General features: G+C 66.7%; 53 protein-coding genes, 1 tRNA gene and 1 pseudogene (1 of these 55 running past the window's edge). 36 read left to right on the top strand and 19 right to left on the bottom strand.

Features of this window, described 5'->3' with window-relative positions:
* Together SOM39_RS18215 and SOM39_RS18210 are read left to right on the top strand one after the other, a co-directional pair.
* Nucleotides 1-36 carry the 3' portion of an NAD(P)/FAD-dependent oxidoreductase gene (locus tag SOM39_RS18215; protein WP_320459166.1) on the top strand. Its footprint begins 1335 nt before the window's first position, so only the last 36 of its 1371 coding nucleotides appear in the window; the start codon falls outside the window, past its left edge; its stop codon occupies nucleotides 34-36.
* Nucleotides 33-794 carry a hypothetical protein gene (locus tag SOM39_RS18210; protein WP_320459165.1) on the top strand — a complete coding sequence of 254 codons (762 nt, stop codon included), beginning with the start codon at nucleotides 33-35 and terminating at the stop codon, nucleotides 792-794. The genes SOM39_RS18215 and SOM39_RS18210 overlap by 4 nt, the downstream gene beginning before the upstream one ends.
* A gap of 62 nt (nucleotides 795-856) precedes the next feature.
* On the opposite strand, the gene SOM39_RS18205 is transcribed toward SOM39_RS18210, so the two are convergent.
* On the bottom strand, nucleotides 857-1960 hold the full coding sequence (locus SOM39_RS18205; RefSeq protein WP_095364005.1) for a polyamine ABC transporter substrate-binding protein: 1104 nt from the start codon (nucleotides 1958-1960) through the stop codon (nucleotides 857-859).
* 134 nt (nucleotides 1961-2094) lie between these two features.
* Nucleotides 2095-3546, bottom strand: a complete 1452-nt coding sequence (locus tag SOM39_RS18200) for a glutamine synthetase family protein (RefSeq protein ID WP_255220510.1) — start codon at nucleotides 3544-3546, stop codon at nucleotides 2095-2097.
* A gap of 145 nt (nucleotides 3547-3691) precedes the next feature.
* On the opposite strand from SOM39_RS18200, the gene SOM39_RS18195 reads away from it, so the two are divergent.
* Nucleotides 3692-4993, top strand: a complete 1302-nt coding sequence (locus SOM39_RS18195; RefSeq protein ID WP_320459164.1) for an FAD-binding oxidoreductase — start codon at nucleotides 3692-3694, stop codon at nucleotides 4991-4993.
* A gap of 105 nt (nucleotides 4994-5098) precedes the next feature.
* Here the strand turns inward: SOM39_RS18195 and SOM39_RS18190 are convergent, their stop codons facing one another.
* Entirely contained in the window at nucleotides 5099-5761 is a 663-nt protein-coding gene (locus tag SOM39_RS18190; protein WP_095364003.1) for a DUF6338 family protein, read from the bottom strand.
* A gap of 292 nt (nucleotides 5762-6053) precedes the next feature.
* Here SOM39_RS18190 and SOM39_RS18185 point away from each other — a divergent pair, with 292 nt between their 5' ends.
* The gene (locus tag SOM39_RS18185; protein ID WP_184124209.1) at nucleotides 6054-7394 is read left to right on the top strand and encodes a diguanylate cyclase; all 1341 of its coding nucleotides are present in this window, start codon (nucleotides 6054-6056) and stop codon (nucleotides 7392-7394) included.
* Between the two features lie 69 nt (nucleotides 7395-7463).
* A complete protein-coding gene (locus SOM39_RS18180; RefSeq protein WP_068850625.1) occupies nucleotides 7464-7925 on the top strand; it encodes a bacteriohemerythrin in 462 nt (153 codons plus the stop codon).
* Here SOM39_RS18180 and SOM39_RS18175 read toward each other — a convergent pair.
* Complete coding sequence (locus SOM39_RS18175; protein ID WP_320459163.1) at nucleotides 7906-9201, bottom strand: MFS transporter; 1296 nt, start codon at nucleotides 9199-9201, stop codon at nucleotides 7906-7908. The genes SOM39_RS18180 and SOM39_RS18175 overlap by 20 nt on opposite strands.
* 233 nt (nucleotides 9202-9434) lie before the next feature.
* Between SOM39_RS18175 and SOM39_RS18170 the strand changes: the two genes are divergently transcribed.
* The 4 genes from SOM39_RS18170 (at nucleotide 9435) to SOM39_RS18155 (ending at nucleotide 13682) form a co-directional block, all read left to right on the top strand.
* Nucleotides 9435-10787 carry an aspartate aminotransferase family protein gene (locus tag SOM39_RS18170; RefSeq protein ID WP_320459162.1) on the top strand — a complete coding sequence of 451 codons (1353 nt, stop codon included), beginning with the start codon at nucleotides 9435-9437 and terminating at the stop codon, nucleotides 10785-10787.
* 52 nt (nucleotides 10788-10839) lie between these two features.
* Entirely contained in the window at nucleotides 10840-11718 is an 879-nt protein-coding gene (locus SOM39_RS18165; RefSeq protein WP_095364000.1) for a plasmid replication/partition related protein, read from the top strand.
* A gap of 130 nt (nucleotides 11719-11848) precedes the next feature.
* Nucleotides 11849-13141, top strand: a complete 1293-nt coding sequence (locus SOM39_RS18160; RefSeq protein WP_306989216.1) for a DUF445 domain-containing protein — start codon at nucleotides 11849-11851, stop codon at nucleotides 13139-13141.
* A 142-nt stretch (nucleotides 13142-13283) separates the two neighbouring features.
* Nucleotides 13284-13682 (top strand): DUF4124 domain-containing protein, encoded by a 399-nt coding sequence (locus SOM39_RS18155; RefSeq protein ID WP_141236265.1) that lies wholly within the window; start codon nucleotides 13284-13286, stop codon nucleotides 13680-13682.
* Between the two features lie 24 nt (nucleotides 13683-13706).
* Here the strand turns inward: SOM39_RS18155 and SOM39_RS18150 are convergent, their stop codons facing one another.
* A complete protein-coding gene (locus SOM39_RS18150) occupies nucleotides 13707-14936 on the bottom strand; it encodes an aminotransferase class V-fold PLP-dependent enzyme (protein WP_320459161.1) in 1230 nt (409 codons plus the stop codon).
* Between the two features lie 547 nt (nucleotides 14937-15483).
* On the opposite strand from SOM39_RS18150, the pseudogene SOM39_RS18145 reads away from it, so the two are divergent.
* The 6 genes and pseudogenes from SOM39_RS18145 to SOM39_RS18120 all read left to right on the top strand — a co-directional run.
* Nucleotides 15484-15646: pseudogene (locus SOM39_RS18145) on the top strand (IS5/IS1182 family transposase); the annotation flags it as partial.
* 242 nt (nucleotides 15647-15888) lie between these two features.
* On the top strand, nucleotides 15889-16698 hold the full coding sequence (locus tag SOM39_RS18140; protein WP_320459160.1) for a class I SAM-dependent methyltransferase: 810 nt from the start codon (nucleotides 15889-15891) through the stop codon (nucleotides 16696-16698).
* Nucleotides 16643-17248 (top strand): DNA adenine methylase, encoded by a 606-nt coding sequence (locus SOM39_RS18135; protein WP_320459159.1) that lies wholly within the window; start codon nucleotides 16643-16645, stop codon nucleotides 17246-17248. Before SOM39_RS18140 ends, SOM39_RS18135 begins: the two co-directional genes overlap by 56 nt.
* Nucleotides 17249-17580: 332 nt before the next feature.
* A complete protein-coding gene (locus SOM39_RS18130) occupies nucleotides 17581-17904 on the top strand; it encodes a DUF3649 domain-containing protein (RefSeq protein ID WP_414715899.1) in 324 nt (107 codons plus the stop codon).
* Entirely contained in the window at nucleotides 17901-19535 is a 1635-nt protein-coding gene (locus tag SOM39_RS18125) for a PepSY-associated TM helix domain-containing protein (protein ID WP_320459158.1), read from the top strand. Before SOM39_RS18130 ends, SOM39_RS18125 begins: the two co-directional genes overlap by 4 nt.
* On the top strand, nucleotides 19532-19861 hold the full coding sequence (locus SOM39_RS18120) for a DUF3325 domain-containing protein (RefSeq protein WP_068850608.1): 330 nt from the start codon (nucleotides 19532-19534) through the stop codon (nucleotides 19859-19861). The genes SOM39_RS18125 and SOM39_RS18120 overlap by 4 nt, the downstream gene beginning before the upstream one ends.
* Nucleotides 19862-19936: 75 nt before the next feature.
* Here the strand turns inward: SOM39_RS18120 and rlmKL are convergent, their stop codons facing one another.
* Nucleotides 19937-22081 carry a bifunctional 23S rRNA (guanine(2069)-N(7))-methyltransferase RlmK/23S rRNA (guanine(2445)-N(2))-methyltransferase RlmL gene (gene rlmKL / locus SOM39_RS18115; protein WP_320459205.1) on the bottom strand — a complete coding sequence of 715 codons (2145 nt, stop codon included), beginning with the start codon at nucleotides 22079-22081 and terminating at the stop codon, nucleotides 19937-19939.
* Between the two features lie 178 nt (nucleotides 22082-22259).
* The gene (locus SOM39_RS18110) at nucleotides 22260-22787 is read right to left on the bottom strand and encodes a hypothetical protein (RefSeq protein ID WP_093533903.1); all 528 of its coding nucleotides are present in this window, start codon (nucleotides 22785-22787) and stop codon (nucleotides 22260-22262) included.
* 57 nt (nucleotides 22788-22844) lie between these two features.
* Here SOM39_RS18110 and SOM39_RS18105 point away from each other — a divergent pair, with 57 nt between their 5' ends.
* The gene (locus SOM39_RS18105; protein WP_095363994.1) at nucleotides 22845-23411 is read left to right on the top strand and encodes an N-acetylmuramoyl-L-alanine amidase; all 567 of its coding nucleotides are present in this window, start codon (nucleotides 22845-22847) and stop codon (nucleotides 23409-23411) included.
* 113 nt (nucleotides 23412-23524) lie between these two features.
* On the opposite strand, the gene SOM39_RS18100 is transcribed toward SOM39_RS18105, so the two are convergent.
* The 3 genes from SOM39_RS18100 to SOM39_RS18090 all read right to left on the bottom strand — a co-directional run bounded on the left by SOM39_RS18100 (nucleotide 23525) and on the right by SOM39_RS18090 (nucleotide 26075).
* Nucleotides 23525-24430 (bottom strand): sulfurtransferase, encoded by a 906-nt coding sequence (locus SOM39_RS18100; RefSeq protein WP_179197354.1) that lies wholly within the window; start codon nucleotides 24428-24430, stop codon nucleotides 23525-23527.
* Complete coding sequence (locus SOM39_RS18095) at nucleotides 24430-25212, bottom strand: CoA pyrophosphatase (protein ID WP_093533909.1); 783 nt, start codon at nucleotides 25210-25212, stop codon at nucleotides 24430-24432. Before SOM39_RS18095 ends, SOM39_RS18100 begins: the two co-directional genes overlap by 1 nt.
* Nucleotides 25213-25373: 161 nt before the next feature.
* On the bottom strand, nucleotides 25374-26075 hold the full coding sequence (locus tag SOM39_RS18090) for an FKBP-type peptidyl-prolyl cis-trans isomerase N-terminal domain-containing protein (protein WP_068850599.1): 702 nt from the start codon (nucleotides 26073-26075) through the stop codon (nucleotides 25374-25376).
* A 236-nt stretch (nucleotides 26076-26311) separates the two neighbouring features.
* Between SOM39_RS18090 and SOM39_RS18085 the strand changes: the two genes are divergently transcribed.
* The 3 genes from SOM39_RS18085 (at nucleotide 26312) to SOM39_RS18075 (ending at nucleotide 28750) form a co-directional block, all read left to right on the top strand.
* Nucleotides 26312-26683, top strand: a complete 372-nt coding sequence (locus tag SOM39_RS18085; protein ID WP_320459204.1) for a hypothetical protein — start codon at nucleotides 26312-26314, stop codon at nucleotides 26681-26683.
* A complete protein-coding gene (gene nth / locus SOM39_RS18080; RefSeq protein WP_245357243.1) occupies nucleotides 26683-27357 on the top strand; it encodes an endonuclease III in 675 nt (224 codons plus the stop codon). The genes SOM39_RS18085 and nth overlap by 1 nt, the downstream gene beginning before the upstream one ends.
* Before the next feature lie 181 nt (nucleotides 27358-27538).
* Nucleotides 27539-28750, top strand: coding sequence for an OprO/OprP family phosphate-selective porin (locus tag SOM39_RS18075; protein WP_176472668.1), 1212 nt, complete (start codon nucleotides 27539-27541; stop codon nucleotides 28748-28750).
* A gap of 119 nt (nucleotides 28751-28869) precedes the next feature.
* On the opposite strand, the gene SOM39_RS18070 is transcribed toward SOM39_RS18075, so the two are convergent.
* From SOM39_RS18070 to SOM39_RS18060, 3 genes are read right to left on the bottom strand one after another with little or no spacing between them, the layout of a single operon-like run.
* A complete protein-coding gene (locus SOM39_RS18070; RefSeq protein WP_320459157.1) occupies nucleotides 28870-29778 on the bottom strand; it encodes a DMT family transporter in 909 nt (302 codons plus the stop codon).
* Nucleotides 29775-30446: a hypothetical protein gene (locus SOM39_RS18065; protein WP_307107191.1), complete on the bottom strand. Its 672-nt coding sequence runs from the start codon at nucleotides 30444-30446 to the stop codon at nucleotides 29775-29777. Before SOM39_RS18065 ends, SOM39_RS18070 begins: the two co-directional genes overlap by 4 nt.
* Before the next feature lie 41 nt (nucleotides 30447-30487).
* Nucleotides 30488-30586, bottom strand: a complete 99-nt coding sequence (locus tag SOM39_RS18060) for a pantocin A family RiPP (protein WP_083214100.1) — start codon at nucleotides 30584-30586, stop codon at nucleotides 30488-30490.
* 381 nt (nucleotides 30587-30967) lie between these two features.
* Between SOM39_RS18060 and pstS (SOM39_RS18055) the strand changes: the two genes are divergently transcribed.
* From pstS (SOM39_RS18055) to rnt, 13 genes are all read left to right on the top strand, one after another.
* Entirely contained in the window at nucleotides 30968-31987 is a 1020-nt protein-coding gene (gene pstS, locus SOM39_RS18055) for a phosphate ABC transporter substrate-binding protein PstS (protein WP_093533913.1), read from the top strand.
* A 555-nt stretch (nucleotides 31988-32542) separates the two neighbouring features.
* Nucleotides 32543-33634 (top strand): phosphate ABC transporter substrate-binding protein PstS, encoded by a 1092-nt coding sequence (gene pstS, locus SOM39_RS18050; protein ID WP_320459156.1) that lies wholly within the window; start codon nucleotides 32543-32545, stop codon nucleotides 33632-33634.
* Nucleotides 33635-33696: 62 nt separating this feature from the next.
* On the top strand, nucleotides 33697-34665 hold the full coding sequence (gene pstC / locus SOM39_RS18045) for a phosphate ABC transporter permease subunit PstC (RefSeq protein WP_068850586.1): 969 nt from the start codon (nucleotides 33697-33699) through the stop codon (nucleotides 34663-34665).
* Entirely contained in the window at nucleotides 34665-35540 is an 876-nt protein-coding gene (pstA, locus tag SOM39_RS18040) for a phosphate ABC transporter permease PstA (protein ID WP_095363776.1), read from the top strand. Before pstC ends, pstA begins: the two co-directional genes overlap by 1 nt.
* Before the next feature lie 19 nt (nucleotides 35541-35559).
* The gene (gene pstB, locus SOM39_RS18035; RefSeq protein WP_320459203.1) at nucleotides 35560-36390 is read left to right on the top strand and encodes a phosphate ABC transporter ATP-binding protein PstB; all 831 of its coding nucleotides are present in this window, start codon (nucleotides 35560-35562) and stop codon (nucleotides 36388-36390) included.
* Between the two features lie 52 nt (nucleotides 36391-36442).
* Entirely contained in the window at nucleotides 36443-37147 is a 705-nt protein-coding gene (phoU, locus tag SOM39_RS18030) for a phosphate signaling complex protein PhoU (RefSeq protein WP_068854604.1), read from the top strand.
* A gap of 130 nt (nucleotides 37148-37277) precedes the next feature.
* On the top strand, nucleotides 37278-37619 hold the full coding sequence (locus SOM39_RS18025) for an RcnB family protein (RefSeq protein ID WP_320459155.1): 342 nt from the start codon (nucleotides 37278-37280) through the stop codon (nucleotides 37617-37619).
* A 222-nt stretch (nucleotides 37620-37841) separates the two neighbouring features.
* Nucleotides 37842-38351 (top strand): RNA polymerase sigma factor, encoded by a 510-nt coding sequence (locus tag SOM39_RS18020; RefSeq protein ID WP_068850579.1) that lies wholly within the window; start codon nucleotides 37842-37844, stop codon nucleotides 38349-38351.
* Nucleotides 38352-38432: 81 nt separating this feature from the next.
* Nucleotides 38433-38783, top strand: a complete 351-nt coding sequence (locus SOM39_RS18015; protein WP_068850577.1) for a hypothetical protein — start codon at nucleotides 38433-38435, stop codon at nucleotides 38781-38783.
* On the top strand, nucleotides 38770-39633 hold the full coding sequence (locus tag SOM39_RS18010; protein WP_414715898.1) for a DUF692 domain-containing protein: 864 nt from the start codon (nucleotides 38770-38772) through the stop codon (nucleotides 39631-39633). Before SOM39_RS18015 ends, SOM39_RS18010 begins: the two co-directional genes overlap by 14 nt.
* On the top strand, nucleotides 39630-40385 hold the full coding sequence (locus SOM39_RS18005; RefSeq protein ID WP_095363778.1) for a DNA-binding domain-containing protein: 756 nt from the start codon (nucleotides 39630-39632) through the stop codon (nucleotides 40383-40385). The genes SOM39_RS18010 and SOM39_RS18005 overlap by 4 nt, the downstream gene beginning before the upstream one ends.
* Before the next feature lie 76 nt (nucleotides 40386-40461).
* Complete coding sequence (locus SOM39_RS18000; RefSeq protein WP_095363779.1) at nucleotides 40462-41121, top strand: DoxX family protein; 660 nt, start codon at nucleotides 40462-40464, stop codon at nucleotides 41119-41121.
* An 84-nt stretch (nucleotides 41122-41205) separates the two neighbouring features.
* A complete protein-coding gene (gene rnt, locus SOM39_RS17995; protein ID WP_068854601.1) occupies nucleotides 41206-41793 on the top strand; it encodes a ribonuclease T in 588 nt (195 codons plus the stop codon).
* Here rnt and SOM39_RS17990 read toward each other — a convergent pair whose 3' ends face one another.
* The 3 genes from SOM39_RS17990 to SOM39_RS17980 all read right to left on the bottom strand — a co-directional run bounded on the left by SOM39_RS17990 (nucleotide 41794) and on the right by SOM39_RS17980 (nucleotide 47088).
* Nucleotides 41794-44820: a two-component regulator propeller domain-containing protein gene (locus tag SOM39_RS17990; protein ID WP_320459153.1), complete on the bottom strand. Its 3027-nt coding sequence runs from the start codon at nucleotides 44818-44820 to the stop codon at nucleotides 41794-41796.
* Nucleotides 44821-44971: 151 nt separating this feature from the next.
* Nucleotides 44972-46381: an ATP-binding protein gene (locus tag SOM39_RS17985; RefSeq protein WP_320459152.1), complete on the bottom strand. Its 1410-nt coding sequence runs from the start codon at nucleotides 46379-46381 to the stop codon at nucleotides 44972-44974.
* The gene (locus SOM39_RS17980; protein ID WP_095363782.1) at nucleotides 46378-47088 is read right to left on the bottom strand and encodes a response regulator; all 711 of its coding nucleotides are present in this window, start codon (nucleotides 47086-47088) and stop codon (nucleotides 46378-46380) included. Before SOM39_RS17980 ends, SOM39_RS17985 begins: the two co-directional genes overlap by 4 nt.
* Before the next feature lie 218 nt (nucleotides 47089-47306).
* Between SOM39_RS17980 and SOM39_RS17975 the strand changes: the two genes are divergently transcribed.
* The 3 genes from SOM39_RS17975 to SOM39_RS17965 are packed head-to-tail and all read left to right on the top strand — an operon-like array spanning nucleotide 47307 to nucleotide 51915.
* Nucleotides 47307-48545 carry an efflux RND transporter periplasmic adaptor subunit gene (locus SOM39_RS17975; RefSeq protein WP_320459151.1) on the top strand — a complete coding sequence of 413 codons (1239 nt, stop codon included), beginning with the start codon at nucleotides 47307-47309 and terminating at the stop codon, nucleotides 48543-48545.
* A complete protein-coding gene (locus SOM39_RS17970) occupies nucleotides 48542-50512 on the top strand; it encodes a MacB family efflux pump subunit (RefSeq protein ID WP_307107199.1) in 1971 nt (656 codons plus the stop codon). The genes SOM39_RS17975 and SOM39_RS17970 overlap by 4 nt, the downstream gene beginning before the upstream one ends.
* Nucleotides 50509-51915 (top strand): TolC family protein, encoded by a 1407-nt coding sequence (locus SOM39_RS17965; protein WP_320459150.1) that lies wholly within the window; start codon nucleotides 50509-50511, stop codon nucleotides 51913-51915. The genes SOM39_RS17970 and SOM39_RS17965 overlap by 4 nt, the downstream gene beginning before the upstream one ends.
* A 9-nt stretch (nucleotides 51916-51924) precedes the next feature.
* On the opposite strand, the gene rlmB is transcribed toward SOM39_RS17965, so the two are convergent.
* From rlmB to rnr, 3 genes are all read right to left on the bottom strand, one after another.
* Complete coding sequence (gene rlmB / locus SOM39_RS17960; protein ID WP_068850558.1) at nucleotides 51925-52668, bottom strand: 23S rRNA (guanosine(2251)-2'-O)-methyltransferase RlmB; 744 nt, start codon at nucleotides 52666-52668, stop codon at nucleotides 51925-51927.
* Between the two features lie 84 nt (nucleotides 52669-52752).
* The gene (locus SOM39_RS17955) at nucleotides 52753-53223 is read right to left on the bottom strand and encodes a GFA family protein (RefSeq protein WP_320459149.1); all 471 of its coding nucleotides are present in this window, start codon (nucleotides 53221-53223) and stop codon (nucleotides 52753-52755) included.
* Between the two features lie 13 nt (nucleotides 53224-53236).
* Nucleotides 53237-55579 carry a ribonuclease R gene (gene rnr, locus SOM39_RS17950; RefSeq protein ID WP_414715902.1) on the bottom strand — a complete coding sequence of 781 codons (2343 nt, stop codon included), beginning with the start codon at nucleotides 55577-55579 and terminating at the stop codon, nucleotides 53237-53239.
* Nucleotides 55580-55827: 248 nt separating this feature from the next.
* Here rnr and SOM39_RS17945 point away from each other — a divergent pair.
* Nucleotides 55828-55914, top strand: a tRNA-Leu gene (locus SOM39_RS17945).
* Nucleotides 55915-56141: the final 227 nt, after the last annotated feature.

Here is a 56141-nt window from a genome sequence, read left to right as displayed (position 1 = left end):
TTGTCATTTCGCCCCGCGGAACCAACCCCCCGATGAGTAGACTCCACATCGTCGCCGCCTCACTATTGTTGGCACTTACAATCTGCCCGGCACATGCCAGTGTTGAGGCGACGCTTGACCTCCTTCCCACGGGGAGCAGTGAGATTGCAGTAGCGCTCAAGTACACCAACAACGGCGCCCATCCAGCCTTCATTCGTGCGGCCGACATCCCACAGACAATGCCGGACGGCCGCCTTTGGAACAACGCGTTCCAAGTGGTCTCTTCAACCGGCGAAGTAGCCAGATACACAGGCGTTATCGTCAACCTGACCATGGAAGCTCGAAGCGAAGTACTGACGTTGCACCCTGGGCAGATGGAGATCGTCCAGGTAAATATTTCTTCCAACTATCTACTTGAGCCCGATACCGACTATGAGCTGACACCGCGCGGCTTCGAACAGAGCTCTCTTCCCGATCCCAGCGCGGGGCAGTCGGCCGGGTCGCCCACAGCCCCACCCGTATTCACTTCATCACCCACGCTACGGGTGAGAACGGGGCCGCGCACCGTGGGAATCGATACCTCCGCAGGTTTAAAGAACGGATCTCCAGAAGCAGCATGCCCACCGGACAAAATACTGGCGGTCGCCGCAGCCATGAGTGCATCCGCGAAACTCGCACGAGACGCGAGGGACTACGTCGAAGGACTGTACGGCTTGGATCTCTCGCCGGATCTCGCGAGAACCGCAAGAGACGTGGCGTCCGATCACGCCTACGGCTACGAGTACTTCGCGGACAATCTCGATTCCCAGAACTGATGAAAAAAGGGCCGCCGGTGCGAACCGGCGGCCCTAGGGTCTTTCGATGGAAAAGTCTCGCCTCAGCGACCCGTCTTCACCTCGGTCCACAACCGGGTGTACAGCTTGTCCACATCCGGTGGATTGATCGAGTAGGTGAACATCTTCGCGGCCACGTCGGCCGGCGGGTAGATGGTCGGGTCGTTGCGGATCGCTTCGTCCACCAGCGGCGTGGCCGCGCTCACCGGGTTGGCGTAGTGGATGAAGTTGGTGTTGGCCGCGGCGACCTTCGGGTCCAGCAGGTAGTTGATGAAGGCGTAGGCCGCTTCCGGGTGCTTGGCATCCTTCGGAATGGCGAGCATGTCGAACCACTGCGGCGCGCCTTCCTTCGGGATCGAATAGGCTACGGTCACGCCGTTGGCCGCTTCGGCGGCGCGGTCGCGGGCCTGGATGATGTCGCCCGACCAGCCCACCACCAGGCAGGTGCCGCCGTTGGCCAGCGAGCCCACATACTGCGAGGAATGGAAGTTCTGCACGTACGGGCGGATGGTCTTGAGCAGGTCGGCCGCCTTCTGGATCACCGCCGGGTCATGACTGTGCGGGTCTTCGCCCAGGTAATGCAGCGCGATCGGAATCATGTCGGCCGGGGTATCCAGGATCGTGATCCCGCAGTCCTTCATCTTGGCGATGTTTTCCGGCTTGAAGATCAGGTCCCAGCTGTTGGCGATTTCGGTGCTGCCGCCGAAACGCTCCTTGAGCATCTCCACGTTGTAGCCGATGCCGGTGGTGCCGATCATGTAGGGCACGCCGTACTTGTTGTCCGGATCCTGCTGCGCGATGCGCTTCATCATCTCCGGGTCGAGATTGGCCAGGTTCGGGATCTTGCTCTTGTCCAGCGGCAGGAACACACCGGCCTGGATCTGGCGGCCGAAGAAGTTCAGCGTCGGCACCACCACGTCATAGCCGCTGCCACCGGCGAGCAGCTTGGTCTCAACCATCTCGTCGCTGTCGAACACGTCGTAGGTCACCTTGGTGCCGGTGGCCTTTTCGAAGTTCGGGATGGTGTCTTCGGCGATGTAATCGCTGTAGTTGTAGACGTTCAGCACCTTGCTGTCTTCCTGCTTGGCGCCGCCACAGGCGCTGAGCATCGAAACGGCAATGCCGAGGGTGAGGATTCGCAGCTTCATCGGACTCTCCACAGGTCAGGTGCAAGGCGGGGGAACCGGCCGGACCGGCATGACGGTGCCAGCCTAACGGGCAGCCGGGTATTTTCCCAGCACATGGCGCTCACGGCCATGCCTGATCGGGCGGCTGGGGCCGCTTACACATTCAGCAGCAGGAACTCCCGCTCCCAGGAGCTGATCACCCGGAAGAAGGTCTCGTACTCCTTGCGCTTGACCGACACATACGCCCGGCAGAACCGCTCGCCGAGCATCTCGCGCAGTTCCGGGCAGCGCTCCAGGCCGTCCAGCGCCTCGCCCAGCGAGCGCGGCAGGTCGTAGCCCAGCTCCTTGGCGCTGCCACTGATCGGGGCGGTCGGCGAGCCCTGCTCGCGGATGCCCAGCAGGCCGGCGGCCAGGGTGGCGGCGATCGCCAGGTAGGGATTGGCGTCGGAGCCGGCAAAACGGCTTTCCACGCGCATGTTTTCCGGGGTATCCATCGGCACCCGCAGCCCGCAGGTGCGGTTGTCGAAGCCCCAGTGCACGTTGCTGGGAGAAACCTCGCCGAATACCAGCCGCCGGTAGGAATTCACGTTCGGGGCGAAGAAGGCCATCGCTGCCGGCACGTACTTCTGCAGCCCGGCCAGGTAGTGGCCGAACAACGGGCTGAACTCCTCCCCGCCGCTGTCACCACTGAACACGTTGTGGCCGTCGCTGACCCGCACCAGGCTCTGGTGGATGTGCATGGCGCTGCCCGGCTCGGTTTCCATCGGCTTGGCCAGGAAGGTGGCGTACACCCCATGGCGCATGGCTGATTCGCGCATGGTGCGCTTGAACAGGAACACCTGGTCGGCAAGGTCCATCGCGTTGGCGTGGGTGAAGTTGACCTCCAGCTGCGCCGCGCCGGATTCGTGGATGAGCGTGTCCACGTCCAGCTTCATCGCGTCGCAGTAGTCGTACATCAGGTCGAGGATCGGATCGAATTCATTCACGGCATCGATCGAGTACGACTGCCGCGCCGTTTCCGGGCGGCCCGAGCGGCCGGCGGGCGGCAGCAGCGGAAAGTCCGGGTCGGTGTTCTTCTGCACCAGGAAGAACTCCAGCTCCGGCGCCACCACCGGGCGCAGGCCCAGTTCGGCATAGGCATCGAGCACCCGGCGCAGCACGTTGCGTGGCGCCAGCTCATGCGGCTCGCCGTGCTTGGTGTAGCAGTCGTGGATGACCTGCGCGGTGGGGTCGGTGGCCCACGGCACCATGCGCACGGTATCAGGGTCCGGGCGCAGGATCATGTCCGAGTCCGACGGCGAAGTCAGTTCGTAGTAATCGTCCGGAAACTCGCCGGTGACGGTGGTGGCGAAGATGCCCTCGGGCAGCCGGGTGCCGTAGTCATGCGAGAACTTGTCGGCCGGGATGATCTTGCCGCGCGCGTTGCCGGTGATGTCCGGCACCAGGCATTCCACTTCGGTGATGTGGCGATCCTTGAGCCAGCGCAGCAGCACACTCTCTTCGGCAGCCGGTTTGGCCGTGGCCTTGCGCGCGGGGGCCTTCCGCGACGGAGCGGCGGCCTTGCGCGATGGAGACGGGGCTTTGCGCGAACGCGTTCGGGTGGTCATGACCGGTCTGCTGTGCTGGAGTAACGACGACAAGCTTCGCCGAAGGGCTGGAACGTACTGTGATAGCGCCACTGTACCTCCGTCGGCAGCCGCCGTCACAGCGGGCGCACCTGCCCTCGACACGGGTTGCTGGCATGCTGTGCGCATGAGCGAGCCCCCGATGAGCCTGGCCGGACAGGCGCACGCACCGAGCTGGTATGCCGACAGCGTGCCCGACGCGCCACTGCGCGCGCCGCTGCGGGGCGACCATGCCACCGACGTGTGCGTATTGGGCGCGGGCTACACCGGCCTGTCGACCGCGCTCTCGTTGGCCGAACGCGGCTACCGGGTGACCGTGCTCGAGGCGCACCGGGTCGGCTGGGGTGCCTCGGGCCGTAATGGTGGCCAGGCCATTGTCGGCTACGGCTGCGAGGTGGATACGCTGGAACGGCTGGTCGGCAATGCAGATGCGCGACGCCTGTTCGACTTCTCCCGCGAGGGCATGGCCCTGCTCCGCAATCGCCTGAGCCACTACGCGATCCAGTGCGACTGGCGCGATGGCCATGCCAGCGTGCCAATCACTGCGCGACAAGAGCGTGCGCTGCGTGCAGGCATGGACACCCTGGTAGAGCGCTACGACTACCCCCTGCAGTGGTGGGACCGGCAGCAGCTGCGCAGCCAGCTCGACAGCCCGCGCTATCGCAGCGCGATGTTCGATGCGGCCAGCGGCCACCTGCATCCGCTCGCCTATGCGCTGGGGCTTGCCCGCGCGGCCGAGGGCTTGGGCGTGGTGGTCCATGAGGCCAGCCCTGTCCTGGAACTGGTGCGCGGGGACCGCCCGCAGCTGCGTACCGCCCACGGCACCGTCACCGCCAACCAGGTGGTCATCGCCGGCAACGCATGGCTGCAGGGCATCGCACCGGAGCTGGAGAGCCGGATCATGCCCGTGGGTACCTATATCGGCGCCAGCGCCCCGCTGGGCGAGGAACGGGCCCGGGCGTTGATCCGCAATGACATGGCCGTGGCCGACGTCAGCTGGGCGCTGGATTACTTCAAGCTCAGTACTGACCACCGATTGCTGTTCGGTGGCCGCGCCAGCTATTCGGCGCTGCCGCCACCGAACCTGCGCGGGGTAATGACCAGACGCATGCACCAGGTGTTCCCGCAGCTGGCCGACGTGGGCATGGAGCAGGTCTGGGGCGGCTACGTGGACATCACCCGCAGCCGTGCCCCGCATTGGGGCCGGCTCACACCCAACGTGTACTTCGCGCAGGGTTTCTCCGGCCATGGCGTCGCCGCGACGGGATTGGCCGGCGCAGTGATTGCCGCGGCCATTGCCGGACAGAACGAACGATTGGATGTGTTCGAGCGCATTCCGCATGCACGCTTCCCCGGTGGGAAGCTCCTGCGCACGCCGCTGCTGGTGGCCGCCATGTCCTGGTACAAGCTGCGGGATGTGTTGGGGTAAAGGGTGCGTAGTCGAGCGCAGCGCTCCCCTCAGGGGCGCTTGGGTGCAGGCGGCGGATTCGGCGGAAGCTTGGGCCGGTTGCTGCGAATCGGCTGATCCGCGCCGTCAGAACGCACGCGTCTCCATGGCGGCAGTGGTGGATTGGAACCGTTGCGTAAAACAGCCATCTCGAACTCCTTCGACCATTATTACTTCGACCCACCTGACATCGGTCGCTTGAATGATTATGCCCTCCAGATCAATCAGATCCACAGGATTTCCATCATTATCGATCCACGCAGGATCCAGAATATAGAACTGACCCTGTCCTGGATTCAGAGGCCACTCCTTCGGCCAGCCCGTGAGTCGCCTCCCGTCGACCAGATGCAGCACTACGTCGGAAAGGCTCGAACCCAGGACACCATGCCACTCGCTTGAATGCGAACTGCGAGATGTCATTCCTTTCTTCCTCAGCCAGGAATGAACGGCATCTTTGTTGACGGCAGCTGCCATCAACGCACCCAGAGCTGTCGCAATCAACACCGAGCAGGTGAGCTGGCTTGTCGATGTCCACTCTCCAGCGGACCAGACGCGGCCGAGTGCTTCCAACACGGCCTCAATCATCCGAGTGACGGCATGAACAACGAACGTAAAGACCAGCGCTTCAACTGTCCTTTCGAACTGACTGGGTTTGGGATGAGACGTGAACCCATAAAAGATCGATGCGGACAGGAAGCCCGGCAGCAGGAACGTGAGTAGCGGGGTCACTTCCTTGTAGAGGTTGTCCATGCGTTGCGGACCAGAGTTTCGAGCACAGAGGAATCGTAAGCGGCGGAAGCATGCCCGTACGTGCATCAGCTCTCATTCCAGTCGGGTAGCGATTGATTCTTCCTACGGGTTGGTCGGCCGGAGTCGGGAGGGCTGCCACGCAGGGCGTGGCACTACGGTCCGGGACGTCCGGATCCGGGCGCTGCAGCCCCGGATCCGGACATTTCGGTCACAGATCAGAAGATTGACCCTAAAGTCCGGCGTGAAGACGCCGATACACCTTCCGACCCTCTCGGATTCGAGCGTACGCAACATGCCGGCACTGTTTCAGGGCGCCTTCCCCAGCGACCCCGGTGATGACCTTCCCCAGCGGATCCTGCTGGTGGAGAACTCGCGCACGTTCACCAGCATGCTCAAGGAAGCCATCGAGCAGCGGCTGGAGCTGCCGGTGTCGGTGGCGACCTCGCTCGCCGAGGCCGGGCGCCTGCTGGATGAGGAACAGGGCTGGTTCCTGGTGCTGACCGGGCTGGTGCTGGCCGATGGCGACCGCGACAAGGTGGTGGAGTACTTCCTGTCGCGCGGGCTGCGTACGGTGGTGGTCAGCGGGGTGTACGACGAGGACCTGCGCAAGCGCGTACTGCAGCAGCAGATCATTGATTACGTGCTCAAGAACACCCCCGGCAGCATCGACTACCTGGTGTGGCTGGTGCAGCGCCTGGACCGCAACCGGCGCATCGCCGCGCTGGTGGTGGATGATTCGATGTCCGCGCGCATGTACGCCGCCTCGCTGCTGCGCATGTATGGCCACGACGTCTACGAGGCTGCCGACGGTGCCGAGGGCCTGAAGGCGATCGAGGCCCACCCGGCGATCCGGCTGGCGGTGGTCGACCAGGAAATGCCCGGCATGGAGGGCGTGGAATTCACCCGCCGGCTGCGTACCCTGCGCTCGCGCGACAAGGTGGCGGTGATCGGCATTTCCGGCAATACCGATCCCTCGCTGATTCCGCGCTTCCTGAAGAACGGCGCCAATGACTTCCTGCGCAAACCCTTCTCGCGCGAGGAGTTCTTCTGCCGCGTCTCGCAGAACGTGGACCAGCTGGAGCTGATCGGTACGCTGCAGGACCTGGCCACCCGCGATTTCCTCACCGGCCTGCCCAACCGCCGCTGCTTCCTGGAACAGAGCACGCGCCAACTGCCGAAGCTGCAGGTGCAGGGTGAGCAGGTGGCGGTGGCGATGATCGATATCGATCACTTCAAGCACATCAACGACACCCATGGCCATGAAGCCGGCGACGACGCATTGCGGGCGGTGGCCGCGGCCGTCGCCGACCACGCACGCGACCAGGACCTGATCGCGCGCTTCGGTGGCGAAGAGTTCTGCCTGCTGGTACCGGGGCTGGAGGAAGACGAAGCCATCGGCTACTTCGAGATCCTGCGCCAGCGTATCGCCGCGCTGGAAGTGGATCTTGGTCACACCACGCTGCGGATGACGGTCAGCATCGGCTTGTGCTGCATCCGCCCGCAGCACGATTCGCTGCACCGGCTGATTTCCGAAGCCGACCGCCAGCTGTATCTGGCCAAGGCCGGCGGCCGCAACCGCGTGTGCAGCACGCGCGAGGCCACCGCCGCCCGGGAACCCGCGCTGGCGCCTTGATCCAGATCAACGCAGGTCCGCCCCGCCCTGCCTAGAGTCGTTCCCAGCGAACATCACAGGGAACGCAGCATGGCACTTCTGGTCTGGCAGGACGACCTGAACATCGGCATCGACGTCATCGACCACCAGCACATGCGGATCGTGGAGATGCTCAACCACCTGCACGTGGCGCAGACCAGCCTGCACAAGGTGGCCGTGGCCGAGGTGATCGACGAACTGGTGGACTACACCATGTCGCACTTCGCGTTCGAGGAAGAGCTGATGGAAGAAGCCGGCTACCCGTTCTGCGCCGCGCACAAGCGCGTGCACGAGATATTCGGCAAGCGCGTGTCCGAATACCGGCTGCGTTTCCAGGCCGGCGAGGACATCACCGACGAACTGCGCACGATGCTGTCGCGCTGGCTGTTCAACCACATCCGGGGCGATGACAAGGCCTACGCCGAATCGGTCAAGCAGCACCTGAACCAGTTCGCCCGCGATCACCAGCAGGGCAGCTGGCTGGGTCGCACCCTCAAGCGGATTTTCCGCTGAGTCGGGTTGGCCGGCCCATGGCCAGCAGCGCCAGGATGGTGATCACCGCAGTCAGGCACAGGTAGTAGCCCACCGCGACCAGACCGAAACGGCCGGCCAACCAGGTCGCCACGTACGGTGCCGGCGCCGCGCCGAGGATGCCGGCCAGGTTGAACGACAGCGAGGCGCCGGTATAGCGCACCTGGACCGGGTAGATTTCGGCCAGGAACGTGCCGCAGGGCCCGTAGGTCAGGCCCATCAGGAACAGGCCAAGGGCCAGGAACCCCACTACCAGCCACGGACTGCCGGCCTGGAACAACGGCGCGAACAATACGCCGAAACCGAGGATCAGGCCGCTGGCCACGATCATCGTGCGCCGGGTGCCCCAGCGGTCGCCGTACATCGCCGACAGCGGAATACCGGCGGCGAAGAACAGGATGCCCACCATCTGCAGCAGCAGGAACTGCTCGCGGCTGTAGTGCAGCACGGTGGTGCCATAGCCGAGGGTGAACACCGTCATCAGGTAGAACAGCACGAAGGTGGCGAACGCCCCGAGCGTGCCCAGCACCAAGGTGCGCGGGTGGTGGCGCAGCACTGTCCACATCGGCAGGCGCACGCGTTCGTTGCGGTCCAGTGCGGCCTGGAACTGCGGGGTCTCATGGATGTTCAGGCGCACCCACAGGCCTACCGCCACCAGCAGTGAGCTGGCCAGGAACGGCACGCGCCAGCCCCACTGCAGGAAGTCCGTATCGCTCATCGCGCGGCCCAGCAGCAGGAAGATGCCGGCCGAAAGCAGGAACCCGAGTGGCGCGCCCAGCTGCGGGAACATGCCGTACCAGGCCCGCTTGCCCGGTGGCGCGTTCTCCGTGGCCAGCAGTACCGCCCCACCCCACTCGCCGCCCAGGCCCAGGCCCTGGCCGAACCGGCACAGTGCCAGCAGCGCCGGCGCCAGGATGCCGATGCTGGCGTGAGTGGGCAGCAGGCCGATCGCCACGGTCGACACGCCCATGGTCAGCAGCGCAGCCACCAGCGTGGCCTTGCGCCCGATCCGGTCGCCGTAATGGCCGAATACCGCCGAGCCGACCGGCCGGGCGATGAACGCCACCGCGAAGGTCGCCAGCGACTGCAGCAGCGCGGCACCCTCGCTGCTGTCGGGGAAGAACAGGTGCGGGAACACCAGCACCGCCGCCGTGGCGTAAATGTAGAAGTCGAAGAACTCGATGGTGGTGCCGATCAGGCTGGCCAGCAGGATGCGGCGGGGCGAATTGGCGGCGTTGGCAGCGGCAGGAGTCGACATCGTTCACGTGCGGGAAGATCAGCTGCCCGATTCTGCCACGTGACCGCCGCCCACCGTCGCGATGGTTGCACGCGAAACAACGAAACCAGCGGTAGCCCCGGCCGTTGGCCGGACCAGGCTGTGCCGAACGAAACCAGCGGTAGCCCCGGCCGTTGGCCGGACCAGGCGGTCCACGACGAAGCAACGATCCAGGCAGTAAAGTCGAGACCATCCACATTCGCGGGTCCAGCACCATGCCCCCCACCGAAACACCGCCATCCCCGCTGTCCCAACACGCACCCACCAGCCTCGACGCCTGGTGGATGCCGTTCACCGCCAACCGCCAGTTCAAGGCCGCACCGCGCCTGCTGGTGCGTGCCGAAGGCATGTACTACCACGACGTGGACGACCGCCCGATCCTTGATGGCGCCGCCGGACTGTGGTGCTGCAACGCCGGGCACGCCCGGCCGCGGATCGTGCAGGCCATCCAGCAGCAGGCGGCTACGCTGGATTTCGCCCCGCCTTTCCAGATGGGCACGCCGCTGCCATTCGTGCTGGCGCAGCGCCTGGCCGCGCTCGCTCCCGGACCGCTGAACCATGCGTTCTTCACCAACTCCGGTTCCGAGGCGGTCGATACGGCGATGAAGATCGTGCTCGGCTACCACCGGCTGCGCGGCGAAGGCCAGCGCACCCGTTTCATCGGACGCGAGAAGGCCTACCACGGGGTCGGTTTCGGTGGGCTGTCGATCGGGGGCCTGCCCAACAACCGCAAAGGCTTCGGCCCGCTGCTGGCGGGCAGCGATTTCCTTCGCCACACCCTGGACCTGTCACGCAACGCCTTCACCCCCGGGTTGCCCCGCCACGGCGCCGAACTGGCCGAGGACCTGGAACGGCTGATCGCGCTGCATGATGCCTCCACCATCGCGGCGGTATTCGTCGAGCCCATTGCCGGTTCAGCCGGGGTGATCCTGCCGGCGCCGGGCTACCTGCAGCGCCTGCGCGAAATCTGCGACCAGCACGGCATCCTGCTGGTGTTCGACGAGGTCATCACCGGTTTCGGCCGGGTCGGCAACGCCTTTGCCGCGCAGCGCTTCGGGGTCACCCCGGACCTGCTGACGATGGCCAAGGGGCTGACCAACGGCGCGGTGCCGATGGGCGCGGTGATGGTGTCCGATGCCATCCACGCCGCGTACATGCAGGGCCCGCCGGGGGCCATCGAGCTGTTCCACGGCTATACCTATTCCGGCCACCCGCTGGCCTGCGCTGCTGCGCTGGCGGCGCTGGACACATACGCCGCCGAAGGCCTGTTTGATCGTGCCATCGAGCTGGGCGAATACTGGCAGACCCGCCTGCACAGCCTGCGCGGGCTGCCGAACGTGGTGGACATCCGCAATTTCGGGCTGATCGGTGCGGTCGAGCTGGCGCCGCGCAAGGGCGCGCCTGGTAGCCGGGGCTTTGAGGTGTTCGAGCGCTGCTTCCGCGACGGGGCGCTGCTGGTGCGCTGTACCGGCGACGTGATCGCGCTGTCGCCGCCGCTGATCATCGACCGGGCGCAGATCGACCGGATCGTGGACGTGCTGGGCGAGATGATCCGCGCCACGGCGTGATGCCGGCGACCGGTACAATGGGCGGTCAACAGCTGCTCGCCAACCGGATTGCATGGACATCGTCGTCAAAGAAGAACTCAAGGCCTACATCGATCCACTCACCGCCGACGAACACGAGGCGCTGGAGCGCAGCATCCTGGCCGAAGGCTGCCGCGACGCCCTGGTGCTGTGGAACGATGTATTGGTGGATGGGCACAACCGCTACGGCATCTGCCAGAAGCACGGCCTGCCGTTCCAGACGGTGCAGAACACCCGCTTCCAGTCGATGGATGACGTGCACCTGTGGATGATCGAACAGCACCTGGGCCGGCGCAGCGTGTCCGATTTCCAGCGCGGCGTGCTGGCCCTGCGCAAGCGGGACATCCTGGCCGAGCGCCACCGCGCCGACCAGGCCCAGCTGCAGCGCGAAAGCGACGGCGAGATCGCCGATGCCACACCCGAAGGCGATGAGGACAGCCCGCCGTGGGCGCCGGCGCCGAAGGTAAGCCGCGCCGACATGGCGCGCGAAGCCCGGCTGAGCAGCAGCCAGGTAACGATGATCGAACGCATCCACAAGCAGGCCGCGCCGGAACTGGTGGAAGCGGTCAAGAGCGGGGTGATCTCGATCAGCGCTGCGGCGGCCGTAGCGGCGCTGCCGGAAGAGGAACAGCGCGCGGCCGCGGCCGCCGGCAAGGACGAGTTGAAACAGGCCGCCAAGCGCGTGCGCGAGGCCAAGCGCAAGCCGCGCAAGCCGGTGCAGGAGGTGCTGCACAGCGCCGATGGCGAGCTGGAGGTCGATCCGAGCCGTGAGGCCGAGATTGCCGAGGCACTGACCTCGCTGGGCGAAGGCCCGGCCGAGCTGCGCCAGCGGGTGATCGCGCTCACCCTCGAAAACGATGCGCTGCGTGCCCAGTTGGCGGCGCTTCGCCGACAGGTCGGAGACGTGGCGTAACCGTTCTGCCGGCCAACGGCCGGCGCTACCGTCGAGCGATGTGGGAGTTCCATGGTAGCGCCGGCCGTTGGCCGGCCCTCCAGAATGCTTGTCGAGGCGGCGTTCGCATCCGGGTCGATACACTTGCCGCATGAACAGCACGCCCTCGGTCGACCCCCGCCGCGCCCAGCTACGCCGCCTCAAAGCCATTGCCCTGGCGATGCTGCTGGCCATGCTGGCCGGCTTCGTCATCAGCCATCTCAACGGCGAACGCGGTATCTGGGCGTGGGTTTCCGCCTTCTGTGAAGCCGCTGCGGTGGGCGCGCTGGCCGACTGGTTCGCGGTGGTGGCCTTGTTCCGCCACCCGCTGGGCCTGCCGATCCCGCACACGGCGATCATCCCGCGCAGCAAGGAGCGCATTGCCGACAGCCTGGCGGTGTTCGTGCGCGACCAGTTCCTGGAACCGCAGGCACTGCTGGCCCGGCTGCAGGTATTCGATCCCGCCAGCCGGCTTGGCAGCTGGCTGGCCGATCCCGCCCGGTCGCGGCTGCTGGCCGACATGGCGCGGGGCTGGGCCCTGCAGGCGCTGGATTTCCTCGACGAAGCCGCCGTGCGCCGCAGCATCCAGGCGTTCGTGGTCGAGCAGCTGCGGCAGTGGAACGCGGCCGCCACTGCCGGCGAGCTGCTGGGCCTGCTCACTGCCGACAACCGCCACCAGCGGGTGCTGGACGAAGGGCTGACCCGGATCAGCCAGTGGATGGACAACGACGCCGTGCGGCAGCGCGCTTCCGAACTGATCGTGCGCTACATCCAGCGCGAATGGCCGAAGCTCGCCAGCACGGTGAACTGGGTCAAACCCATTGATGAAATCGGCGACAGCCTGGCCGAGCGCATGGCGCACGCGGTGCTGGCCGAACTGCAGCAGATCCTGGCCGAGCCGGAACACCCGCTGCGCAAGGATTACGAGGCGTGGCTGGGCGACTACATACAGCGCCTGCGCCACGACCCGGCACTGGCGGAAAAGGTCGACCAGCTCAAGCAGCAGGTGATCGACCACCCGGCGGTGCAGGAGTACGTCCAGGGCCTGTGGGCGCGCATCCATGCCAGCCTGCGCGCCGATCTGTCCAGCGAATCGTCTGCGCTGGCCGGCCACCTGCAGCGCAGCCTGGGCAAGATCGGCCAGGCGCTGCAGGAGGACCCTTCACTGCGCGAGGCGCTCAACCAGCACCTCATGGATGGCGCCGAGCGCCTGACCAGCCGGTTGCGCGAAGGCGTGACCAGCCATATCGCGCAGACCGTGAAGGGCTGGGACGAGCGGCACCTGGTGGAGCAGCTGGAGCTGAGCGTGGGACGCGACCTGCAGTTCATCCGGTTCAACGGCACCTTGGTGGGTGGGTTGATCGGGCTGTTGCTGCATGCGCTGACCGTTTGGATGCATTGGTAGCGACTGCCCTGCGCAGCCACGCAGGGCGTGGCTCCACCTCTGTTTGTAGCAGGCCCGGTTGACAGATTGCCCGGGTGTTTTTGAGACGTGGTTCGCGTATTCTGCCGCGCATTCAGGGCTGGAGTGGCCCGCCGGGGGAACGATGCGAAGGACGATCATGACGCTGGCGCTGTGCGCGCTGGCCTGCAATGCCCACGCCGGGCGCGTGTACAAGTGCGCGAACGGCGCCCAGACCATCTACCAGACGGTACCCTGCCCGCCCGAGCAGGACACCGGCGTGACCCGCCCGATTGTCAAAGACCCCAACCTCACGTGGGAAGAGCGCACCCGCGCCCAGCGCGACCTGCACCAGGCCCGCCGCCGCATGCAGGCTGACGCTGGCCGTGGAGAGCCCCCGGTGCGCGGCACCGTGATCGACGGCGCGGCCAATCCGGAGCAATGCGAAGAACTGCGTTCCCGACGCGAGATCAGCGAGATGTTCGGACGCCCCGCACCGGAGCGGATCGACGCCGACATCGCCAAGGCCTGCAGCTCGCGCTGAACATCTAGCGGCAGGAAATCCTGCCTAACCAGCAACTGCGCGCACGGCGTCGATCAACGACTGTATCTGCGCGGGGGCGGTAAAGATGCCCGGTGTCACGCGTACGCAGGCGCCGGACGCCAATCCCTCGCGGGCCACCACGAACACACCGGACTGTTGCAGCATGCGCTCGGCCGTGGCGGCGTTGGCCTCCAGGCTGACCTGCCCGCGCAGGCGGAAGGCGGCGATGGCGCTGGACAGACGCGGATCCGGTGACGCCAGCAGCTGGATCCGGGCGTCGTCGCGCAGCGCGTCCAGCCACTGGTTGCGCAGGCGCAGCAGGCGCGCGCGCTTGTTGACCACGCCGATCCGCTGGTGCAGCGATACCGCGGCCGGCAAAGCCATGACCGCCGCGAAGTTGACCGTGCCGGTGTGGACGCGGCTGTCGATATCGCCGGTGTCGGCCTCGCCCATGCAGGGATCCAGGTCCTGAACGCGTCCGCGACGCACGTAGAGCGCACCCATGCCGACCGGTGCGCCGATCCACTTGTGCAGGTTGATGCCGACGAAATCCGCGCCCAGCGCGTGCAGCGGCGTGTCGACCTGGCCGACGCCATGGGCCGCATCCAGCACCACGTCCGCGCCGGCCGCGCGGGCCAGTGCGCTGATCTCCGCCACCGGCAGCAGCATGCCGTTGCGATGGCCGACCTGGGTGAGCAGCAGCAGGCGGGTGCGCGGGTAGCGCGCCAGCGCCTGGCGGTAGGTGTCCACGATGCCGTCATGGTCGAACGGCTCCGGCAGCACGATGCGCTGTACGTCCACGCCCCTGCGTTCGCGCAGCCACTGAACGGCGGCGATCGCGCTTTCGTGGTCGGTGTCCGCATACAGCACGGTATCGCCCGGAGACAGGTGCCGATAGCCGGCAATCAGTACCTGCATCGCTTCCGTCGCGCCCCGGGTCAGAGCGATCTCATCTGTGCCCACGCCCAGCGCTTCGGCCAGTGTTGCCCGCGCGTGTTCCAACAACGCCGGGAACTCCCGCCGCCCGAACCAGGCATTCTCACGGTTCACGCGTGCGGTGGCGCGCTGATACGACTGCAACACGGGCCGCGCCATCGCGCCCCAGTAGCCGTTGTCGAGCATGACCACCTCGTCGGTGAGGTCGTACAGCGCCGCTACGTGGGACCACCAGTCCTCATCGGCTGCCAGCCTGTCAGGGTCGCGCCCGGCGGGATCGGGCAAGGCGTCGAGAGCGTGCAGGTCTGCGTCGGTCATGCGGCCAGTATTGCAGCCGCCGCGCGAAATTTGGGGGGACAGGATCTTTTGGGACCCAGGATTGAGCGGGATAAAACGAGACTGGACCTGCTTGAGCCAATCCGACAGCGCGGCGGGCGAAGGGGATGACCTCAGCCTCCGCCAACCCGCTAGCCAGCAGGTCATACACCAGCAGGGCGGCCTCAGCGCGCTTGGGAGAGGGAACGTCGCGTTCTTTGACGCCAGAACGTCTTCAACCGACTCCAAGGCTGGTGTCAGACGGTCATGGATCAATCCCTGCGACTGGATCGGCGAAATACGGGCGTTCTCGTCGCTTTTAGCGTCAATTTCCATGGCGAGCCATTCCATGCGCCCCGGGTTCGCCGCAAGGAAGTGATGCGAGGTCGAAGGGAGGCATGTTGTCTTTTCGAATGTAGCGGAGCAGGAGTCTGAGCAGGTCAGCCGAACCGGCTAAACGCCCTGAGCAACTCTGCACGAAATCTGATGGTAGTGCCGGCCGGTGCCCCGCAAGCTTGAGGGCCATCAGGCATACCTCGAGGAACTCTCCATGCAGCTTTCGTTCGGTGATGCCGAGAGGTTGGGTCAGCGGACACACCGTGAGCTGCTCCTTGATGAGCCAGATCAGGTGTTTCCCGACAAGAAAGCGCCTGCTGGCCCTCATCGAGCGGCATTGCCGGGTTGCGCGCCATCCGGGGCGTCAGCCGTACCGGTTTGGCCACGATCTGGCCAAGAACATCGCTCAAGCGCTGGCCCTTTTTGCACTGTCAATCTTGTGGATGACACGTCGTCAGCTGATGCCGGCCCAGGAGTAAATCCGCCCGGCACCGCCATAACAGCAGGACGAGGCAGATCTGACCTGTTTGTCGGTCGCTGATCAGCCCAGGACCGGAAATTCAGGGCCCAGAGCAGTCCGTTCAGAACATCCCTAGGACCAGGATATGGAGGTGAAATGATGGAGCTACAGAAGGAGTTCTCTCTGCAGTACAGCGACTATCTGGCGCTGTTCGATGAGCACGGAGGCACGCCCGAATACTATCTAAGCGATCACTACGAACGCTTCAGGAAGACGTTCAACGAATTCAATGCTACTTGGAATGGCGGAACCCGTGTGCTCGACATCGGTGCTCATTGGCTTCACCAAGCCGTGATGTGGCGCCGAAGTGGCTACTCGGTGACAGCGGTCGAGTTCCCGGAAATTTTCCTCAACCCGATGGTGCTCCCTATTGCAAATGCCATGAAAATTAAGCTTCATGGTTGTGCTGACCTGGGTGCAGCTGGCGAGTTGGAAGCCATCCCTGACAACTCGGCCGATGTGGTGCTGTTCTCGGAAATCCTGGAACACATTACGTTCAACCCAATAGCGCTATGGAAACAAGTCCATCGAATTCTGGCCCCCGGTGGTCGAATTGTGGTCACTACGCCCAACTACTACTCCTGGAAAGGGCGGGCCTGGCAGCCGCTGCGATTCTTGCGCGGTCAAGCAGGCGGAATATCGGTGGATGAGGTCCTTGGCCTCGGCACCTACGCTCATCATTGGCGCGAGTACAGCATGGGTGAGGTGAAGCGCTACTTCCAAAAGCTTTCACCTGACTTCGTGATAACCAAGGCCAAGGTCGTGCCCACCTACATGCGCTCGCGAACCCGCTGGAAGAGCAGCGTTCAGGCAATTCTGGATACCGTTCCTTTGCTGCGTCCGAACTTGCATATTGAGGTGTCCCTGCCCGCGAAAGAGTACGGCATCGTGGCGCAATTCCGTTACTGAAACAGGGCGACGTGCTGCCGACGGCAACCAGCGGCACGTCACCGCAATACACGCCTCAGTCGCGTGCGCCTTGGCCAAAACTCTGGGTCCTCGCGAGGACCGAGTCATCTTGGCAGTCCCCTATCGCACAAGCAGACACCTGCCCTTACCAGTACTCCCCTGGCCTGGCGGGAAGCGCCGACTGATCAAGTACCTGTGTCCGCATTTCCCTATTCACGACACCTACGTCGATGCGTTTGCTGGCGGGGCGGCCGCGCTACTCATGCGGCCAGTGCCGGCCAAGCTAGAAGTTCTGAACGACATCAATAGCGACCCAGTGACCCTCTATCGCTGCGTCACGCACCATCTGGAAGAGTCCGTCCGGATGTTCCGTTGGTCTCTGATGAGCCCCCAGATGTTTGAATGGGCAACCATGGACGGGAGGCCGATACATGCAGTTTGGCGAGATCATCATCAAGAATTGGCACGAACGTCAGGCAAGCCTTCTGTGATGCGACCGCCCCTCAACGGCTCCCGATATCGCCGTTCGAAGCTGCGAGGCACAAACTGAGCGCATTCAGGTTCTGGTAGCCCTGCTAAACCAAGTGCCTGCAATTCGCAAACCAAGCGTCCGCCGGCACCGCCGCGCGAAGAACGGGTGGCGCGAAGCGCCTGTCAATCTTGCCGAAGCGAATGATAATGACTATCATTAGCGCACTGGATGCTTGCTCGATGCCGTCCTGCGCGCCGCCTATGGTGGCGTTGCGGTGCGCGACCGAGGCAACACCGTTCTCCAGGGATACCCCCGCCCTGTGCGGCGGCTTGGCCACGGATGGCCACCCTTTCCCTGTCACCGGCTTCGGCCGGTGACGTTCGTTGTTCGACCCGACATTGCAGGTTCCCGTGGACAGCACGCCTGATGCCAGCTGGTTCAACCGCTTCGGCGGTTTCTTCGACCGCCCCTGGCTGGGAGTGCTGTCGCGTTCGTTGGCCGCGATCTTCGGCGGCTACGCGCTGGCCGCCACCTGCGCGATGTTCTTCGCCGTGGCCCTGCCCATCGCCCGCGCGCAAGCGGTGCTGACAGGCATGCTGGTGGCGATCGTGCTGTGCGCCTGCGCCGCGCTGTGGGCATTTGCCACCCGCACCGCACTGCGTGCCTGGATCGGCATCGCCGCGCCCACCGCGTTGTTCTGGCTGGGCACCCTCGCACTGGGAGCACGTGCATGAAGAATGGATTCCGCCAGTCCATGGCCTGGCTGCACACCTGGACCGGGCTGCTGGTGGGCTGGCTGCTGCTGCTCATCTTCATGGCCGGCACCGCCAGCTACTACCGCGAAGAAATCAGCCGCTGGATGCGCCCGGAGCTGCCGCGCAGCAGCGTGTCCACCGAGGTCGCCGCCGAGCGCGCGGTGACCTTCCTGCAGCACAAGGCGCCGCAGGCCGAAAGCTGGAACGTGACCCTGCCCGATCCGCGCAACCCGGCCATGCGCATGTTCTGGCGCAACCCCGAATCGATGGTGAAGCCACCGGCCGAAGGTGAAAAGCGCCGCCGCGGCGGTGGCCGCTTCGGCGATGCCACGGTGGACCCGGCCAGCGGCGAGGAAGTGGCCGCGCGCGAAACCCGAGGCGGCGATTTCTTCTACCGCCTGCATTTCGACCTGCACTATATCCCGGTGCTGTGGGCGCGCTACCTGGTGGGTTTCTGCGCGATGTTCATGCTGGTGGCGATTATTACCGGGGTGATCACCCACAAGAAGATCTTCAAGGACTTCTTCACCTTCCGGCCGGAGAAGGGCCTGCGTTCGTGGCTGGACTTCCATAACGTCAGCGCGGTGATGGCCCTGCCCTACCACGCGATGATCACCTACACCGGAATAGTCACGCTGATGTTCATGTACCTGCCGCAGGGCGTAAGCGTGGCTTATCCCAAGGATGAGGACGCGTTCTTCAGCGAGGCCTTTGCGCGCCTGGCCGATCCGGCCGACGCCGCCGAAGGCAGCGCGGCGCCGCTGCCGATCCAGCAGCTGCTCGACAGCGCGCGTGCCGAATGGAAAGGCGCGCAGGTCAGCGGCTTCACCGTGTTCCACCCGGGCGCGGCCAATGCGGTGATCGACATCTACCAGCGCGATGGCAAACGGCTGTCGATCGACACACCATCGCTGCGCTACCACGCGGTCAGCGGCGCGCTGATCGAGACCAGCCCGGTGCCCGGCGGCGCCACCCACACCCGTGGCGTGATGTACGGCCTGCACCTGGCCCGCTTCGCGGACTGGGGCCTGCGCGCCCTGTTCTTCCTGTCCGGCCTGGTAGGTTGCCTGATGGTGGCCAGCGGCGTAGTGCTGTGGGCGGTCAAGGAGCGCCCCAAGCACGCCAAGGCCGGCAGGATCGGCTTCGGCCTGCGGCTGGTGGATGCGTTCAACATCGGCGCCGTGGCCGGCCTGCCGATCGCGTTTGCCGCGTACTTCTGGGGTAACCGGTTGCTGCCGCTGGAAATGGCGGAACGCGCCGACGCAGAAGCCAGCGTGTTCTTCTATGCCTGGGCCGCCGCCCTGCTGGCGGCCTTCGTCTGGCCCAAGCGGTTGATGTGGGCCTGGCAGCTGTACCTGGGCGCGGCCTTGTTCGCCCTGATCCCGGTGATCAATGTGCTCACCACCGATGCACATCTGGGCGTAACCCTGCGCACCGGCGACTGGGCGCTGGCCGGGTTCGACCTGGTGATGCTTGCCTTCGGCGCGATGCTGGCATACTGCGGCCTGCGCATGCAGCGTTGGCAGCCTGCGCTGAGCGCGGCCGAGAAGAAGCGGCGCCAGGCCGCAGCCCTTGCCGCCACCGCGAATGCCGCCGAGGCCAGCGCATGATGCTGCTGGCGCTCACATTGAACTTTTCTGCGTTCACCGCCCTGTCGCTGGCGATGGAAAAGCACCAGCTCGACCTGCACGGCAAGGCGCACGCCGGCCCCGCGCGCATGCGGCTGTGGCGTTGGCTGGGTTGGGCATTGCTGGCGACCGCGTTCGGCATCTGCGTGGCCGACCACGGCTGGGCCGCCGGGCCGGTGCTGTGGCTGGGCGCGATGACGATCAGCGGCCTGCTGATCGCCTTCGGCCTGTATCCCTGGCGACCGCGCTGGATCGCACCGCTGGCCTGGGCGTTGCCGGTGCTGGGCCTGGGCGCCGCCGCGCTGTAGAGCCGACTGTCAGTCGGCTGCTCTTCCGGTGGCAACGGGAACTCAAGTGCAAACCGACCAACAGTCGGCTCTACATCACGCCCCGTAGCGCCTCAACTCCCACGCGCGGTGAATGCGCGGGTTGCGCTCGAAATCGTCGCCGATGGTGTCGGCCGAGATCTCGCGGCACTCAGCGAATTCCTTGATCGCTTCCTCGTCCAGCTTGAAGCGGCGGAAGTTGTTCGAGAAGTACAGCACGCCTTCCGGGCTCAACCGCGCCACGGCCGCACGCAGCAACCGCACATGCTCGCGCTGCACGTCGAAATCCTCGGCGCGGGCGGAGTTGGAGAAGGTCGGCGGATCGCAGAAGATCACATCGAACCGATGCCGCTCGGCTTCCAGCCAGGCCAGTGCATCGGCCTGGATCAGCTGGTGCTGGCTGCCGCCCTTGCCGTTCAGGGCCAGGTTGTCGGCGCACCACTGCAGGTAGGTACCGGACAGATCCACGCTGGTGGTGGAGGCCGCACCGGCCACCGCTGCCTGCACGCTGGCCACGCCGGTGTAGCAGAACAGGTTGAGGAAGCGCTTGCCCTGCGCTTCCTTGGCCATGTGCCAGCGCAGCGGGCGGTGGTCCAGGAACAGGCCGGTGTCCAGGTAATCGAACAGGTTCACGCGCAGCAGTGCATCGTTTTCGCGCACCAGCACGAATTCGCCGCGCTGTTCGAAGCGGCCATACTTGCTGCCGCCCTTGCCGCGCTCGCGCGACTTCAGCGCCACCTGCTCGGCCGGCACCTGGAATACCTCGCGCGCGGCCGAGAGCAGCTCGTTGCGGCGGCGGCGCACGTCCACGTCCGGAATGGTGGCCGGCGCAGCGTATTCCTGCACATGCAGGAAGGTGCGGCCAGCGCCACCGTCTTCTTCGTACACGTCGATGGCGGCGGCGTACTCGGGCAGGTCGGCGTCATACACGCGGTAGCAGGTGACCTGTTCGCGGGCCTTCCAGGTCTTGAACCTGCGGATGTTCTTGCGCAGCCGGTTGGCCACCATCTGCGCGCCTTCGCTGAGCTCGCGCGGCTGTCCCGCGTTCTCGCGCTGCGGTACGGCAATGGGATCGCACACGATCAACGCGCACTCGATGGCGCCGTTGAACAGCTGGTACTTCTTGTTCGCGCGCAGCCCGGTGGCGAACGCAAGTTCGGCGCTGCCGCACAGCAGGCTGGCCCGCCACTGCGGCACGGCGCGCTTGAGCGCGTCGCCCAGGCGGCGGTACAGCACCGCATCGGCGGCCAGGCGTTCGTCATACGGCGGGTTGCACACCACGCAGCCGGTTTCCTGCGGCGGAACCTGCACGTCGGCCACGTCGCGCACGCCGAACCAGATCGCCTCGGCGACACCGGCGGTCTCCGCGTTTTCCTTGGCCGCGCGGATCGCATGCGGGTCGATGTCGCTGCCGTGGATGACCTGCTTGAGCGCGGCGCGCCCGGCCTGCTCGCGGGTGCGGGCATCGGCCATCAGGGCGTTCCAGGCCTCGCGGTCGAAGCCCAGCCAGCGGCTCGGCGGAATGCTGCCGTGGCGCTGCAGGCCCGGGGCCACGTCGGCGGCCATCAGCGCGCCTTCGATCAGCAGCGTGCCGCTGCCGCACATCGGGTCCAGCAGGCCGCCGCCTTCGGCATGGATCTTCGGCCAGTTGGCGCGCATCAGCACGGCGGCCGCCAGGTTTTCCTTCAGCGGGGCCTCGTTCTGCGCCATGCGCCAGCCGCGCCGGTGCATCGGGCCACCGCCGAGGTCGATCGAGATCGAGGCGCGGCCCTTGCGCAGCGACAGGTTGATGCGCACGTCCGGGAACTCGGTGTTCACCGACGGTCGTTCCAGGCCCTGCGCGCGCAGGCTGTCTACCACGCCGTCCTTGACCCGCTGCGCGGCGAAGCGCGCGTGGGTGATTTCGGTCCCCGACACATGGGCGTCCACCGACAGGGTCAGCGCGGGGCTGATGTGCTGCTCCCACGGCATCGAGGAGACGCCCTGGTACAGCGATCCCTCGTCCGGGCAGTCGAACTCGGCCAGCGGCCACAGCACCCGGCTGGCCAGGCGCGACCACAACACGACCTTCAGTGCCTGCGGCAGCTCGCCCTCGGCATTGACGCCGGAAATGGTGGCAGTGGCCCTGGGCAGGCCCAGCGCCAGCAGTTCGTCGGCGAGCAGGTACTCCAGGCCCTTGGCGCAGGAAACAAAGAATTTCACGGGATCGGTATCGCAGGTCAGCAGGAAGGGGGTGCCCACGGGCACCGCGGGCGGCCCGGGCGCAGGCGCCGGACCGTCCATTGTACGTGACCCGGCCGGAATCGCCCCGGGGACGCCCTGCGACCCATGCGAACCGCTTGTGGCCATGCGGTTGGAGGCCGCCTTGGGTGGGTACGCTTCAGAGGCTCCGGAGCAGCGCCTCGAACGCCTGCGCCGAGGCATCCACGTGGTTGTTCAGGCGGTGCCCGTCATCCACCAGCAGCAGCCGCGCCGAGCGCGCCTGGGCCCAGGCGATCACATCGGCGGCCGGGATCAGCTCATCGTGCCAGGCGTGGACCACGCTGGTGGGCACGCGGGCGGCATCCAGCGCCGGCATCGGCCCCATCCGGGTCGGCGGCACCATGAGGAACAGACCCCGGGTCGGGACCTGCAGCGAGGCGATGGCCGAGATGTAGGCACCCAGCGAGGAACCCGCCAGCACGACCGGGCCTTGCGCGGCGGCGGCGCTGGCGCGCTCGACCAGGCGCTGCAGGCGGGCACGGACATCCCCCACGCTGCTGACCTCGCGCAGGGCATCCAGGTCGGTGTAATCGGGCCGTTCGTGGGTCCAGCCCAGCCGCTCGGCAACCTCGGCCAGGGCGGTTACCTTGGTGGCGTCCGGGCCGCTTTCAAAGCCGTGGGAAAGAATGCAGTGGCCGCGGCTCATGCAGCCACCGCGTGGAAATCGATGTAAGCGCTCATGCCCGAATGCTAGCATCGGCGCATGCCCGACCGCGCCCCGCCCCGCATCGATTCGCAGCCGCTGCCCTACGTGGCGCAGCTGGGCGAGCGCGCGCCGGATGACATCGATCTGGTGGTGATCCACTGCACCGAACTGCCCGACCTGGCCATGGCGCGCAGCTACGGCGAGCGCGTGCTGTACGACAGCGGCAGCGGCAACAGCGGGCACTTCTACATCGACCGCGACGGCAGCATCGTCCAGTACGTCCCGGTCGAGCGCATCGCCCACCATGTCAGCGGTTACAACCCGCGTTCGATCGGCATCGAACTGGTCAACACCGGCCGCTACCCGCACTGGCTGGATTCCCGCCACCAGGCGATGGACGAACCCTATCCGGAGGCCCAGATCGCGGCCTTGATCGACCTGTTGCAGCACCTGTGCGACACCCTGCCCGGCCTGCACCACATCGCCGGACACGAGGCGCTGGACACCCGGGACGAAGTAGCCAGCGACGACCCGGACCGGCGCGTACAGCGCAAGCTTGACCCGGGCCCGTTGTTCCCGTGGCCGCGGGTGCTGGCGGCGGTGACGCTGACTCCGCTGGGGTAGAGCGGACTGTCAGTCCGCTGCCGTTGGCGTGCAGCCTGCGGTCGACGCGAAGAGCAGCGGACTGACAGTCCGCTCTACCTGCGCCATCCGTTGACGCCCTGGGTGACGGCCGATCAGGCGCCGGTCGCGACCGGTCGGCTTGAATCGCTGACCCACCCGCTCCACGAATCGGCATAGACCCGCGCGCCGTGCAGCCCGGCCACTTCCATCGCCAACAGCAGATGGCAGGCGGTCACGCCCGAGCCGCACATCAACACCACCTGCTGCGGATCATGCGTGCCAATCAGCGGCCGCAGCGCGGCGTGCAGCTCGGCGGCCGGTCGCAGGCGGCCGTCGGCCACATTCAATCCGAACGGACGGTTCACCGCGCCGGGTACATGCCCCGCCACCGGATCCAGCGGCTCCACCTCACCCCGGAACCGTTCACCGGCACGCGCATCCAGCAGCCAGCCCGGCGCATGCTTCAAGCGCGCGGCGATCTCGTCCACCGATGCCACCTGGCGGGTATCGAAACGCCCCGGATAGGCCGGCAACGGCAGCACCTCGGGCACGTCCGTGGTCAACGGCAGACCGGCCGCCTGCCACGCCGCGAGGCCACCATCGAGCACCGCCACCTGCGTATGTCCGATCAAGCGCAGCAGCCACCACGCGCGCGCCGCCGCCATGCTGCCGTCGCCGCCGTCGTAGACCACCACCTGGGTATCCGGACCGATTCCCCACCGCCCCAGTGTGCCGGCGAACGCATCGCTGTCCGGCAACGGGTGGCGGCCGTGGCCGACCACGCTCATGTCAGCCAGGTCGCGGTTGACGTCCGCGCGCAGCGCGCCCGGCAGATGCCCGGCGGCATAATCGCGCGCGCCGGACTGCGGATCGGCCAGCGAAAAACGCGCATCCAGCACGCGCGGCGCCGCACTGGCGGTGGCGCGCGCATCCAGCAGGCGCGTATCCCCCTGCGAAAGCGCGCTGGACAGCGTCGCCACATCGACAAGGGTGGTCCACGGGGTCGGGTTCGCGGTCATCATTCCAGTTGCTCCAGGCGGCGACGCAGGTTGTAGAGGATGGCGGCGGTGGCGCCCCAGATGCGCTGGCCCGGCCAGCCGTATTCCAGCACGTGGCGAATGCGGCCGCGGTGGTCGATCTCGACCTGGTGCAGGTTGGCCGGGTCCATCAGGTAATCGAACGGCACTTCGAACACTTCGGCCACTTCATCCGGCTGTGGCACCGCCACGAAACCCGGGTCGATCACCGCCACCACGGGCATCACCCGGTACCCGGTAATGGTCACGAACGGATCCAGGTAGCCCAGCACCTGCACCTGGTCGTGCGGCAGCGCGATTTCTTCGTTGCTTTCGCGGATCGCGGCGGCCACCGCATCGCGGTCGTCCGGCTCCTGGCGGCCGCCCGGGAAGCCGACCTGGCCGCCATGCTGGCGCAGCGTATCGGTGCGCCGGGTCAGCAGCACCTGCGCGCCGCTGGCGCGCGGAATGATCCCGGCCAGCACCGCCGCTTCCACCGGCGGGCCGGGCGGCAGCAGGTCGGCCAGTTCACTGCGGTTCCAGCCATCGCCACCGGGGGGTGCATCGAGCGGGTGCAGCGCGCGCAACAGGCGCTCGTGGTCGGCCAGCGAGCCGCCCAGCGACTGCCGCAGCTGCTCACGCAGCGGCAGCACCTGCCGCATCACATGTTCTTGTTCGTGTCGGGTCATCGTCGACCAGCGGGTGATTTCATCCACGTTGCGCAGGCAGCCGCCGCACAGGCCGGCGCGATCAAGCGCGCAGGTTCCGATGCAGGGGCTCGGCATGGCATGGGCGGGGGTTTCCGGAAAGTGCACCGGGCAACAGTAACGCGAATGGCGCGGTTCCAACACTGCGGGAGCCGACCAACGGTCGACGCTGCGAGTGTGTTGAAAACAAAAAACGCGCCGATGTTGCCATCGACGCGTTTTGTTGTTTTCAGCCGTTCTTATTTGACGCTGACCAGCTTGATTTCAAACTGCACGGCGACGTTCGGCGGGAACGGGGTACGCGGGTCGGCACCGTAGGCCTGTTCCGGCGGCAGGGTAACTTCCCACTTCGAACCGGCCGGCATCTGCAGCAGTACTTCGCGCATGGCCTTCATTTCGACTTCGCTGACCTTGATCGACGGGATCTGCTGCGCCGGGCGGGCTTCGGTCGGACGGGTGCCGAACGGGTACGGGCCGGCCACTTCCAGCTGCACGGTGCTGGCCTGGGTCGGCTTGGCGCCCTTGCCGGCTTCGATCACGCGGTACTGCACGCCGCTCGGCAGCGCCTGCACGCCGGCCTTGGCCTTGTTGGCGGTCAGGAAGGCAGTGCTCTTGGTCTTGTTTTCGGCGGCAGCCTTTTCGTACTCGGCCTTGGCGGCAGCAGCACGACCCTGCTCACGCTTCTGGAAGGCTTCGACGGCCGGCTTCAGCTGATCGGCGGTGATTGCCGGCTGCTTCTTGGCGTAGGCATCCTGCAGGCCCTTCACCACCGAATTGATGTCCAGCTGTTCGCCGCGACCGGTGAGCTCAGCCAGGTTGTTGCCGTAGTCGTAACCGAAGTAATAGCTCAGCTTGCCCTTTTCGGACGAAGTGTCCTGGGCGAAGGCATTGCCCGTCAGGGCCAGGGCCGCGACGGCGACCGCGATAGAACGCAACTTCATCAAACGTTTCTCCAGGGGTGGTAACTCAGGACGCATTGGGCCGCCCTGAGGCGACGGGTTAGGATAGCCGCCGCAACGTTGAACCGCCACTAACGACGAAGGCTATGACCTGCTTTCGTTTCCAGAGTTCAAAATCACTTTTTTTTAACGTTTTACCAGGAGTTTCTGCCGTGGCCGACGCGCCCCTGACCGTTGCCGACGATGGTGCCATCCCAGCGCCCGGGGTCAACCGCCCCATGGTTCAGGGAGGTGACGCCGCCGGGCCGGCGCCGGCGCGCCTGCTGCAGCTGGTGCTGGCGGATGACCTGGATGCCGCGCTGGACGCCGGCCTGATGGACTACGTGCCCGGCCCTGGCGACGACGCCCTGCTGCCCGGTCACCCGGACCTGCCCGCCCGCCTGCTGCAGGCCCAGCAGCAGCTGCAACGCGCCTGGGCCGCGCGTGACCGTTACCGCCAGCGCGCGCAGCGGCTTGCGCGCCGCGCGGCCGAACGCGATGCGCGACGCGCGCCGCCGGCCCCCACTCCCGATCTGAAGCCGGCCCTGCCGCCTGCGGCTGCCGCGATTCTTGCGCGCGCCAAAGCCAGGGCTGCTGGAAAGCCTTCCTGATGACCCCTGTTGCAAAGGCCGCTCCGCGCAGCGCGCGCATGCCCAAGGCCGACGTCGTTGAAATGTTCACCCGCCTGCGCGAACTCAATCCGCATCCGAAGACCGAACTGGAGTACAGCTCACCGTTCGAACTGCTGGTCGCCGTGGCGCTTTCCGCGCAGGCCACCGATGTGGGCGTCAACAAGGCCACGCGCAAACTTTTCCCGGTAGCCAACACGCCGCAGGCGATCCTGGCGCTGGGCGAGGACGGGCTGAAAAAGTACATCGCCACCATCGGCCTGTTCAATGCCAAGGCGAAGAATGTCATCGCCACCTGCCGCCTGTTGATCGACCAGCATGGCGGTGACGTGCCGCGTGACCGCGCCGCGCTGGAAGCCCTGCCCGGGGTCGGGCGCAAGACCGCCAACGTGGTGCTCAACACTGCGTTCGGCGAACCGGTGATGGCGGTGGATACGCACATCTTCCGGGTGGCCAACCGCACCGGGCTGGCCCCCGGCAAGGACGTTCGCGCAGTGGAAGACCTGCTGGTCAAGGTGATTCCGGCCGAGTTCCTGCTCGACGCCCACCACTGGCTGATCCTGCATGGCCGGTATGTGTGCAAGGCGCGCAAGCCGGACTGCCCGCAGTGTGTGATCCGTGACCTGTGCCGCTTCAAGCAAAAAAACGCCGCCTGAGCGACGGCGGCGACTGCCATCTGGGCGCAACCGGGCAGTCATCTGATTCGGGCAGTTTGAGCAACCCCAGCAGCCGCCGTGCCCGGGCCTGGGGCTGCCTTGTCTGAAACTGTCATATTTACGCAATCTTCACTTATTAGCCTGCGCAGCATCTTCCCACCTGCCTGCAAGGCTCCTTTCCATGAAACTGCATCGCCAACTCCTCACTGCGGCCGTGGCTGCTGCGCTGTTCGTGCCGGCCGCCCACGCTGAAGTGGCCATCGACGTGATCGGCGGCTCGGAGATCACGTTCGAAGGCCTGGTCCAAGCCGACGGCAACTGGTTCGACAACGATGTGACCGATCTCAACGGTGGCGATGCCGCCAACGGCAAGGACAGCGAATTCGAACTGCGTCGCGCCGAGCTGGTGCTGAAGGGCAAGGGCCCGGGCAACGTGGAATGGGTGGTCGGCTACGACGCCAAGGCCGACAAGTTCCTGGACACCAACGTCAAGTACAAGCTGGCCGGCAACGCCAACCACTTCGTGCAGCTGGGCCAGTTCAAGCAGCCCAACAGCCTGGAAGAGCTGTCCAGCACCAAGAACAACGACTTCATCTCCAAGGCTGCGGTCACCAACACCTACGCCGTGGCCCGCCGCCTCGGTGGCGCCTACAGCTTCGGCGACAACAACTGGTCGGTCACCGCCAGCGCGTTCGGCCGTGAGCTGACCCGCAACCTGGCCCACGGCAGCGGCTACGGCGCACGTGGCACCTGGGCGCCGATCAATGACAAGGGCCAGGTCCTGCACTTCGGCCTGAGCTATGTCGACTACGACACCGACGCGGACACCCTGCGCGTGCGCGCCCGCCCGAACGCCGACCTGGCCACCGCGCGCCTGGTCGACAGCGGCAACCTGACCGACACCGACCGGGTCAAGACCATCGGTGCCGAAGCCATGTACATCGGCGGCCCGTTCAAGGCCCAGGCCGAGTACTACACCAGCGAAGCCAAGCGCATGACGCGCGACAACTACACCAGCGACGGCTTCTATGTCAGCGGGCTGTGGAACATCACCGGCGAGACCTGGGGCTACAAGAGCGGCGTGCCGACCACCGGCCTGCCGGACGAGCCGGGCCGTGGCATGTGGCAGCTGGGCGCGCGCTATGACTCGATGAACCTGGATGATGGCCATCTGAACGCCAACCCGGTTGCCGGTCGTCCGCCGATCGTGGACGGCGTTCTCGGCGGCAAGATGGATATCTGGACCGTCGGCGTGAACTACTACTGGCGTTCCAACACCAAGTTCGCGCTGAACTACGTGATGGTGGACAGCAAGAAGTACAGCTCCGCCACGCGCACCTTCGTCAACGACGACCCGAACATCCTGGAAGCGCGCCTGCAGTTCTTCTGGTAAGCAACAGGCAAGACGCAGCATTGATGGGGCGCAGCTTGGGCTGCGCCCCTTTCTTCGTTCTGGGTCACGGGTTACCGGCGTTGCAGCGCAATTGCAGAAGTAACAGGCACTGTCCACCGTCACCGGGTGGCTCCATTGGCAGGCGCCGCCACGCCCCTCAATCGGAGTGCCATCCCCAATACGACCAGACCGATTCCCGCCGCCTGCCACCAGTCGAGGGTCTCGCCAAAGGCGAGCACGGCAGCCAAGGCGCCGACTACCGGAACACCCAACGTAAAGCTCGCCGCGCGTACTGGACCCAGCCCCTGTATCGCGACATACCACAGCCCGAAGACCACCGGCCCGTTGAGCACGCCGACATAGAGAAGGGCCAGGACATTCCCACGCCCCTGCCAAGGTGGCAATGACTCTCCCTGCCCGCCGGCCAGAGCAAGCAGCGGAATGGAACAGAAGAATGCGATGAGCATCTGCACGGTGACCAGCGTCGAGGGCCGGCAAGGCTGCCCCGTAAGCGCCGACAACAGGGTGCCTACTGCCCAAAGGGCTGCATTCAGAACAATCAACAAGGCGCCGCCCGCTGGCGCACCGCCGACATATAGAAGGACTCCGCTCAACGCCGCCCCCGTCGCCAGCACGCCCCCCCAAGACCACCGCCCCAGGCGCACCGCCTCCATCGCGCCAGCAAAGGCGGGCATCGTGTACATCAACGTAAGCACGGTGGTAGCTGGATAGTAGGCGAGCGCGAGGATGTTGAGGCTGGAGACCATGGTTCCATTGATCGTCACTGCCCAGAGCACGCGTTGTCTCGTCGCCGCCTGCAGCTGCAGGACCTCCAGCCAGCTCCGTCGGACAAAGGGCAGCACTGTCATGAAGCCCGCCAAGGTACTGTAAAAACGAAACGTCCAAGGGCCCATCTGTTGAACTGCGTCCCTCGCAAAAGAGAAGCTGGTACTCCAGACCAGGACCACGCACACAGCGGCGGTCGCGGCCCGGAGATCCACGCCTTGTGCGTGATCAGACCACTTCATGCGCGGTACCTGGCCACCGCAGTGATTCGTCTACGACGCGCAGGAGCGGTAACCGCGGAGACGAAATGCGGGATGCGGCGTGCGCTGGTATCAAATACCAACAACGTGAAGAGTGCCGGCACCAGACAGGCAGCAGGTTCCTTCTCCCCGTCAGGAAGCACTACGGTCAGCCCTCCGTGGTTGGGGTCCCACTCCTTCGTCAGACTGAGCGCGACGCCGAAGCTCTGGCCCGGATCGCAGTGAGTGCCAAGGAAATGGCCATGCTCGAACCAACTCAGGTAGAACTGGGATACGGTCAGAGGTACGCGGCCAGTGACCTTTCCCAGCAACTCGAGCACCGGCCTTGAGGCCATCAACTGTTTCATCGCCTGTAGCGCTTCCACATCGGCGTTCTCACGCGAGTCCGGCATCCATCGGAACGAAAACGCGAATCTGCCAAGCTCACGGTCGCGATCAGCGATGGCGTGCTGCCTGCTCGCTTCGACTTTGTCCGACGAACACAGATCGTGCTCACCATCACGATTCTTCACGATAAATGACCACCGATCCTCCCCGATGCTGGCAACGCGCTCAACCACATCAGCGATGGATGGCACAAAGGCGCGTAGATCGAAATGAACGTATCCATCGAGCTGGAAGCGCTCGCGAAGTACCTCATATCCGATCAAACACCACCTCCTCCCGGGACCTGCGCCCTGCCCTTCCGGTGTCACGAGAGCTGGATGCTCTCGCCGGACTGGTACATCGCGTCTTCCTCGCTGATGGCCGAGATGCGCTCTTCCAGATCGACGAACGTGATCTCCAACATTTGCAGCTCCTTTTCACATGCACCGGAAGTGGTGCCGCCCGAAGGTGGAGGGCCTGACCACTTCGACTCAAGGACCGACGTCACTTATTGCAATGGAATGTCAGAACATGTGAAGGCGAATGCACTTTCAAAGTGACTGCCGTCATGCTGCAAGGTTGCGCTGGCGCAGGAATCGGTGAGTTGCACCGATTGCGCCGAAGACCGCTGTCTGTCGCGGACGACGCGATCGTGACGGTGTCCGCGCTCCGCGCCAGTGGAATCTCCGAGATTGGAGGGTGTCACGATGCCGTCATATGACAGACGTCGCGCTGTCATTGAACCGTTATGCAATAGGCACCGGGCGGGAAACCCCGCACCACCATCCATCCCAGGAGCCACCCCGTGATCCACGCCTTCAAGTCGCGCGCCGCTGTTGCCGTCCTCGCCGCGTCCTCCGTGTTCGCCGCCAATGCCGCCGATGTGACCGGCGCGGGCGCATCGTTCATCTATCCGGTCATGTCCAAGTGGTCGGCCGACTACAGCACCGCGACCGGCAAGAAGGTCAACTACCAGTCCATCGGCTCGGGTGGTGGTATCGCCCAGATCAAGGCGGCCACGGTGGACTTCGGTTCGTCCGATGCCCCGCTGAAGCCGGAAGAGCTGGCGGCGGCCGGCCTGGCCCAGTTCCCATCGGTGATTGGCGGCGTGGTGCCGGTGATCAACGTGGCCGGCATCGCCCCGGGTGCGCTTAAGCTCGATGGCGTGACCCTGGCCAACATCTTCCTGGGCAAGGTCAAGACCTGGAACGACCCGGCCATCGCCGCCCTCAACCCGGGCGTGAAGCTGCCCGACGGCAAGATCACCGTCGTGCACCGCTCGGACGGTTCGGGCACCACCTTCAACTTCGTCAACTACCTCTCCAAGGTCAACCCGGAGTGGAAGTCCAAGGTCGGCGAAGGCACCTCGGTCCAGTGGCCGGTCGGCATCGGCGGCAAGGGCAATGAAGGCGTTGCCGCGTACGTGAAGCAGATCAAGGGTGGCATCGGCTACGTCGAACTGTCCTACGCGCTGCAGAACAAGATGTCCTACGCCGCGATGAAGAACGCGTCGGGCAAGGTCGTGCTGCCGAGCGACGAGTCGTTCGCCGCCGCTGCCGCCAGCGCCGACTGGGCCAACGCCAAGGACTTCTACCTGGTCATGACCAACGCCCCGGGCGCCGAAGCGTGGCCGATCACCGCCACCAACTTCATCCTGGTCCGCAAGCAGCCCAAGAACGTCAACAGCGCCAAGGCGACCCAGGAGTTCTTCCGCTGGATCTACAAGAGTGGCGATGCCCAGGCCAAGCAGCTGGACTACGTGCCGCTGCCGGACGCCCTGGTCAAGCAGATCGAGACCTACTGGTCGCAGAACCTGAAATATTGATTGAAAGGGCTCACGGCCAACGGTCGTGACCTACCTGGCAACGGTGTCGCCAGGTCCTCTCTCCCCCTGGCGGCACCACCGGCGCGGATCGAAAGGTCCGCGCTTTTTTTTTAATCTGCCGCGAGCGTTGAGGGCCCCGCCGCGACCGGTAGGCCCCTGTGCAAATGTCCCCCGGCGTCGGCCTGCGGCCGCCCCCTCCTCCTTTAATTTGCCAGGGACCTACCGGCCGCGACGGGGCTCGGCTTGCGGTTGGCAGGGAAAAGCGGACGCCACGGTGCAACGCCGGTGGATCGAGCGCCGGGGCGCCATGCCCTTGGAGGCGAATTAAAGGAGGAGGTGTCGGCCGCAGGCCGACGCCGGGGGACATTCGCCGGAAAGGGTGTGGCGCCCCGGCGCTCGATTCACCGGCAGCCGCTGTAGATCCCCCCGCCAGCCCTTGCCCCAAGGGCCTCGAGCGTGCCCCCGGTCACGACGTCATCAAGCTGTAACAAAAACATCATTTCATAGCAGCGTCAGCCGGCAAGACCGGCCCCCTATCCCGCTACGGAGTGACGCATGAAACTGCATACGGCCGGCTTCGCCGCCCTTTCCCTGGCCATCGCGCTGGGCCTGTCCGCCTGCAAGCCGGCCGCCGAAGGCCAGGCTACCGCCCCGGCAGAAGGCGCCCCCGCCGCTGCTCCGGCCGCCGGCGACAAGCTGACCGCCGAGATTTCCGGCGCCGGCGCCTCCTTCATCTTCCCGCTGGTCTCCAAGTGGTCGGCCGACTACAACGCCGCCACCGGTGCCAAGGTCAACTATCAGTCGATCGGTTCGGGCGGCGGTATCGCCCAGATCAAGGCCGGCACGGTCGACTTCGGTTCTTCCGACAAGCCGCTGTCCAGCGAAGAGCTGGCCCAGGCCGGCCTGGGCCAGTTCCCGTCCGCCATCGGCGGCGTTGTCCCGGTGGTGAACATCGACGGCCTGGAAGCCGGCAAGCTGCGCCTGAGCGGCCCGCTGCTGGCCGATATCTTCCTGGGCAAGGTCAAGACCTGGAACGACCCGGCCATCGTGGCCGCCAACCCGGGCGTGAAGCTGCCGGACGGCAAGATCACCCTGGTCCACCGTTCGGACGGCTCGGGCACCACCTTCAACTTCTCCAACTACCTGTCCAAGGTCAGCCCGGACTGGAAGAGCAAGGTCGGCGAAGGCACCTCGGTGCAGTGGCCGGACGGCGTGGGTGGCAAGGGCAATGAAGGCGTGGCTTCGTACGTGAAGCAGATCAAGGGCTCGATCGGCTACGTCGAACTGGCCTACGCGCTGCAGAACGGCATGCCGTATGCCTCGATGCAGAACGCCGCCGGCAACTGGGTGCAGCCGACCGCGGAAACCTTCGGTGCCGCCGCAGCCAGCGCCGACTGGGCCAGCGCCAAGGACTTCAACCTGGTCATCACCAACGCCCCGGGCGACCAGGCGTGGCCGATCACCGCCACCAATTTCATGCTGATGCACAAGCAGGCCAAGGATGCCAAGCGCAGCAAGGACACCCTGGCGTTCTTCAAGTGGGCCTTCGAGAACGGCCAGGCCCAGGCCAATGAACTGCACTACGTGCCGCTGCCGGCGGAACTGGTGAAGCAGATCGAAGGCTACTGGACCGCTGAATTCAAATGATGCAACCCAGGCCCGCGCGCTGCGCGGGCCTGCCCCCTACCTAACGGGCCCCAGCCTTACCCATGAATGCCATCGCCCAGCCTGTTCCCGCACCGTCCACCCGCGACCTGCGTGACGCCCGCAATGACAAACTGTTCCGGTGGGTGCTGATCGCCACCGTCGTCCTGGTCCTGGTCGCCCTGGCCTGCGCCGCGCTCTCGATGCTGTGGGGCGGCCGCCATGCCCTGCAGGAGCAGGGCCTGAGCTTCTTCTATTCTTCCGACTGGAATCCGGTGGAGAACAAGTTCGGTGCGCTGGCACCGATCTACGGCACGTTGGTCACCGCCCTGATCGCGATGCTGATCGCGGTGCCGGTGAGCTTCGGCATCGCCTTCTTCCTCACCGAAGTGGCCCCGCGCTGGATGCGCGGCCCGGTCGGTACCGCCATCGAACTGCTGGCCGGCATCCCCTCGATCATCTACGGCATGTGGGGCCTGTTCGTGCTGGTTCCGGTGATGACCGAGTACGTTACCCCGACCCTCAATGAAACCCTGGGCGAATGGCCGATCATCGGCCCGCTGTTCCAGGGCCCGCCGCTGGGCATCGGCGTGCTGACCGCCGGCTTCGTGCTGGCGATCATGGTCATTCCGTTCATCTCCTCGGTAATGCGCGAAGTGTTCCTGACCGTGCCGACCCGCCTGAAGGAATCGGCCTACGCGCTGGGCTCCACCAAGTGGGAAGTAAGCTGGGACATCGTGCTGCCCTACACGCGCTCGGCCGTGATCGGCGGCATCTTCCTCGGTCTGGGCCGTGCGCTGGGTGAAACCATGGCCGTGGCCTTCGTGATCGGCAACAGCGTGCGCCTGTCGCCCTCGCTGCTGGAACCGGGCACCACCATCGCCGCGCTGATCGCCAATGACTTCGGCGAGGCCACCGAGACCTACCGCTCGGCGCTGCTGCTGCTCGGCTTCGTGCTGTTCATCGTGACGTTCGTGGTGCTGGCAATCGCCCGCCTGATGCTGATGCGCCTGTCCCGCAAGGAGGGCAACTGATGAGCACCGCCGTCGCCAACAACCCGCAGCCGCTGTACCTGCGCCGCCGCATCGTCAACATCGTCGCGCTGCTGCTGTCCTGCCTGACCGCGCTGTTCGGCCTGTTCTTCCTGGGCTGGATCCTGTTCACCCTGGCCTCCAAGGGCCTGCCCGGGATCAACCTGGACCTGTTCACCAAGATGACCCCGCCGCCCATGCAGGAAGGTGGCCTGGCCAATGCCTTCTTCGGCAGCGCGGTGATGTGCGCGCTGGCGATCGCCATCGGCACGCCGCTGGGCGTGCTGGCCGGCACCTGGCTGGCCGAGTACGGCAACTTCCGCAAGGCCGGCACGGTGGTGCGTTTCGTCAACGACATCCTGCTGTCGGCACCGTCCATCGTGCTGGGCCTGTTCGTCTACACCCTGTACGTGATGCAGACCGGTGGCCAGTTCTCGGCCTTCGCCGGCGCGCTGTCGCTGTCCTTCATCGTGCTGCCGGTGGTGGTACGCACCACCGATGAAATGCTGCGCCTGGTGCCCTCGCAGATGCGCGAAGCGGCCCTCTCGCTGGGCATCCCGCAGTGGAAGGTCACCGTGCAGGTGCTGTACCGCAGCGCCGCCGCCGGCATCGTCACCGGCATCCTGCTCGCCCTGGCACGCATCTCCGGCGAAACCGCGCCGCTGCTGTTCACCGCCTTCGGCAACCAGTACTGGAACAGCAACGTGTTCCAGCCGATGGCGAGCGTGCCGGTGGTGATGAACCAGTTCGCCGGCAGCCCGTACGAATCCTGGCAGACGCTGGCCTGGGCAGGCGCCCTGGTGCTGACCCTGTTCGTGCTGCTGGTAAGCCTTTCGGCACGCGGCATCCTGCTGCGCAACCGTATCTCCCATGACTGACCTTTCCGCGGACACCGCCATGAACGACCTCACCAATGCCGTGCCGATGCAGCGCATCGCGGTGCCGGCCTCGCATGAATCGCTGGGCAACCCTGCGCCGATCAAGCTGGCCGCCCGTGGCCTGGATTTCTACTACGACAAGTTCCATGCACTGAAGAACATCAGCCTGGAAGTGCCCGAGAAGCGCGTCACCGCGCTGATCGGTCCATCCGGCTGCGGCAAGTCCACCCTGCTGCGCATCTTCAACCGCATCTACGCGTTGTACCCGAAGCTGGAAGCGCGCGGCGAAGTGCTGCTGGATGGTGAGAACATCCTCTCGCCCAGGTACCCGATGAATCGCCTGCGCAGCAAGGTCGGCATGGTGTTCCAGAAGCCGGTGCCGTTCCCGATGACCATCTTCGAGAACGTCGCCTACGGCATCCGCCACCACGAAAAGCTGTCCAAGGCGGACATGAACGACCGCGTCGAACATGCGCTGCGCCAAGGTGCGCTGTGGGACGAAGTGAAGGACAAGCTCGGCCAGAGCGCGCTGGGCCTGTCCGGTGGCCAGCAGCAGCGCCTGTGCATCGCCCGTGCCGTGGCCCTGCGCCCGGACGTGCTGCTGCTCGACGAGCCGACCTCGGCGCTGGACCCGATCTCCACCAGCCGCATCGAGCAGCTGGTGGAAGAGCTCAAGCACGACTACACCATCGTGATCGTGACCCACAACATGCAGCAGGCCGCGCGCGTGTCCGACTACACCGCCTTCATGTACCTGGGCGACCTGATCGAACACGACCGCACCGAAGTGATCTTCTCGCAGCCGAACAAGCAGCAGACCGAGGATTACATCACCGGGCGGTTCGGCTGAGCCAGGCCGTTTGCGCGACGATGCCACCAACCAGACAATCGAGCACATCACAATGAACATTCCGAACGACCACATCGTCAAGAGCTACGACGAAGAACAGCAGCGGCTGGTGGCCGAAATCGTGCGCATGGGCGAAATGTCCGTAGCGCAGCTGGAAGCGGCGCTGGACGTGATCGAGCGCCGCGACGACAACGCTGCCCAGCGCATCATCGCCAACGATGAGGCGATCGACAGCCTGGAGCAGCAGATCAGCCATGACGTGATGCGCCTGGCGCTGCGCGGCCCGATGGCGCGCGACCTGCGCGAGATCCTGGCCGGCCTGCGCATCCCGGCCGACATCGAGCGGATCGGCGACTATGCGGCCAACGTCGCCAAGCGCTCGATCGCGCTGAGCAAAGTGCCGCCGCTGCCGCAGATCCAGGGCCTGCGGTCGCTGGGCCGGCTGGCCGCCCAGCAGGTGCGGCGTGCCATCGAGGCCTACCGCGACAACGACGCCGCCGCCGCGCTGGCGCTGCGCGAGGACGATGCCCGGCTGGACGCGCAGTACACCGCGCTGTTCCGCGAGCTGCTGACCTACATGATGGAAGACCCGCGCAACATCACCCCGTGCACCCACCTGCTGTTCATGGCCAAGAACCTGGAACGGGTGGGCGACCACGCCACCAACATCGCCGAGAACGTGTGGTTCCTGGTGCACGGCGAGCAGGCGCTGCCGCCGCGCGAGAAGCGCGACGAGACCAGTACCGAGCGCCTGTAAGCACGCGCCGGCGCGTGTTACACGCCGATACAGGCCGATACTGCGTATCGGCCTTTTTTAATTGCCTATTCAGCTGAAAAATCCCACTCTGGACCTGCGTTCCACCCCACCGCTCCAGAGGGCCTGCACCATGAAACGTTTCCTCGCCGCTACGCTGTCGCTGACCCTGCTTGCCGCGACCGGTTCCGCCTTCGCCGCCCCGCCCCACCATGACGACCGCGACAACCGCGACCGCCATGACCAGCGCGATGACCGCAGCCATGGCCCGTCGCGCGGGCACGACCGCCACGATCCGCCGCGCCGTGGCGGCCACCTGGACAAGGATCATCGTGGCGCGTACGTAAGCGACTACAAGCGCCACGGCCTGCATGCGCCCAAGCGCGGCCAGCAGTGGCGCAAGGTAGATGACCGCTACGTGCTGATCGCGGTCGCCACCGGCCTGATCGCCGACGTGGTGCTCAACGGCCGTTGATTCACTGGCGACAGCCCAGTCCACGCGACGCGCCGGGTCCTCCCGGCGCGTCTGCGTTTGCGGCCGGGTCATCGCCGTCCCGGAGTGTCGCGAACATCCGGTAATGTCGCGAACGCACCATTGGTACTGAATCGCCCCTGTCTCAGACCGGCGACCCGCGCATCCTTGCGGCCCCGCGCACGCTCTTATCCTGTGCCACGTTGAACAGGATCCGCCGACCGCATGCACCGCCTCTGCCCGCACGAACTTGCCGCCGCCCATCGCGGCGACCGCGCCGCGCTGGACCGCGTCCTGCGCCATTCGCGCCAGCACCTGCGCCGCTATGCCGAGTACCACTGCGTCATCAACGATGTTGAGGACGCCGTGCAGGAAAGCCTGATCACCGTTTCACGACGGTTGTGCGACCTGCGCCTGGTCGAGTGTTTCACCTCGTGGGCGTTCCGCATCGTCAAGCGCGAGTGCAACCGGCTCAAGCGTGCGCGCTGCCAGTGGCGGCACGAAGAACTGCGCGAGGAGATCCTGCCGCCGGCCCAGCGCGACAACCTGGACCTGCGCCGCGATTGCGCCGCTGCGCTCGAATCGCTGCCCGCCCATTACCGCGAAGTGATCCTGCTGCGCGACCTGGAGGGGTTGTCGATCGCCGAACTGGCCGCACGGTTGGCCACTACCCCCGAAACCATCAAGGCCCGGCTGCACCGCGCCCGCGTCATGGCCCGCGAGTACCTGGCCTGATGTTCCCCGCGTGCCGGCAATCCGGCATGCTTCCCCGGCAACACCCCTGCCCATGAAAGGGCATTACAAGGAGCTTTGCGCATGACCCTCTCCACCAAACACGCTTCCCTGCTGGCCTGTGCCGCGCTTGCCGGCGGCCTCGGCCTGGCCGGGACCGCCTCGGCCCTGTCGATGACCGACCTGGCCCAGGGCTACGCCCTGGCTGCCCAGGCCGCGCCCAAAGCCGATTCCAAGACGGCCGAAGGCAAATGCGGCGAAGGCAAGTGCGGTGCCGACAAGGCCACCTCGCATGCTGCCGACAAGAAGCCCGCAGAGGGCAAGTGTGGCGAAGGCAAGTGTGGCGCCGACAAGACCAAGGCCAAGCCAGCGCCTGCCGCCAAGAAGACCGCCGAAGGCAAGTGCGGCGAAGGCAAGTGCGGTGCCGGGCACTGATCCGCGCACCCGCGTGAGCCCTGCACGCCCACTGCCGTTGCCTGCAACGGCGGTGGGACTGGGGCTGCGCCGCGCCCTGCTCGATGACCTGGAACAGGCACCGCCGGGCGATTTCGATTTCCTCGAGTGCGCGCCGGAGAACTGGATCGGGCTGGGCGGCGTGATGGGCGAGCGCCTGCGCGGGCTCAGCGCGCGCCATCCCCTGACCTGCCATGGACTGTCACTGTCGCTGGGCGGCAGCGCGCCGCTGGACGTGGCGTTCATCGACCAGGTCGGGCGTTTCCTGGACGCACACGGTGTGCGCCTCTACAGCGAACACCTGAGCTACTGCAGCGACGACGGCCACCTGTACGACCTGCTGCCGCTGCCGTTCACCGACGAGGCCATCCGCCACACCGCGGGCCGCATCGCACAGGTGCAGGACCGGCTGGGCCGGCGCATCGCAGTGGAGAATGTATCCACCTACCTCACCCCGCATGCGGCGATGAGCGAACTGGCATTCACCACGGCGGTGCTGCAGGAAGCGGACTGCGACCTGCTGCTGGACGTCAACAATGTCTACGTCAACGCCATCAACCATGGCTTCGACCCGGTCGCGTACATCGATGGCCTGCCTGCCGAACGCATCGTCTGCCTGCATGTGGCCGGGCACTTCGATGAAGCCGATGACCTGAAGATCGACACCCATGGCAGCCCCGTGGTGGGGCCGGTGTGGGCGCTGCTGGAACATGCCTGCGCCCGGTTCGGCCCGCGCCCTGGCCTGCTCGAACGCGACTTCAACCTGCCGCCGTATGCCGAACTGCAGGCGGAGCTGCGGCAGATGCGCCGCATCCTGGATGCGGCGGCATGAGCGACCTGTTGCGTGACCAGCAGTTCGCCCTGACCCGCCACCTGCGCGATCCGGCGCATGAACCGTCGCCTCCCGACCTGGAGCCGCGGCGGCTGCAGATCTACCGCGATCTGCTGTTCAACAACCTGCAGGCGCTGCTGGGCAGCAGTTTCCCGGTACTGCTGCAGATGCTGGACGGCGCGGAATGGCAGGCGCTGTGCCGGCGCTACTTCATCGAGCACCGCTGCGCCTCGCCGTTGTTCACCGAGGTCGCTGCCGAGTTCGTGCAGTGGCTGCAGCGGCAGGACACGCTGCCGCGTCCGTTCCTGGCCGAGCTGGCGCATTACGAATGGGTGGAACTGGCCTTGCAGTCGCAGGATGCGCTGCCGCTCGAACCGCCTCGTCCGGATATCGATGCCTGGCGCTGCCTGCTGCAGCGTTCCCCGTTGGCATGGCCCTTGGCGTACCAGTGGCCGGTGCAGCAGATCGGGGCAGCCTTCCAGCCGGTGGACCCGCCGCCCGAACCGACCTTCCTGCTGGCACGCCGGCTGGCCGATGGCCGCATCGTGTTTTCGCAGCTCAGCCCGTTGGCGTGGCAGCTGCTGATCCAGATGGAGGCCCCCGGACACCGCAGCGGCGCCGCGCACCTTGCGCAGCTGGCCGAGGCGAATGGACTGGACCCGGCCGGGCTGGAACCGGCCGGACGTGCCCTGTTGGCGCAGTTGCTCGCGACCAGTGTGATCGGTCCTGCCCGGTCCCCAACCCACGGCTGAACGATGCCGCCGGCGCCCGCATCGTTCATCGCGCGCCGGCCCTCTTCAAGGGACCTCCACTTACCGGGCTGTCCCCATGCATTTCCCCCGCTGCCTTGCTTCCACCCTGCGCCCCCGTCTCGATGGACTCGGCGCCTGGCTTGCGCCACTGGGACTGCGCGTGCTGCTGGCCTGGGAATATCTGGAATCCGGGCTGGAGAAATGGCGCGGGGTGAACTGGTTCGACAACGTGCAATCGCACTTTCCGTTGCCACTGCGCTGGTTGCCGGCCGAGTTCAATTGGCAGGCGGCGACGTGGATCGAACTCATCGGCGGCATCTGCCTGCTGCTGGGCGTGGCCACCCGGGCCACCGCCGCGCTGCTGATCGGGCTCACGGTCGTGGCAACCGCCGCCGTCCATTGGCCTGCGCAGTGGGACTCGCTGGCCACGCTGGCGCAGGGCTATGCGATCAGCGACCAGGGCCAGGGCAACTTCAAGCTGCCGCTGTTGTTCATCGCCATGCTGCTGCCGCTGCTGTTGCAGGGCGCCGGGCGGCTGAGCGTGGATGGCTGGCTGCTCCGGGATCCGCGCGGCCGGGCCGACGCGCTGGCCTGGGGCGGATTGGCGCTGGCCGCCGCCTGGCCGCTGGGGTGGCTGCTGCCGGGTCCGGCCCTGGTGTTGGCCACAGTTGGCACCGCCTTGCTTGGCGTGGCGGTCTGGCACCGCCGCCATGGGACGGTCAGGCCGCTCTGCTAAACTCGCTGCATGACTCAAGACCCCACCCAGACCACCGGCGCGCCGGTGGCCGCTGAAGACATGCCCTCTGCCGCCCAGCGCATGATGGCGACCCGCTTCCGTGGCTTCCTGCCGGTGGTGGTGGATGTGGAAACCGGCGGCTTCGACAGCCAGCGCCATGCGCTGCTGGAGATCGCCGCGGTGCCGATCGAAATGGACGACAACGGCCTGCTCTTTCCCGGGCAGACCGCCAGCGCCCACGTGGTGCCGGCCGAAGGGCTGGACATCGACCCGAAGTCGCTGGAGATCACCGGCATCATCCTCGACCATCCGTTCCGGCTGGCCAAGGCGGAAAAGGACGCGCTGGACCACATCTTCGCGCCGGTGCGCGCGGCGGTGAAGAAGTACGGCTGCCAGCGCGCCATCCTGGTCGGACACAACGCGCACTTCGACCTGGGCTTCATCAATGCGGCGGTGAACCGGGTCGGGCACAAGCGCAACCCGTTCCACCCCTTCAGCGTGTTCGACACGGTGACCATGGCCGGCATCGCCTATGGCCAGACCGTGCTGGCACGGGCGGCCACGGCTGCCGGTCTTGGGTGGGATGCGGAAGAAGCGCATAGCGCGGTGTATGACACCGAGCAGACCGCCAAGCTGTTCTGCAAGATCGCCAACGCCTGGCCGCGCCCCTGATCAGCCGATCGCGGTGCGGTCGCGGCCTTCGCTCTTGGCACGGTACAGCGCGCGGTCGGCGCGCTGGTAGAGCAGCATCGGGGTGCGGTCCCCGGCCTCCAGTTCGACCAGCCCGGCGCTGAAGGTCACCTGCAGGCCCGGTACGCCGGCCCAGTCCGGATGGTCATGGAACAGCCCGCGCAGGCGCGCGCAGACCTGTGCCGCTTCGGCCAGGCGGGTGTCGTTGAGCAGCAGCGTGAATTCCTCACCGCCGGTGCGCGCGGGCATGTCCGAATCACGGCAGGCCGACGCGATCACCCGCGCCACTTCGGTCAGCACCACGTCGCCCACGCTGTGGCTGTGCTGGTCGTTCACTTCCTTGAAGTGGTCGATGTCCAGCACCACCAGGCACAGCGGGTGGCCGCTGCGTTGCGAGCGGGCGAAGTCGCGCGCCAGCGCTTCGTCGAACGCGCGGCGGTTGGGCAGCCCGGTCAGCGCATCCTCGCGCGCCTGCCGCTCGAACTGTTCGGCCTGCACTGCCAAACGCGCGGCCAGCTGGGTCTTCTCTTCGTTCAACGCCTGCAGGCTGGCGGTCTGCGCCTTGAGGTCGCGGGTGGCGGCATCGACCTTGCGTGCCAGGCGTACGTTGCTGGCCTTGTAACGCTTGATCAGGTAGCGGTACAACGCCACCAGCCCGGCCAGCAGCAGCAGGCCACAGACGAACTGCACGCTGCGCCGCTGCCACAGGAACGGTTCCACCGTGAACGACCACACCGCCTCGCTGTCGCCCCAGGTACCGCCCGGGTGCGCGGCGGACACGTGCAGGGTGTAATCGCCCGGCGGCAGGCCGATGAATTCCACGCTGCGCTGCTGGCCGCGTTCGATCCACGCGCTGTCCAGGCCTTCCAGCCGGGTGCGGTAGCGGATGCGTTCGGACATGAGATAGCTCAGGCCCACGTAGCTGATGCTGAGCCGGCGACCACCGGGCAGCGTGTTGTGGTTGGCGCCCTGCCAGTGCAGCGGCACGCCATCGACCAGCACCGTCTCGATCGCCGCCGGCGGTGCCAGCCGTTCGCGGAAGCGCTGCAGGCGCAGCGGGTCCACCGTGCTGAGGCCGCCGGCGGTAACCACCCAGAACGTGCCGTCCTGGCGCAGGATCGCCGAGGGGCCGGAGCTGCCGTTGGCCTGCGAATTGGCCATGCCGTCGATTTCGTTGTAATGCTCGACCTCGATCCGCCGCGTGCGCCCGTCAGCCACGTCGTTGAGCATGGCCATGTCGGTGCGCAGCACGCCACGGTTGCTGCTGATCCAGACGTTGCCGACCCGGTCCGGTACCAGCTGGAACACGGTATCGACCGGCATGCCCTGCTCCAGCCCCACCCGTGACAGGGTGCCGTCCTGGTAGCGGTACAGGCCGCGGTCGCTGCTGATCCACATCGCATCGCCGATCTGCTGGAAACCGAACACACTGCGACCGCCGCCCAGCGGAGCCAGGTCGATGCGTTGCACATGATCGCCGCGCAGCACGCTGATGCCTTCGATGGTGCCCACCCACAGGTCGCCTTCGGCATCGTGGGCCAGCGCGGTGACCAGGCCGGTGGGCATGCCCGGCACGGTCGGCACGGTTACCCCGTTGGCATCGAGACGGGCGACGCCCTTCTGGGTACCGGCCCATACAGCGCCTTCGCGATCCACGCTCATCGCTCGGATGTTGCCGCCGAGAAGGCCGTCGTCGGCACCGTAGCTGCGCAGCATGCGGCCCTGCCCGTCCAGGTGCAGGATGCCGTCGCCAAAGGTCCCCACCCATAACCCGCCTGCATGGTCCTGGGCCAGGCTCAGCACGGACGGTGTCTTGCCGCCGCGGTTGCGCAGCGGCACCGGATGGAACACGCCCTGTGCGTCGCGCCGGTCCAGGCCACTGGCACTGCCCACCCACAGCTGGCGGTCACGGTCTTCCAGCACGGTGCGCACGTAATCGCCGCTGAGCCCGTCACGCTCGGTGAAACTGCTGAACAGCGTTTCGCGCAACCGGTACAGGCCGCCGTTGGCACCGACCCAGATGCTGCCTTCGGCGTCTTCGCGCAGGCTCACCACCCTGCCCCCGGGCAGTGAAAGCCCGGCCGGCAGGCGCTCCACTCCGTGCCGCGACAGGCGCAGCAGCCCCTGGTTTTCGGTCCCAAGCCACAGGTCGCCGTGGCGGTCCTGCAGCATCGAGGTGATGTGCATGCCCGGGGCCAGGCGGTGCTGCAACTGCGGCATGCCATCGAGCATGCGGTAGATGCGCTCGCCAGCCACGATCCACAGCACGCCGTCGGGTGCGCGGTACGGCCACACCAGGCCGTGGCCGAGGCCGTAGCTCTCCGGTGCGCGGCGCAGCACGCCGTCGGTGCCGCGCACCACCAGGCCGTCCAGCGTGCCCACCCAGACCCGGTCCTGCGCATCCACCACCAGCTTGGTGAAGCTCATGGCCATCGGCACGTCGGCCGGCGGCTTCTGGTAGTCGAAGTGGCCGTCGCGGGTCAGGCTGCCGATGCCATTGCCCTCATACAGCAGCCAGAGCCGGCCATGGCTGTCCATCTGCATGGCCTGGATCAGCACCTGCGGGGCCGGCGGCTGGTGTGCGAACACCTGCCAGCGGCCGTCGGCGCTGCGCCGGGTGACGTTGCCGCGCGAATCGCTGATCCACAGCCCGCCCTCGCGGTCGACGAACAGCGCGCCCACCCCGTTGTCGCGCAGGCCCGGCCGGGTGCTGCGGTCGAACACGGTGAAGTCCAGCCCGTTGTAGCGCACCAGCCCTTCCCAGGTGGCGAACCACAGGTGGCCCTCCGGCGTCTGCGCGATGTCACGCAGCGAGTTGTGCGGCAGGCCGTTGCGCGAGGTCCAGACATCGATGGCGTAGTCGCGCAGCGGCGGGGGGCCATCCTGCGCGGCCGATGTGGCCGGTACCCCGATCAACAGGCACAGCAACACCAGCGCCAGGCACAGGCGCTGCACGGTCACTACTGCATGTACCGGCCGCCACCGGTTCCCGCCTCCCCCTTGGCTCATCCGTCAGGATCCGCCAGGGGCGCGGGAAGGGCACGGCGCGGACAGCGCGGCGCCGGGGTGGAAACCAGCCAGATCGGGCGCACTCATGCGGCGAATACGGGCGGGGGTTGCCCATAGTAGGCAAAACCGCGCCCGTTTGCCTCCTGTGCGATCAGCCGGCGCGGGGTGCCGGCGGGCGCGGTGGCGCCGGCCAGTGCACGATGGCCTCCAGCCCGCCCTGCGGATGGTTGCGCAGGTGCAGGGTGGCGCCGTCCTTCTCGGCCAGCGCGCGGGCGATGGTCAGCCCCAGCCCGGCCCCGCCCGTCGCCCGCGAGCGCGAGGTTTCCAGGCGCACGAACGGGTCGAACACGGTTTCCAGGTCGTCCTCGGCCAGGCCCGGACCGCTGTCGCGCACCCGTACCCGCACCCCGTCCGCGCCCTGCTCGACCCGCACCCGGGCCGTGCCGCCGTAGCCCAGCGCGTTGTCCATCAGGTTGGAGAACAACCGGTGCATGGCCAGCGGGCGCAGCATCAGCACCGCGCCACTGCCCTGCTCGAAGCGGGCGTCGGCGCCGGCCTCGACCGCGTCCTCGACAAGGCTTTCCAGCAGCGAATCCAGGTCCAGCGCGGCGCGTGGCTCGGCGCTCTCGGCGCTGCGGGCCAGTTCCAGCCCCTCACGGATCAGCGCCTGCATCGCACCCAGGTCGCCGATCAGGCGCTCGCGCAGGGCTTCGTCGGTTACGTTTTCCAGCCGCAGCCGCAGGCGGGTCACCGGGGTCTGCAGGTCATGGGTGATCGCCGCCAGCATCTGGGTGCGCTCACCCAGCGTGCGCTGCAGGCGCTTCTGCATGGCGTTGAAGGCTTCGGCGGCGCGGCGTACTTCCAGCGGCCCGGTCACCGGCAATGGCGCACGCTGCAGGTCGTCGCCCAGCTCGGCCGCGGCCGAGGCCAGCCGCTGCAGCGGCGCGCTGGCGATGCGCGCAACCACGTAGGCCAGCACGCCAATCGCCAGCACCAGCAGGGTCAGGAACAGCGGGTCCACCGCGAGGATGCCGTTGTGGGCGATGGCCGGCGATTCCAGCGCCAGCGACAACACCGTGCCGTCGCTGAGCGGGACCTGCACCGCGCGGCACTTGGGCGGGATGAAGGCCGGGTCGCGTTCGTGCGGCGGCCGGCGCCGCTGCTGCTGCGGAGGGGGCGGCAACAGTTCCTGCGCCTTGGGCAGGCACGAACGGAACGAGGTGAAATGCACGGTGGCATGCGCCACCGGGCCCGGGCGGTCGTCGAGGATGCCCATCAACGCCGCATCCTCGCGCCCCAGCCGCGCCCCTTCGGGCAGGCTGCGCACCGCCGGCCCGCCCACCGTCAGCAGCCGGTCGCGCAGTTCCGGGTCGCCGTCGAGCATGTTGACGAAGCCCTGCAGCCGATCGGCGATGCGGTTGAGGTTCTGCCGCTCGAATTCCTGCTGCCGCTTGGCACTGGCCAGCATGGTGGCACCGACGGCCGCCACGCTCATGCCCAGCAGCAGGATCACGAACAGCCGACCGACCATCGACGCGAAGAAGCGGCGCAGGCGCATCATTCCAGCGTGACCGCCGTGGCCAGCACATAGCCTTCATTGCGCACGGTCTTGATCAGGCCGTCGCTGCCGCCGTCATCGGCCAGCTTGTTGCGCAGCCGGCTGACCTGCAGGTCGATCGCACGGTCCTGTGATTCGTAGCTGCGCCCGCTGCTCAGCGATACCAGCTGCTCACGCGAGAGCACCTTGTTGGCATGCCCGACGAACACCCGCAGCAGCCGGAACTCGGCACCGGACAGCACCACCACGCGCCCGTCCGGGTCGACCAGATGGCGGTGCTCCAGGTCGAAGATCCAGTGCGAGAAGCGCGCGCGGCGGATCGCCAAGGGTTCCAGGTTGGCCGGCAGCGCTTCGGTCCGGCGCAGCACGTTGCGGATGCGCGCGAGCAGTTCGCGCGGTTCGAACGGCTTGCCCAGGTAATCGTCTGCGCCCATTTCCAGGCCGAGCACGCGGTCGATCGGCTCGCTGCGTGCGGTGAGCATGATCACCGGCGTGGTCGAGCGCGCGCGCAGGTCGCGGCACAGGGTCAGGCCATCCTCGCGCGGCAGGTTGAGGTCGAGCACGATCAGGTCCACGTGCTCGCGTTCCAGCACCTGGCGCATGCCCTGGCCATCGCTGGCGGTGCTGACCTGGTAGCCGGCACGACCGAGCTGTTCGGCCAGCAGCTGGCGGATGTCGTTGTCGTCATCGACGATCAGCAGGCGTTGCATCGTAGTGGTGTTCTCCATGCGGCGATGATCCCCTGTCGGGAGCTGAACCGCATCCTCTGGTTTGCGTATGCATGTTTCAAGGCATGCACACGATACAGAAGGACACGTCGGACCGGGGCGTGGTTACGTGCTGTTACATGCCGTGCGTTGAGCCCTCCACAGGCGCTCTTCACAATGCTGACAACGCCGCACGCCGGCCTGTCGAGTTGACGATCATCGTGAAGTCCCGCCTGCCTACCACCCGTCGCGGCCGCGTGCTGCTGTTGATCGCCCTGGCCCTGCTGGTGTGCGGCATTGTCGCATGGACCCTGCGCAAGCCGGGCGCCCCCACCCTGGCCACCAGCCCGGTGACCCGTGGCGACCTGGAACAGACCGTGGAAGCCACCGGCGTGATCGATGCCTACAAGCTGGTCAGCGTGGGTGCGCAGGCCTCGGGCCAGATCAAATCGCTGAAGGTGCAGCTGGGCGATACCGTCAGGCAGGGCGACCTGATCGCCGAGATCGACGCCACCACCCAGCGCAACGCCGTGCTCAACGCACAGGCATCGCTGGACCAGGTCACCGCCCAGCGCGCGGTGCAGCAGGCCACCCTGCGCCAGGCCGAACTGGAATTCGCGCGCCAGCAGGAAATGCTGGCGGCCGAAGCCACCTCGCGTGCGGAGTTCGACAGCGCCGAGGCCGCGCTCAAGACCGCCCGTGCGCAGGTCAAGGCCTATGACGCGCAGATCCAGGGCCGCCAGACCGAGCTGGGCACGGCCAATGCCAACCTGGCCTACACCCGCATCACCGCGCCGATGGACGGCACCGTGGTCGCGGTGGTGGCCGAAGAAGGCCGCACCGTGAATGCCAACCAGACCGCACCGACCATCGTGATGCTGGCGCGGCTGGACCTGGTGACGGTCAATGCCGAGGTCTCCGAAGCGGACGTGGTCAAGATCAAGGCCGGCATGCCGGTGTACTTCACCACGCTGGGCGACCCGGACCGCAAGTACCACGCCACCCTGCGCCAGATCAATCCGGCGCCGTCGTCGATCGCCAGCGACAGTTCCAGCAGTTCCAGTTCGTCCAGTTCCAGCTCCAGTACGGCGGTGTATTACAACGCCCTGTTCGACGTGGAGAACCCGGACGGCACGCTGCGCATCGACATGACCGCGCAGGTGTCGGTGCTGCTCCAGCAGGCCAAGGGCGTGCTGATCATTCCGTCGGTGGCGCTGGGGCCGAAATCGCGCGATGGCCAATACGTGGTGCGCGTGGCCGATGCCGATGGCATGCCGCAGCCGCGCAAGGTCAGGATCGGCATCAACACCGGTTCCAGCGTGGAGGTGCTGTCTGGGCTGAAGGAAGGCGAGAAGGTCGTGGTCGGCGAAGGCAGCGCCACCCCGGCCGCGTCCGGCAGCGGCAACCGCGGTGGCGCGCAGATGCGCATGGGTGGCCCGGGCATGGGGCCGCGTCGATGAAGACCGCTCCCACGGGCGCGCCGCTGCTGCGGCTGCGCGACCTGCGCCGCGAATTCCCGGCCGGCGACGAAACCATTGCCGTACTGCGCGACGTCAACCTGGACATCGCCGCCGGCGAGATGGTGGCCATCGTCGGCCAGTCCGGCTCGGGCAAGTCGACGCTGATGAACATCCTCGGCTGCCTGGACCGCCCCACCCGCGGCAGCTACCAGGTGGCAGGCCGTGAGACCGGCAGCATGCTGCCGGACGAACTGGCCGAACTGCGCCGCGAACATTTCGGCTTCATCTTCCAGCGCTACCACCTGCTCGGCGACCTCGACGCACGCGGCAACGTGGAAGTGCCCTCGGTGTATGCCGGCAGCCCGGCGCCGGTGCGCAGCGCGCGCGCCGAACAGCTGCTGCAGCGGCTGGGCTTGGGCGACCGCATGCGGCACAAGCCAGGCCAGCTGTCCGGTGGCCAGCAGCAGCGCGTGTCGATCGCGCGGGCGCTCATGAACGGTGGCGAGGTGATCCTGGCCGACGAGCCGACCGGCGCGCTGGACACCAGATCCGGCGAAGAGGTGATGGGCATCCTCGGCGAGCTGCATGCCGAAGGCCACACCATCATCATCGTCACCCACGACATGTCGGTGGCCGAGCACGCCCAGCGCATCATCGAGATCCGCGACGGCGAGATCATCGCCGACCGCGTCAATCCCAAGGCGCCCAGCTACCGTGCGCAGCGCACGCCGACCGTGGCCGCCACCAAAGGCCACAGCTGGCGCGCCGCCCGCGACCGCTTCACCGAAGCGTTCCGGATGGCGCTGCTGGCAATGAACGCGCACCGCCTGCGCACCTTCCTGACCATGCTCGGCATCATCATCGGCATCGCCTCGGTGGTATCGGTGGTGGCGATGGGCAACGGCTCGCAGCAGCAGATCCTGCAGAACATCAGCGCGCTGGGCACCAACACCATCGACGTCTACCCCGGGCGCGGCTTCGGCGACATGCGCTCGGCAAGAGTGCAGACACTAAAGGCCAGCGATGCCGATGCGCTGTCGCGGCAGAGCTACATCGACAGCGTCACCCCCAGCGTGTCCTCTTCGGTCACCGCGCGCTACCGCAACCAGTCGGCCACGGCCCAGGTCAGCGGCGTGGGCGAACAGTTCTTCCGGGTCAAGGGCGTGACCCTGAGCGCCGGCAGCTTCTTCGACGCCGATGCGGTGAAGGGGCTGGCGCAGGTGGCCGTGATCGATGAGAACACCCGCACCCAGTTCTTCCCCAATGGCGCCGACCCGGTCGGCCAGGTGATCCTGCTGGGCAACGTACCGGTGCGCGTGATCGGCGTGGCCCAGCGCCAGAGCATGGGCTTTGGCAGCAGTACCAGCCTGTCGATCTGGGTGCCCTACACCACGGTGATGTCGCGCATGCTCGGCCAGAGCCATGTATCCAGCATCACCGTGCGGGTGGACGATGCCACCCCGATGGATGCGGCGCAGGCCGCCATTTCCAGGCTGCTGGTCATGCGCCATGGCACGGAGGACTTCTTCCTCAGCAACAGCGCCGAGATCCGCGACACCATCGAGCAGACCACCCGCACGATGACCCTGCTGATCAGCGCCATCGCCGCCATCGCGCTGCTGGTCGGCGGGATCGGGGTGATGAACATCATGCTGGTGTCGGTCACCGAGCGCACCCGCGAGATCGGCGTACGCATGGCGGTGGGCGCGCGACAGAGCGACATCCGCCAGCAGTTCCTGATCGAAGCAGTGCTGGTCTGCCTGCTCGGCGGCCTGCTGGGCGTGGGCCTGTCGCTGGTGGTGGGCTGGGTGTTCGACACCTTCGCCCCTGATTTCAGGATGCTGTTCTCCACTGCCTCGATCGTGGCCGCGTTCGCGTGCTCCAGTCTGATCGGCGTGGCGTTCGGCTTCCTTCCGGCACGCAATGCGGCCCAACTCGATCCCGTGGAGGCGCTGGCGCGCGAATGAAGACGTCCATCCTGTTATCCACCACCCTGCTGCTGTCGGCCTGCGTCAGCACCGGCCAGTACCAGGTAGACCCGCCCAGCGTGCCGGCCGTGTACGGCCGTGGCGATGCGCAGCGCAACGCGCCTGTGGAAACCTCCAATGCACCCTCCCCGCTGCGGACCGACGTGCGCGACGACGCCTGGTGGACCGGCTTCGGCGACCCGCGGCTGGACCGCGTGATCGCGCGTGCGCTGCAGGCCAACACCGACCTGGCCTCGGCCGGGCTGGCGGTGCAGCGCGCACGCCTGCAGGCCGGGCTGAGCGACAACGCGCTGTGGCCGCAGCCGTCGGGCAGCGTCGGCAGCAGCGGCAATCGCCCGATCGACCAGGGCGCCGACTGGAACCGCAGCAGTTCGGCCGGGGTCTCGCTGCAGTGGGAAATCGACCTGTGGGGCCGCCTGCGCACCCAGCGCGACATCGCGCAGTGGGAAGCCCAGGCCAGCGAGGAAGACCTGCAGAACACGGCACTGCTGGTGATCGGCGACGTGGCCACGCAGTACTGGACCCTGGCCTACCTCAACCAGTCCATCGCGGCCGGCGAAGCGAACCTGGCACGCCTGCAGCGTACCCGGGAACTGGTGCAGGCCCGCTTCACCGCCGGCGCGGTATCGCGGCTGGAAGTGCGCCAGGCCACCCAGCAGCTGGAAGCACAGCGTGCCGCGCAGAGCGTACTGGAGCAGCAGCGCGTGGCCAGCCGCAATGCGCTGACCGTGCTGCTGGATGGCCAGCCATGGCCACAGGCCGACGAACCGCAGGCGCTGGACAGCGCCGGCAGCCCGGCCATCGCCGAAGGCCTGCCGGCGGACCTGCTGGGCCGGCGCCCGGACCTTCGCGCAGCCGAGCTGCGCCTGCGCAACAGCCTGAAGAACATCAAGGTGACCGCCACCAGCTACTACCCGGCCTTGAGCCTGACCGGCGGGGTGAGCAGCGGCGCGACCACGCTGTCGGATGTGCTGAAGAACCCGGTGGCCTCGCTGGGTGCGGGGCTGTCGCTGCCGTTCCTCAACCTCCGCCAGGCGCAGTTGGATACCAAGATCGCCGGTACCGATTACCAGATCGCGGCCAACACCTTCCGGCGCACGCTGTACACGGCGCTGTCGGAGGTGGACAACGCGCTGTCGGCGCGCACCCAGTTCGCCACCCAGGTGGCGGCGTCGCAGGCGTCGTATGACGAAGCGGTGCAGATCGAGCGCATGTACGAAGTGCGTTACCGGGTCGGCGCCACCGACCTGCGCACCTGGCTGGAAGCGCAGCAGACCCGCCGCGACGCCGAACTGTCGCTGGCGTCGGTGAAGCAGAAACAGCTGGTCAACGACGTGACGCTGTTCAAGGCGTTGGGGGGCAGCGCCAACGGGCCGGTTTGAAGCGGCGCGTCAGCTGCGCTGACGTACCGCTTCAAACAGGCTGACACCCGCAGCCACCGAGACGTTCAGGCTCTCGATGTCGCCCGGCATCGGGATCTTGACCAGGCCGTCGCAGTTTTCGCGGGTCAGGCGGCGCATGCCGTCGGCTTCGCCGCCCAGCACCAGCGCCACGTTGCCCTTCAGGTCGATCGAATACAGCGAGGTGGTGGCTTCGCCGGCCAGGCCGTAGATCCACACGCCCTGCTTCTGCAGGTCCTTCAGGCAGCGCGACAGGTTGGTCACCGCCACCACCGGGATGCGGTCGGCGGCGCCGGCCGAGGTCTTGCGCACGGTGGCATTGACCGTGGCCGACTTGTCCTTGGGAATGATCACCGCAGTGGCACCGGCGGCCGCCGCGCTGCGCAGGCAGGCGCCCAGGTTGTGCGGGTCCTGCACCTCATCCAGGATCAGCAGCAGGGCCTTGCCCTCGGCCGCCTCGACCAGGCCTTCCAGCTCGTTCTCACCGTAGGTGCGGGCTGCCTGGTAGCGCGCAGCCACGCCCTGGTGGCGGACCGAACCGCCCACGCCATCCAGCGCCTGGGTGTTCACCTTGCGCACGTCGATGCCCTTGCGGCGTGCGTTTTCCTCGATTTCGGTCAGCCGCGGATTCTTCGCGCTCGCCTCGATGAGCACTTCGCGGACGTTCTCGGCATCGTTCTCGATCGAGGAGGCGACGGCGTTGACGCCGACAATCCACTGGCTTTGCTTGCTCATTGCGGGGCGGGACCGGTACAGGGGGTGGTAATGGTAGAGCATTGCCGGTCCGGCTGCCGCAGCGCCCGGCCCCTGCCCGGACGCTCAACGGGGCCAGCGGGGGGTGTCGTGGTCCGGGTGCTGGTGGGAAACCAGTGTGCGCAGGCGCTCTGCGTCGGGGTCGTCTTCCTGCAGGATCACCTCGAGCGCGCCCAGCTGGTCCACGAACGGCACCTTGGACTCGGTGCCATACTGCACGGTTGGTGGCAGCCGTTCAGGCTGATCGAACGCGCCGGCGGCCACGGCCATGCCGTCTTCGCCTTCGTAGGTCAGCGGCGTGCCGCAGTCGGCGCAGAAGCCCCGCCGGAAGTGGTTGGAGGACTGGAACCGGCGCGGCTCGCCCCGGGTCCACTGGAAATCGGCCCCGCGTACCGAGACCAGCGGGGCGTAGTACGCCCCGAAGGCCTTCTGGCACATCCGGCAGTGGCAGATGGAACGATCCGGCAGCGCGCCGCGGACATGGAAGCGGACCGCGCCGCATTGGCAACCGCCGGAGAATTCGGGAACCGGGTGCATGGGGCGCCTCCCCTCAGTATTTCTGCTTCTTCCGCTTGGCCGGCTGCCCGCGTGGCGGCAGCTGGGGTTCTTCGTCGCCCTTCTCTTCCACCAGCCGGAAGTCGATCTTGCGTTCTTCCATGCTGGCCTTGAGCACCAGGATCCGCACACGGTCACCCAGGCGGTAGCTGGTGCCACGGCGTTCGCCGCTGAGCGTCTTGCGGGTCGCGTCGAACTGGTAATAGTCGTGCGGCAGCTGGGTGACATGGACCAGGCCGTTGACCTTGGAATCGTCCAGTTCCACGAACAGGCCGAAGCTGGTCACGCCGCTGATCACGCCGTCGAACTGGCCGCCCACGTGCTTTTCCATCCACGCCGCGCGGTAGCGCTCGTCGACCTCGCGCTCGGCCTCGTCGGCGCGGCGCTCGCGTTCGGAGCACTGCAGCGCCAGCGCGGCCATTTCGCGCTGGGTATAGGTGAACTTCTCCAATGGCTTGCCGCTCAGCGCATGCTTGATCGCACGGTGCACCAGCAGATCCGGGTAACGCCGGATCGGCGAGGTGAAGTGCGCATACGCATCCAGCGCCAGGCCGAAGTGGCCCTGGTTGTCCGGCGAGTACACCGCCAGGCTCTGGCTGCGCAGCAGCACCGATTCGATCAGCGCCGAATCGGGGCGCTCGCGCACCTTCTTGAGCAGCTTGGTGTAATCGCCCGGCTGCACCTTGGACCACGGCGGCAGGCTCAGCTTGAATTCCTTGAGGAACTCCAGCAGGTCCTCGAACTTGGCTTCCGGCGGCTTGGCGTGGTCACGGAACGGGGCCGGCACCTGCTTGTACAGCAGGTAGCGTGCGGCCTGCACGTTGGCCGCGATCATGCATTCCTCGATCAGCTTGTGCGCATCGTTGCGCACCAGCATGCCGGCCTGGGTGACTTCGCCGGTGTTGTCGAGCACGAAGCGCACTTCGGAGGATTCGAACTCGATCGCACCACGACGGGTGCGGGCCTTGGCCAGCACCTTGTAAAGCTGGTGCAGGCGCTCGACCTGCGGCAGCAGCGCGCCGATGGCATTGCGCGCGGCCGGATCGTTTTCGCCCACCGCCTGCCAGACCTGGGTGTAGGTCAGGCGCGCGTGCGAGTTCATCACCGCTTCGTAGAAGCGCGAGTGGATGACTTCGCCGTCGCGGTTCACCTGCATGTCGCAGACGAAGCACATGCGGTCGACCTTGGGCATCAGCGAGCAGATGCCGTTGGACAGCGTCTCGGGCAGCATCGGGACCACGAAGCCGGGGAAGTACACCGAGGTGGCGCGCTTCTGTGCTTCATCGTCCAGCGGCGTGCCGGGACGGACGTAGTTGGAGACGTCTGCGATGGCCACCACCAGGCGGAAGCCTTCGGCGTTGGGTTCGCAGTAGACCGCGTCGTCGAAGTCCTTGGCGTCTTCGCCGTCGATGGTGACCAGCGGCGTGCTGCGCAGGTCGACGCGGTCACCGATCATCGCCGGCTCCACCTGCATCGGCACCGAGGCGGCTTCGTCCAGCACCTGCTGCGGGAACTCGAACGGCAGCTCATGGCCGTGGATCGCGGTTTCCACGATCAGCGAGGCAGTGAGCTTGTCGCCGAGCACGGCGATGATGCGGCCGATCGGCGGGCGACGGGTGTCCGGGGCCTGGGTCAGTTCGCACACCACCAGCTGGCCATCGCGGGCGTCGCCGGTCTGGTCGGGCGGGATCTGCACGTTGCGCTGGATGCGCTTGTCATCGGGCACCACGTAATTGATGCCGAACTCGACGCTGAAGCGGCCGATCAGGCGGGTCATGCCGCGCTCGAGCACGCGGGCGATGCTGCCTTCGCGTCGGCCGCGGCGGTCGATGCCGGTGACGTTGGCCAGCACGCGGTCGCCGTGCATGACCTTGCGCATTTCATACGGCGCCAGGAACAGGTCGTCGCCGCCGTCGACCGGGCGCAGGAAGCCGAACCCTTCGGGGTTGGCGATCACCACGCCGGTGATCAGGTTGGTGGCCTGCACCGGGGCGAAGCCGCCACGGCGGTTCTGCACCAGCTGGCCGTCGCGCACCATCGCGCCCAGGCGCTTGCCCAGCGCGTCGGCGCGGTCGGGCTCGGTCAGGCCAAGCTGGATGCCGATTTCCTCGGCGGTCTGCGGGCCATCACAGCGGTCCAGCAGCTGCAGGATCGCTTCGCGGCTGGCGATGGGCTGGGCGTAGCGTTCGGCTTCGCGGGCGGCGAAGGGATCGTCCACGCTGCCCACCGGCGCGCTGGGGCGCGGGTTGCGACGGGTCGGAATCGGCGGGCCATCCGGGCGGGGGCCGGAGCGCTTGCCGCCACGGGGAGGTGCGGGGGTACTCATGGACTCGGGCATCCAGGGCGGCAGCTTGCCGGACTTGGCAGCGGCGCGGGACTTGCCCGACGGACCGGCAGCCTGCTTGGGCGCCGGGGACTTGGGGGCTTTTGCGCCCCGGGTCGGTTTCTTTGATTTCATCGACCCCCATGGTACCGCGTGGCGGTGTGCAGAATGGGTCATTGCCGCTGCCCATGCAGGATTGTGAAGAAATTTAACAAAACCGTTGACAACCCCCGCGGACTTGCCCAGAATTCGCCCCCTGAGTCGCCCAGGTGGCGGAATTGGTAGACGCACTAGCTTCAGGTGCTAGCGGGGGCAACTTCGTGGAGGTTCGAGTCCTCTCCTGGGCACCATGACTCAGTAAATGATCAAACCCGCGAAAGCGGGTTTTTTCGTTTCCAGGGTTTGGTGGTGAGGATTACACGCGATTCCGTTGCGCCGGGCTGCGCCCGGCTTCATGCATCCTGGCGAACAGCCGGTGGCCATCGCTTGGTCTGAGCTGGGCCGGCGGGTGCGGGGGTACGGGGGGCGCCGTGAATCTGTGGTGGTCAAGTTTTTCTGGACACTCTCAAGGGGCGTT

The sequence above is a fragment of the Stenotrophomonas sp. CFBP8994 genome (assembly GCF_034044835.1).
Taxonomy (GTDB): Bacteria; Pseudomonadota; Gammaproteobacteria; order Xanthomonadales; family Xanthomonadaceae; genus Stenotrophomonas; species Stenotrophomonas rhizophila_A.
This window is presented reverse-complemented; position numbering and strand designations above follow the sequence as displayed.

Coding starts and splice junctions, on each gene's coding strand:
- SOM39_RS18210 (WP_320459165.1), top strand. CDS start 33: ATGAGTAGACTCCACATCGTCGCCGCCTCACTATTGTTGGCACTTACA.
- SOM39_RS18205 (WP_095364005.1), bottom strand. CDS start 1,960: ATGAAGCTGCGAATCCTCACCCTCGGCATTGCCGTTTCGATGCTCAGC.
- SOM39_RS18200 (WP_255220510.1), bottom strand. CDS start 3,546: ATGACCACCCGAACGCGTTCGCGCAAAGCCCCGTCTCCATCGCGCAAG.
- SOM39_RS18195 (WP_320459164.1), top strand. CDS start 3,692: ATGAGCGAGCCCCCGATGAGCCTGGCCGGACAGGCGCACGCACCGAGC.
- SOM39_RS18190 (WP_095364003.1), bottom strand. CDS start 5,761: ATGGACAACCTCTACAAGGAAGTGACCCCGCTACTCACGTTCCTGCTG.
- SOM39_RS18185 (WP_184124209.1), top strand. CDS start 6,054: ATGCCGGCACTGTTTCAGGGCGCCTTCCCCAGCGACCCCGGTGATGAC.
- SOM39_RS18180 (WP_068850625.1), top strand. CDS start 7,464: ATGGCACTTCTGGTCTGGCAGGACGACCTGAACATCGGCATCGACGTC.
- SOM39_RS18175 (WP_320459163.1), bottom strand. CDS start 9,201: ATGTCGACTCCTGCCGCTGCCAACGCCGCCAATTCGCCCCGCCGCATC.
- SOM39_RS18170 (WP_320459162.1), top strand. CDS start 9,435: ATGCCCCCCACCGAAACACCGCCATCCCCGCTGTCCCAACACGCACCC.
- SOM39_RS18165 (WP_095364000.1), top strand. CDS start 10,840: ATGGACATCGTCGTCAAAGAAGAACTCAAGGCCTACATCGATCCACTC.
- SOM39_RS18160 (WP_306989216.1), top strand. CDS start 11,849: ATGAACAGCACGCCCTCGGTCGACCCCCGCCGCGCCCAGCTACGCCGC.
- SOM39_RS18155 (WP_141236265.1), top strand. CDS start 13,284: ATGCGAAGGACGATCATGACGCTGGCGCTGTGCGCGCTGGCCTGCAAT.
- SOM39_RS18150 (WP_320459161.1), bottom strand. CDS start 14,936: ATGACCGACGCAGACCTGCACGCTCTCGACGCCTTGCCCGATCCCGCC.
- SOM39_RS18140 (WP_320459160.1), top strand. CDS start 15,889: ATGGAGCTACAGAAGGAGTTCTCTCTGCAGTACAGCGACTATCTGGCG.
- SOM39_RS18125 (WP_320459158.1), top strand. CDS start 17,901: ATGAAGAATGGATTCCGCCAGTCCATGGCCTGGCTGCACACCTGGACC.
- SOM39_RS18120 (WP_068850608.1), top strand. CDS start 19,532: ATGATGCTGCTGGCGCTCACATTGAACTTTTCTGCGTTCACCGCCCTG.
- SOM39_RS18110 (WP_093533903.1), bottom strand. CDS start 22,787: ATGAGCCGCGGCCACTGCATTCTTTCCCACGGCTTTGAAAGCGGCCCG.
- SOM39_RS18105 (WP_095363994.1), top strand. CDS start 22,845: ATGCCCGACCGCGCCCCGCCCCGCATCGATTCGCAGCCGCTGCCCTAC.
- SOM39_RS18100 (WP_179197354.1), bottom strand. CDS start 24,430: ATGACCGCGAACCCGACCCCGTGGACCACCCTTGTCGATGTGGCGACG.
- SOM39_RS18095 (WP_093533909.1), bottom strand. CDS start 25,212: ATGCCGAGCCCCTGCATCGGAACCTGCGCGCTTGATCGCGCCGGCCTG.
- SOM39_RS18090 (WP_068850599.1), bottom strand. CDS start 26,075: ATGAAGTTGCGTTCTATCGCGGTCGCCGTCGCGGCCCTGGCCCTGACG.
- SOM39_RS18085 (WP_320459204.1), top strand. CDS start 26,312: ATGGTTCAGGGAGGTGACGCCGCCGGGCCGGCGCCGGCGCGCCTGCTG.
- nth (WP_245357243.1), top strand. CDS start 26,683: ATGACCCCTGTTGCAAAGGCCGCTCCGCGCAGCGCGCGCATGCCCAAG.
- SOM39_RS18075 (WP_176472668.1), top strand. CDS start 27,539: ATGAAACTGCATCGCCAACTCCTCACTGCGGCCGTGGCTGCTGCGCTG.
- SOM39_RS18070 (WP_320459157.1), bottom strand. CDS start 29,778: ATGAAGTGGTCTGATCACGCACAAGGCGTGGATCTCCGGGCCGCGACC.
- SOM39_RS18060 (WP_083214100.1), bottom strand. CDS start 30,586: ATGTTGGAGATCACGTTCGTCGATCTGGAAGAGCGCATCTCGGCCATC.
- pstS (WP_320459156.1), top strand. CDS start 32,543: ATGAAACTGCATACGGCCGGCTTCGCCGCCCTTTCCCTGGCCATCGCG.
- pstC (WP_068850586.1), top strand. CDS start 33,697: ATGAATGCCATCGCCCAGCCTGTTCCCGCACCGTCCACCCGCGACCTG.
- pstA (WP_095363776.1), top strand. CDS start 34,665: ATGAGCACCGCCGTCGCCAACAACCCGCAGCCGCTGTACCTGCGCCGC.
- pstB (WP_320459203.1), top strand. CDS start 35,560: ATGAACGACCTCACCAATGCCGTGCCGATGCAGCGCATCGCGGTGCCG.
- phoU (WP_068854604.1), top strand. CDS start 36,443: ATGAACATTCCGAACGACCACATCGTCAAGAGCTACGACGAAGAACAG.
- SOM39_RS18025 (WP_320459155.1), top strand. CDS start 37,278: ATGAAACGTTTCCTCGCCGCTACGCTGTCGCTGACCCTGCTTGCCGCG.
- SOM39_RS18020 (WP_068850579.1), top strand. CDS start 37,842: ATGCACCGCCTCTGCCCGCACGAACTTGCCGCCGCCCATCGCGGCGAC.
- SOM39_RS18015 (WP_068850577.1), top strand. CDS start 38,433: ATGACCCTCTCCACCAAACACGCTTCCCTGCTGGCCTGTGCCGCGCTT.
- SOM39_RS18005 (WP_095363778.1), top strand. CDS start 39,630: ATGAGCGACCTGTTGCGTGACCAGCAGTTCGCCCTGACCCGCCACCTG.
- SOM39_RS18000 (WP_095363779.1), top strand. CDS start 40,462: ATGCATTTCCCCCGCTGCCTTGCTTCCACCCTGCGCCCCCGTCTCGAT.
- rnt (WP_068854601.1), top strand. CDS start 41,206: ATGGCGACCCGCTTCCGTGGCTTCCTGCCGGTGGTGGTGGATGTGGAA.
- SOM39_RS17990 (WP_320459153.1), bottom strand. CDS start 44,820: ATGAGCCAAGGGGGAGGCGGGAACCGGTGGCGGCCGGTACATGCAGTA.
- SOM39_RS17985 (WP_320459152.1), bottom strand. CDS start 46,381: ATGATGCGCCTGCGCCGCTTCTTCGCGTCGATGGTCGGTCGGCTGTTC.
- SOM39_RS17980 (WP_095363782.1), bottom strand. CDS start 47,088: ATGCAACGCCTGCTGATCGTCGATGACGACAACGACATCCGCCAGCTG.
- SOM39_RS17970 (WP_307107199.1), top strand. CDS start 48,542: ATGAAGACCGCTCCCACGGGCGCGCCGCTGCTGCGGCTGCGCGACCTG.
- SOM39_RS17965 (WP_320459150.1), top strand. CDS start 50,509: ATGAAGACGTCCATCCTGTTATCCACCACCCTGCTGCTGTCGGCCTGC.
- rlmB (WP_068850558.1), bottom strand. CDS start 52,668: ATGAGCAAGCAAAGCCAGTGGATTGTCGGCGTCAACGCCGTCGCCTCC.
- SOM39_RS17955 (WP_320459149.1), bottom strand. CDS start 53,223: ATGCACCCGGTTCCCGAATTCTCCGGCGGTTGCCAATGCGGCGCGGTC.
- rnr (WP_414715902.1), bottom strand. CDS start 55,579: ATGCCCGAGTCCATGAGTACCCCCGCACCTCCCCGTGGCGGCAAGCGC.